Genomic DNA, 57,671 nt, shown 5'->3' with positions numbered 1-57,671 from the left:
TGCAAATGCTTCACCCAGCATCTCTCCGGTAAACTTGAATATATCTTTTGCCATTTCATCTCCAGCCATCGCTGCATCAAACACATCTTTGGAGGTGATGTCATCGGCGGGGATATTACGAAGACGTGTCTGTATGTCGGGTTTCAACTCCAGATATTCACGGGCAGTACGTGCCAAACCGGTTGCCGAAGAGTATGCTTCGAGACATCCGGTTCTTCCGCAACCGCAAAGCCTGCCGTTGTGCCGACGCATGATCACGTGCCCGAGTTCACCGGCAAAACCATCATGACCATACACCAATTGCCCGTTCACTACAATACCGCTTCCCACACCTGTACCCAGCGTGATCACAATAAAATCTTTCATCCCGCGGGCAGCTCCATAAGTCATCTCACCGATAGCCGCTGCATTAGCATCGTTAGTAAGTGCTACAGGGATGCCAACCCGGTCTTCCAATAATTGAGCAAAAGGAATCACTCCTTTCCAGGGGAGATTGGGTGCAAACTCAATGCTTCCGGTAAAATAGTTACCATTGGGTGTACCTGCGCCAATACCTTTGATCTGATCCTTAGTGGTTGTCCCGGCAATAAGATCATCAATCAAATCGGAAAGCTCATCCAGATAATCTTCCACTTGGGAATGTTTCCCGGTCTTGATACTGTCGCTCTTTAAAATCTGTCCTCTTTTGTCCACGATGCCGACAACGGTATTGGTACCGCCTACATCAATACCTATCACATAGGGTTTATCCATAGATTTGTTTTATTAAAAGTTAGTCAATGATGATTATTAGAATTTTATCTGCACAAATATAGAGGTTTTTTGTTAAAATGGATCCATACTCACAGAATTATTTCATTTTTGCCATGCTTTATCCGAAAAGATATTTTATAAACCAAACAGTATCACACTTATCCCGATTACGGTTTTATCAAATTGTAAGCCGGAGAATTGAATTTCCGAACAGAACGGCTGACCGTTCTGGCATCCTCCCCACATAACTTGCTCAACAATTCCCAGAATTTCTCACCATGATTCATCTCGACAGTATGCGCCAGTTCGTGAAGCACAACGTAATCGATCAGCCTTTCAGGTAACAACATCAGATAGAGCGAGAGGTTGACATTTTTTTGGAGGGAACAACTACCCCACCGGGTTGTACTTTTATTGATCTTTACCTGACTAAACTGTAAATTGAACTCTTTTGCCCAAAAGGCAACCTTTTGTGGCAGAACACGTTTTGCCTCATGCCGTAGGACGCACCTGATCATATCCTTGATCCTATCCTGCAACTGCCTGTCCATCATATCCAAACCATCAGGAATAAAAACTATCAACTCTCCATCCCTCAATCTCATCTGAACATTTTTCATTTTATCGGTTCTCGATATTCTGGCTTGAAACGTAAAAGTATCGATAACGGATTCCTCAGTAATCAGCGGTTTTGCGTTAACCGCAACTTTAATCAGTCGTGGACGCATCTCATCCAATATCTGAGGAAGTCTCTTGAAATCAAATCCGTATGGGACAGTCAGATATATTTCACCCCCCTTTCTTCGGGCAATGAGTTTTTTTGCTCTCACATTGGGTTTAATCAGAATAGACCCTAATTCATTGTCATAATATTCGTACATTCCCTAAGTTCAACTTAGAAGTGCAACACCCGGGTGTTGTTTTTTGAAATGATTTCTTCAAAACAATCATGAAAAACACCGCGGGGGTTTGCCTAACGGCCGGGGGCGCGAAGCCCCCGAGGAGAGTCAAGCGGCAACATAAAAGAAAAAGGAGACCGAAGTCTCCCTAAAATTAACTATTATGTTGCTTATGAGAAAAAAATACAAACAGTTAACTTCAGAACAAAGGTACGCGATTTATTTAGGTATAAAAAATGGTGACAGCCAGCGAACCATCGCAGAGTCCATAGGGGTCAGTCCTTCAACGGTGTCCAGGGAACTGGGTCGTAACAAGAAGAAACATGGAGGTTACTCCTGGCGCTTGGCTCACGAGATGGCACAAGAGAGAAAGGAGCGTTTGCCCGGGAACAGGGACACCCCGGAGTGGATTAAACAGAAGGTGTTCCGGCTTGTCCGTGATGAATGGTCTCCCAAGCAGATCAGCGGATATTTGGAGAAATACAAGCAAATCCGGGTTTCCCACGAGACCATTTACAAGTGGATCCGGGAGGACAAAATAGCCGGGGGTGACCTTTACACGCATTGCCGCCACAAGCTCAAGCACCGCAAGAGGCCGGTGGGGTCAGTCAAGGGCATCCCCAACCGGAGAAGCATCCGGGAAAGGCCCGTGGAGGCCGACGGGAGCCGGTTCGGTGACTTTGAAATGGACACGATAATAGGAGCCAATCAATCGGAGGTGATCTTGACGGTAACGGAAAGGAAAACGAACCTTGTAATGACCAGGGGACTGCCCCGGGGCAAGGACTCCAAGGAGGTGGCAAAAGTGCTTGCTAACATGCTGCTACCCTACAAGGATATAATAAAGACCATCACCACGGATAACGGCACGGAGTTCGCCGCCCATGAAATGATAACTAAAAGACTGGGAGTCCCCGTATATTTTACAGACCCCTATTCATCGTGGCAAAAAGGAGCGATTGAAAATGCTAATAAACTCATCCGGCAATACATCCCCAAGGGGGCATCATTCAAGGACTATCCCCCGGGGAGATTAAAGCAAATACAGCATAAATTGAACAATCGACCAAGAGAAAAATTAAGCTTCAGCACACCAAAAGTTGAGTTTTACAAACAATTAATGTAAATTGCACTTGCTGCTTGACTCTGCTTTCGGCAAAGATATGGCTTATTATTGGTTTTTCTCCCGGCTTTCACTATATTTGCAGCTTCAAATTTAAATTTATCAGGAAAAACCTGGTATTAACGACAATCTTCAAGAATTATCAACTATTTACTAACTATAAGACAAATACACTGAACCCATGAATGAAATTAAATTTTACAACGGGGAGAATATTCCGTTGGAGTTACACAAGGTACGTATAGTACAAAAATTACATTTAGTACCTATTGAGAGAAGATTAGAAGCGTTACAGGAAGGTGGATTCAATACTTTTAGGCTCAATACCAAAGATGTATTCCTCGACATGCTCACCGACAGCGGCACCAATGCAATGAGTGACAACCAGTTGGCCGCCATGATGCAGGCCGATGACGCCTATGCCGGGTCACAGAGTTTCTTCCGGCTGCAGAAAGCGGTGGAAGATGTTCTTGGCAAGAAATATTATCTCCCGGTACATCAGGGTCGTGCCGCGGAAAATATCCTGTCGAACGCCTATGTACGGAAAGGCAATCTGGTACCGATGAACTACCACTTTACCACCGCCATGGCACACATCACCCAATACGGAGGCAAGATCGCGGAATTGTTGTATGACGAAGCCTATGTGATTAATTCCTCACACCCTTTCAAGGGAAATATGAATATTGAAAAACTGGAAGAGGTTATTAAGGTGCATGGAGCCAAGAATATCCCGTTTATCCGTATGGAAGCCTCTACCAACCTTATCGGTGGACAGCCCTTCTCGGTACAGAATCTAAGAGATGTACGTGCTATTGCCGACAAATATAATATCCGGATTGTACTCGATGCGAGCCTTTTGGGTGAGAATGCCTATTTAGTGATTCAACGGGAAGAGGAGTTCAAAGATAGCACAATGGGTGAAGTGATGAAGATCATGACCGGGCTGGCAGATATTGTCTATTTTTCAGCGCGGAAACTTAGCTCTTCCCGCGGAGGTGGTATCTGCACCGACAATGCCGACATTTACAAAGAACTGGAAGCACTGGTACCTCTGTTCGAAGGATTTCTGACCTATGGAGGTATCTCTGTTCGTGAAATTGAAGCAATGGCAGTAGGTCTATATGAAACACTCGACGAAACGATGATCAGTCAAAGTCCCGACTTTATTGCTTACCTGGTGAATGCACTCGATGCACACGGTGTGCCGGTGGTAAAGCCTGCCGGCGTGTTGGGTGTCCACGTAGATGCGATGCAGGTATGTGAGCATATCCCGCAAAAAGAATATCCTGCAGGTGCATTGGCCGCAGCGCTGTTCCTTATTTCGGGGATCCGTGGAATGGAAAGAGGTTCCATCTCCAACCAACGCGATGAATATGGCAATGAAACCTATGCTGATATGGAACTGGTGCGTCTGGCAGTTCCCCGCCGGGTATTCACCTTATCACAGATCAAATATGTAGAGGACCGGATGACCTGGTTGTACGAAAACCGGGCGTTGATCGGCGGCCTCCGCTTTGTATACGAACCGCCGGTGCTCCGCTTCTTTATGGGAGGACTGGAACCGGTAAGCGATTGGCCACAAAAACTGATCGCCAAGTTCAAGGAGGACTTTGGGGAGAGTCTATAGGAAACCGAGTAAAAAGGCCGTTTTTTTAACGGCTTTTTTTATTAACGGTCATTTATCATAATTTAATCGGTATATCCCTTCTTATTCCAACCAATTGTTGTATTTTTAAAAATTATTCGCTAATAAAATAAGATTGAAAATGAAACGAAACACCCTTTTTCTTGCCTGGATACTATTAATATTTGGCACAATATCGATTCAGGCTCAGCAGATCATCGCCCACCGTGGTTTTTGGAAGACCGACGGTTCGGCACAGAACTCCATCGCAGCCCTGATGAAAGCCGATTCCGTTCGTGTATATGGTTCGGAAGTGGATATATGGCTTTCTTCAGACGGCATTCCGGTAGTGAATCATGATGCCGATGTCACGCTCGACGGGGAGAAACTGATAGTCCAGGATACGCCGGCATCCATCCTTAGAAAGGTGAAACTGGCTAATGGGGAACCGTTGCCGACGATGGAAGAATATCTGGATGCTTTTTCCCAATGTAAGCATACAAAACTGATTATTGAGTTTAAGACACATAGGGCGAAAGAAAGAGAAGACGAATTGGCGGAGAAGGTGATCGATATGGTACATAAACGCGGACTGCAGGATAGAGTGGAATATATTTCTTTCGGAATTAATTTTGTACAACAGGTCAGGAAACTCGATCCGAATGCTCCGGTCTATTATCTCAATGGCGACCTGTCGCCCGGTGTGCTCGCCACGATGGGTTTGAGCGGATTCGATTATCATTTCAACGTGCTCTATCAGAAACCTGAATGGGTGAAGGAAGCACATGCATTGGGACAAAAAGTAAATGTATGGACGGTAAATAAACCGGAAGATATCCAAAAGACCATCGACCTGAAAGTGGATTATATTACTACCGATGAACCCTTGCTGGTAAAAGAAATACTACAGGCACAATGATTCTGAAACGAACTCTAAAAGAGTAAGAAAGTGGCGGGCATATATATCCACATTCCTTTTTGTAAGATCCGGTGTACTTATTGTGATTTTTATACCGGCACCAACGAAACGCAGATGGATGCTTTCGTCGATGCACTCTGTGTCGAAGCCAGGATAAGGAAGGATGAGATCTCCGAACCGGTGAAGACCATCTATTTTGGCGGTGGAACCCCTTCACGACTCCGACAGGAACATTTTGAAAGGATCTTCGACGTACTGCTGCACCATTATTCCATTGTCCCGGAGGTGGAGATCACTGTGGAAGCAAATCCCGATGACCTTTCGGAGGCATATGTGGAAATGCTCTCCCGGCTACCTCTCAACCGCCTCAGTATGGGAATTCAGAGTTTCAACGACGGGGAATTGAAATTCCTGAGCAGACGACACTCTGCACAACAGGCCATCGACGCGGTAAGGAGGTGCCAGCAACATGGTTTCGGGAATATCAGTATCGACCTGATGTACGGGTTACCGCAACAAACAGAGGAGATCTGGCGGCATAACCTGACACAAGCCATTGCCCTCGATGTTCCTCATATATCCTCTTATCATCTTATTTATGAAGAAAAAACAAAAATGTACCGGCTGTTACAGGCCGGCAGGATAAAACCGGCAGAAGAAGAGCTCAGTACTGCTATGTTCGCCATGTTGATCGATCGGCTCACCTCACATGGATATATCCACTATGAAATTTCGGCATTTGGGAAAGAAGGTCACTTTTCACGACACAACAGTTCTTACTGGAAGAATGAGAAATATCTTGGTTTAGGGCCGGCGGCCCACTCGTTTGATGGAGACAACCGCACCTTGAATGTCCCGTCGCTTATGCGGTATATTAAAGGTGTGGAATCGGGCGTATTGGACCGGGAAACAGAACATCTGAGTCTCAGCGAAAAATATAACGAGGCTATACTTACCGGTCTTCGCACTATGTGGGGACTCGATCTTACCGAACTTACAGCCTGCTTTGGCAACGAATTTCACCATTATTGCATGGAGAATGCAAGAAAATACCTCGACAGGAACCTGCTCAGGATCAAAGACGGCAGAATGAAGTTGACCCGCGAGGGTATCTTTATCTCCGATGGCATCATGAGCGACCTGATGTGGGTCGGTTAAATGCTCACTCTACTTCCAATTGATTCTGGAAATCATAGAAAGTTTTCCTCATCAGATCAGCCAACGACAGCTGATAATTGATATACGCCCTCAGGTGAGAGGTATAAGCGTTATTCAGGCGATTCCTCTCCAATGCCAAACTCTGGCTATCAATATCCCCATCTGAAAACCGCTGGCGTGTTATCTCAAAGCTTTTTTCGGCAACCAACACATTTTTCTCCAACACTTGCAATCTTTTTAAGTTGCTGTTGATGCTGGCTATCAGATTTTTCACTTCGGTTTCTATTTCTCTTTCAACCTCCTCTTTCCGATAGTTATACTGTTTCAGTCTCGATTCGGAAGCTCTTACCAGAGCCCGATTTTCACCCCAATCGAGGATTGGTATGGTAATGGTCAATCCCACACCATAACTGGAATTTCTATCTACCAGGTTTCTGTAAGAGTTTCTAATGGATGAAAAAAGGCCAATATCGGTCTGTTGATCTATACCGGCCCTTTCAAAATAGGCATCGATACTACCCCTGATCATTCCGTTTGATTTCTGTTGCTTTATATTCAACTTCTGCAGTTCTATCTGTATCTCCTGCTCCCTGACCTCCAACCTGTTTTTGAGCGCCATCTCAATAGCTTTCTCCGGATCGACCACTATGATCTGATAGTCCAACTCGTTGTTCAATGTCACGCTATCATCCAAATCCAACCCTAACAATTCTTTGAAGGAGTTTTTGGCAGAGACTTCATTTAAAACTGCAATATCATGATTGTTTTGTGCTTCAGCCAGATCGACCTCCATCTGTAAAGCATCTACTTCACGTATCAATCCGGCTGCATATTTGTTCTGTGATATTTCATGTGCATCCATCTGCCGTTCCAGGTCGAGATGTGCGATCTCTGTACTCCTTTGAAGCGACAATAAATTATAATAGGCGCTACTCACCTGATATACAAGATTCAATTCTTCCCTTTTGTACTGTTTGCTGGAGCGTTCATAATCCAATTCCGCCCTTTTGAGTGTCGACCGGATATTATTGTATGCATAAAAGGAGTGGAGCGGTTGACTAAATCCGATACGGGAACGCAGGCGGGAAGAACGGAAATTGCTATTTAAATTTTCTCCGCTCGATAACATATTCTGGATAAATATATTACCATCTGTGGGTAAAGGTTGATTGATGGTCAATACAGTAGAATAACCCAGCTCTTTCATAGGATAATAAAAAGTAATACCCGTAGTATCTTTCCAGCTTTCAATGGTTTCGGTATATTGTGGAGCTCCAATAGTCATGTCGATATGCGTCTTCAGCCGGCTGGTGGCAGACTTCAGATTATATTCGGCAATTTTAAGGTCTTCGCCTAATTTCAACATACTGTAACTTTTACTTTTAGCGATCTCAATACTTTCTTCCAGAGTAAGGGCATGCACCGACTGGCTATACAGCAACGGGGAAGAGGCAAATAAACAAATACAGAGTAAAAATAATTTTTGCATATACTTAAACTAAAAACTAAAAGTGAATATCAGAACCAAGATCCAAGCCTTCCTCAATCTTCCTCCAATCTCATTCAATCTCATTCAATCTCATTCAATCTCATCCAATCTTCCATCAATCTTATTCAATCTCATTCAATCTTCCATCAATCTTATTCAATCTCATTCAATCTTCCATCCAATGTCCCGATTTCCCGGGATTGGCACATTACAAAGTTTTCCTTTGATGATTCGGTTTATCGGAATGGATCATCCCATCTTTCAGATAGATATTCCGATGGGCATAATCAGCAATTTCCTGTTCGTGTGTAATTAAGATAATGGTATTACCTTCTTTATGCAACTCTTCGAACAGCCGCATGATCTCTACCCCTGTTTTAGAATCAAGCGCCCCGGTAGGTTCATCCGCCAACAATATTCCGGGATTGGTTACCAAAGCCCTGGCAATGGCCACTCTCTGTCGCTGTCCGCCACTCAATTCCGATGGCTTATGATGCAACCGGTCGGACAACCCGACTCTCTCCAAGGCTTTCAAAGCCTTTTCCCGGCGCTCATTACTTGCTATTCCGGCATAAACCAACGGAAGTTCAACATTCTGGACAGCATTTAATCGTGGCAGCAGGTTGAAATTCTGAAAAATAAAACCGATCTCCCTGTTCCTCGTAAGTGAGAGGGCATCATCATCCAAAGTGCTTACATCTATATTATTCAGATAGTAGTGGCCGCTCGATGCGGTATCCAAACATCCCAGGATATTCATTAATGTTGATTTACCTGAACCCGAAGGCCCCATAATGGCTACATATTCATTTTTCTCGATATGGAGATTTATACCGTGTATAACAGGAATTTCACTCTCCCCAAGAGAATAACTCTTCTTCAGTTCTTTGATTTCTATCAGCATAGCGTGCTTGTTTTATTCGTAACGGATGGAATCTACCGGTTTTAAATTGGCAGCATTCTTTGCCGGCAGATATCCAAAACTAACCCCTACAATTACCGAAAAAGAGAATGCGATAAAAACAGAATAGGGTTTGATAAAGGTGGTTATGTCGGTAAACAAGGTAACCACCAACGAAAGCATTATCCCGATCAGCACTCCTATCAGTCCTCCGGTAATGCTGATTGCCACTGATTCAGTAACGAACTGACTCATTATATCAATCTTACGTGCCCCCACCGATCGCCGGATCCCTATCTCGCGGGTACGCTCCATAACGGTGGCCAACATAATATTCATAATCCCTATACCTCCTACCAACAGCGATATGGCTGCGATTGCACCCAAAAGGATGTTATAGATCTGTCGTTCTTTTTCTTCCTGTTTAAGAAGTTCGTAAGGGATCACAATACTGTAATCATCATTATTAAAGTGATGTCTTTTTAATATCTCGTCGATAATTCTGGACGATTCAACCAGTCTGTCCGAATTGTTGATCTGCACTGTAATCTGCTGAATTTCACTTGAAAGTATATTATCTCTTGTAAAGCGATTCAGAAACAAAGATAGCGGGACATACACATCCGTATTCAAATCCCTGGCCGCCAACTCACCCACCGTTTCGGTGAAAAGACTTTTCGACGCCAGCACACCGATCACTTCCAACCACTGGTCGTCGATTTTCACCAACTTGCCGATAGGATCATCGCCTTTAAAGAAAGTAGCGGCTATACCCGCCCCCAATACACAAACTTTCAATCGCTCATTATAGTGTTTCTCATTGATAAAGTAACCTTGTTGTACTTTATAGTTCATCAAACTAAGAAAATCGGGAGTAATTCCTATGACTGTTGACTTCACCGACTTGTCGTCGAATCTCACATCAGTGTTCTTTTCAGCCTGCGATGCAACCCTCTCTACTCCCGGCACAATCTCCCGGATGACATTTGCATCCTGTATGGAAAGCCCTTGGGAGAATTTAGCCCGTACCTCTTCCAACTCTTCATCAGAAAGTGTTTTCTCCCTGATAATGATATTATTTACTCCCAGATCCTGATATTTCGCGATGGCTTCACGTTTTGCCCCCTCCCCAATCGATAACATGGTGATTACCGAAGCCACGCCAAATATGATCCCTAACATGGTCAGAAATGAACGAAATTTATGGTCGACCAATCCCTGAAGCGCTAAGCGAATATTTTCACCGTATTGCATACACTGTTTTTATATGAATTCACAACTTACCGTCATCCCAGGCTTTAACCTTTCATCCGGCTTTAATATCCTGACCTCCACATCAAAGACCCGTTGCCGGGATTTGGGGTCTTTTAAGCGGCATAACTTCCCGATATAAGCCACTTCTCCCTCGAACACTACCTTGGGCAATGCATCTAAACGAACTGCCACTTTTTGGTTAACACCTATCTTTAGAAAATCGGTTTCATTCACCTGGGTATTCACCTTCATAAACTCCAATTCCGGAACGTTGGCCAAATTGTTTCCGGCATATATATTATCTCCTATTTTGTATAAGCTCCTGGTAGTGCCCTGTCTGTTAAATTCAATCTGAAACACCCCCGACACAGGTGTCCTTAAGGTAAGTGCCGGCAGAAGGTTTTTCGCATTTTCTATCTCCTTTCTAATCTGCTCTACCCTGATTTCCTGGATCTTCAAATCATTCGCATTGATCACCTTATTCAGTTCATAGATCCGCTTCTCTTTCTCAAGATTGATCTTCGCCTGCTCAAATTCCAGCTCCTTTATGCGCCGCAACCGCTCCGACTCAAAACGGGAAGCCTCCAATTCGATCTTCTTTAAATCGAATGAAGCCATTTCATTTCTAATCCTGGATTCACTCTCCTGTTCCCTGTTTTCCTGCTCCACATACAATTTCTCCAGCACAGCCAGTTGTGTTTCCAGATTACTTTCCTGGTCCAAAATAAACTTATTGATATCTGCCGGATCCAATTGCGCAATTGAATCTCCCTTTTTGACTATTTCCCCATGATTCAACAAACCAATGACCTTCATTTGATACCAATGCCGGCCGTACCTCGGTATGACAAATGAGATAGAGTTAATAGCGGCAAGTTCACCCGTCTCTATAATGGTACTTCCATCCGATGCCTTTCGTTCTGGACCCGCCCCGATACTCCTTTTACAGAAGGCAGAAACAAGCAGCAGGAAAAACACCACTGAAAGACTATATATAATGCTTTTTTTCATACAATCATTTTTTATTAATTGACAATTGACAGTTGACAATTGTCAATGAAATCAGAGTAAGAACTTTTTAAATGAAAAATGAATAATTAAAAGTGAAAAGTCATATCATTTCCAACTATCCATTATCAATTATCCATTATCAATTATCAATTATCAATTATCAATTGTCAATTATCAACTATCCCGCCTCACTTCTTTCCGGTTTCTTCTCGTCGGTTTCCACTGCAAAAGGATCTACAAGAGCAATTTCATCTCCCTCTTTCAGTCCACTGACAACTACCACATAGTCGGTATTACTCTGCCCCGTTTCAATCTCTATTTTATCATAACCGGGTCCACTCTTTTTATAGACAAATGTCTTATCTCCTTCCGCTCTCACGGCATCCAAAGGAATATAAAGCACATCCTCTATCTTGTCTATAATTATACGGCAACTCACGGTAAGACCGGGGAGAAGGTTCTTATCCGACTCGTTCAACATTATTTCGACAGGAAATACTTTTATCTTCGATGATCCGTCCTTATTCACTGCCAGGTTGGCAATAGAACTGACTGTGCCGGTAAAGGTCTGATCGGAAAATGCATCCGGTTTTATTTCGACCCTCAGGTCTTTATTTATTTTCGCGACGTCCACTTCGTTGATCTTTACTGTTGCCTTTAACTTAGACAGGTCGGGTAACTGGATAAGGGGAAATCCGGACCAGCATTGATCTCCAATCTGAAACTTATTGTTGCTACTCCAATTTCTTGATATGATGGCTATTCCGGAAGAAGGTGTTACCACGGAGAGTTTTTTTAGTGTTTCATGCGCTTCATCGAGCCGGGATTGGAACTGCATGATAGAAAGATTTTTCTGTTTTACTTCCTCATTTTGTATTTTTACCCGGTTATCTATTTGCTCTCTGGCCCGCTCCAAAGCAATGTCGGCTTTATCAAGATTCAGTTGTATCTCTTTCTTTCTGATCTCCGATTCGTATTCTGACGATTCAAACCGTATTTTAGATATCTCATGGGAAATTCGCGCCACTTCATATCCGGCCCTCAACTCTTCCAGATCGGATTTCTGCTGGGCGATCATTTTTTCGAACTCAGCCTTGGCTATTTCCAAGCTTGACTCCGCTTCCACAATACCTTTGAGTACTTCCGACGGATCAAAAACGATTATCGTATCCCCGGCTTTCACCTCCTGCCCATCTTTTACCAATTCGGTAATCTTCAGATTCCCGTATCTCCATGAAATCATCGGAGCCACTATATTAATAGATTGTACGGCTTCGATCTCCCCCTCTTCGTACAAGTCAAGGAAAAAGGTTCCTTTCGCCACTTTCCCGACAGCTATTTGCTTCGTCTCTTTTTGACCACATCCAATAAAAAAAATCAGGCAAAAAAGAAAAAAAGGATGTGTTTTAAACTTATACCTCATACTGGTTTTATATTGTAAAGTAATGTAATTTACGATCTATCGAATTGAATCCGGCAACAGTCTCCGTCCTCTTATATATGAAGCCGGCGGTTTTATCAGCGAAATAACATCTCCCTGTTTCAAACCATTTGTGACAACCGACTCCTTCATTGACGACGCGCCGGTCATAACCTGACGCATTTCATATTTTTTATTGTTCCTGACATAGACTACTTTCATCGAATCAACGTCATAAATTGCCACCTGCGGAACCACAATAGTATCGTTGATATAGGTTGTAATTATCCGGCTGTTTGCCGTAAATCCGGGTTCGGGGAGTTGCCACACACTATCTATAGAAGCCTCCACCTCAAAGAACTTCACTTTCGAGTCTCTTTTATAGGGTTGTCCAACAGGCAATTTTTTAATTATCCGGCCATACCCGCTATTTCCGGGCATAGCATCAAAAGTGTAGGTTACAGAATCGTTTTCACTGATATGCCTAAAGTCTGTTTCATTTACAGCCATTTTCACTTTCATTTCCGATATTTCCGGGATAATTACCAATGGCATATTATTCCAAACATTGTCTCCCACTTTCAGTTTACCACCTGTCATCCGGGAATCTGCGACAATGGCCAATCCCTTTTTAGGAGCCTTGATGGTCAACTCCTCAAGAATTTTCTCTGCTGATTGTAACCGGGTAGTCAACTGCTGGATATTTATCTCTAACTTTCTTACTTCTGATTGATTAATGATATCAAGTGATTTGAGTTTTTGCTCGAATTTTACCTTTTCGATATAAGCCATTTCAAGTTCTAACTCTTTGATTCTTCTTTGGGTGGGTGTAGCGAACATAAATTGCAGAGAGTCCAAATCTGCTATTTCAGTATCTACCTCATTATTCCTGACCTGTGCTTCCAACAGGGCATACTGCATTTTCAAATCGGCATTGACTTTGTTCAATTCAGCTATCGCATTTTCCAAAGAAATTTTCAGATTGTCATAGTTATTCTGTTGATTATTATCCTCAATGATACATACCACGTCACCTTCATCCACATAGGTCCCGTTTTCTATCAAAAAAGTGACTATTCCATCCACATTTCTGGGGCATACCAGGTTAATGAAGCGGATAGGTTCTACAATCCCTTCGATTAAAATGGAATTCTCAAAATCAATATTGGAAACAGTATAAGTGGATATGTTCTCTTTATTTTTCAGATTACATGAAGAGATACAAAACAATAAAGTTAAAATAATGATTATCTTAGCTTTTTTCAGAATAATATGGTCAAATCGAAAGTAATGCAATAGTGTGTTTCTTGGGCATTACCTATTTTTCATAGAATGTCATAGGTCATTCATTTAAAATAAGTGGCACTTCTTTATGAATACTAAACCGTCCGTTTATGTTTCAGATTGGATGAAAACATAGACGGACGGCACAAATATCATAGAAAAAGATGATAAATCAAAATATGGTAACTGAAAAGATGTTAACTCAACCCCTCTACCTCTCCATTGACAATATCAATCCGTTTGGCTTGCGGGTCGGCGGGTAATCCGGGCATACGCATCATTTCTCCTGCAATGGCGACAATAAACTCTGAGCCACGGTTAATCACCAGATCATTAATCTTGAACCGAAAGTCTTTTGCGACACCATACCATTTGGGGTCGGCTGAAAAGGAGTACTGTGTCTTGGCAATGCAGACCGGCATCTTTTCGAGAGGGGTGCCTTCAATAAGTTTCAACTTCTTCAATGCTTTCTCTCCCATTACCACATCACGTGCCCCATAAATATGTGTAGCTATTTTGGCCAGTTTGGTCTCTACATCATCCTCATCGTCATAAGTAAATTTCAACTCTCCCGAAGGTCTGCTCCCAATGGCATCTACCACCGCCTCAGCCAGTTCCACTGCACCTGCACCTCCATTGGTAAAAGCCTCATTAACTGCAAACGACACTCCCCGTTCATGACAAAAAGTCCGTACCATATCGATCTCCTCAGCGGTATCGAAAGCGTATTTATTGAATGCCACCACCACCGACTGGCCAAAACCGGCCAGGTTATCAAGATGTTTTCCCAGATTTTCCAATCCCTTTTTCAACCCTTCCAAGTCAGGCTCTTTGATCATCTTCTCCGGTGTACCTCCATGCATCTTCAATCCTTGTGCCGTAGCGACAACAACCGTCAGTTTTGGACGTAACCCGCTCTTCCGGCACTTGATATTAAAAAACTTTTCTGCTCCCAGGTCAGCTCCGAAGCCGGCCTCCGTAACCACGTAATCACCGTATGTCATTGCCATCCTGGTAGCCAACACCGAGTTACATCCATGCGCAATATTGGCAAACGGCCCACCATGCAAAAAGGCCGCCGTATTTTCTGTAGTCTGCACCAGATTAGGGTGGATGGCATCTTTCATCAGTACGGTGATGGCACCTGCCACTCCCAGATCTTTCACAGTGAATGGTTCTCCATTAATCCTGTATCCCAACAAGATGTTCTCTATCCTCCTGCGAAGATCATCTTCATTTTCTGCCAGACAGAGGATCGCCATCAACTCCGAAGCGGCAGTGATATCGAAGCCTCCTTCCTGCGGTATACCGTTACCCGGCCCCAGGCCGGTGACAATATACCGCAGACTGCGGTCATTCACATCCAGCACCCGTTTCCAAAGAACATCCTTAATCTCTTCACCGGTACCCCGTACGCGGAAGATATAGTTGTCAAGCAAGGCCGAGATAGTGTTATGTGCCGTGGTCACAGCATGGAAATCACCTGTAAAATGGAGATTGATATTCTCCATCGGAAGCACCTGTGCGTACCCGCCACCGGCAGCACCTCCCTTCATTCCAAAGACCGGTCCAAGTGAAGGTTCACGTAGAGCGACAATCGCTTTTTTCCCGATCTTGTTCAGTCCAAGCGCCAACCCTATGGAAACCGTTGTTTTACCAATACCCGCTTTGGTAGCAGTAATAGCTGTCACTAAAATTAAGTTACTACGGTCTATTTTTTCCTGATCGATGAGGTGAAGAGGTATCTTAGCCATGTGTCTTCCAAAGCTAATCACTTCATCCCGGTCGATTCCGATACTTTCCGCCACATCTTTGATTTTTTTCAGAGGTGTTTCCCTTGCTATTTGAATGTCTGATTTCATATAAAACTGATTTGTTAATTTACTGATTTAACGATTTGTTGATTTTCATCGTTAAATCACCATATCATCTCACCATCCTATCATTTAAGTTTTTCTTCCAGCATAATCAAGTGATCACGCAATTGCGCAGCCTCCAGAAATTCCAGTTTCTTTGCCGCTGCCATCATCGCTTTACGGGTTTGTTCTATTTTTTTCTTCAGGTCGTCGGTCGAAGCATACTCAGCTATCGGTTCCGCCGCCAAAGCATAATAATCCGGTTCTATATATGCTTTTGCTTCTGCCGTTATTTTATATTCTCTGGTCAATACCGATGAGCGTGCCTTCTTTATCTGCTGCGGTGTGATGCCATGCTCTTCGTTATATTTTATCTGCTTTTCACGCCTGCGGTTGGTCTCGTCGATAGTCATCCGCATACTATCAGTCATTTTATCGGCATAAAAAATCACCTTTCCGTTCACGTTACGTGCCGCACGACCGGCTGTCTGGGTAAGGGATCGATGGGAGCGGAGAAATCCTTCCTTGTCGGCATCGAGCACCGCCACAAGCGATACCTCGGGTAAATCCAACCCTTCGCGCAACAGATTCACACCGATCAACACGTCGAACAACCCGCTACGCAATTCATCCATGATCTTCACCCTCTCCAATGTCTCTACATCGGAGTGGATATAATTACACCGTACACCATTCTTTGTCAGGTAATCGGTCAGTTCTTCGGCCATCCGTTTGGTGAGGGTAGTCACCAATACCCGCTCATCGACCTCCACGCGCTGCCGGATCTCTTCCATCAGGTCGTCGATCTGGTTCAGGCTGGGACGTACGTCGATAGGCGGATCGAGCAACCCTGTAGGACGAATCAACTGGTCGACCACAATCCCTTCCGATTTTTCCAGTTCATAATCAGCAGGGGTGGCGCTCACAAAAATGATTTCAGGGGTAATCGCTTCAAACTCTTCGAACTTCAGCGGACGGTTATCGATCGCTGCCGGAAGCCGGAAACCAAATTCTACAAGATTGATCTTGCGGGAGTGGTCGCCCCCATACATAGCACGGATCTGCGGGATGGTGACATGGCTTTCGTCAATGACGGTGAGATAGTCTTCGGGAAAGAAGTCGAGGAGACAGAAAGGACGTGTACCGGCGGCACGGCCGTCGAAATAGCGGGAATAGTTCTCTATCCCGGAACAATAACCTATCTCCTTGATCATCTCCAGGTCATAAGTCACCCTTTCGTAAAGCCGCTTGGCCTCATACGGTTTTCCGATAGACTGAAAGAACTCCACCTGTTTTCCCAGATCGATCTGTATTTCATCTATCGCCCTGTTAATGCGTTCCTGCGTGGTAACAAAAAGGTTGGCTGGAAATATCCGGTAAGAATCCAACCGTTCAATGGTGATCCCGCTGAGTGGATCTACCGATTCAATACTCTCTATCTCATCCCCCCAAAAGATAACGCGGATGATATAATCGTGGTATGCCAGGAAAACATCTACCGTATCGCCTTTCACCCGGAAGTTCCCCCGGTTGAAGTCGGCCGTTTCGTTACGTGAATAAAGACTGTTTACCAGCAGGCGCAATAATTGGTCGCGCTCCATCCCCTGCCCCTCACGGATATCGATAGTCGTCTTGTTAAAATCTTCGGGATTACCGATACCATACAGACAGGAAACTGAAGAAACCACTATCACATCGTTTCTTCCCGAAAGCAGTGAGGAGGTGGCTGCGAGCCGTAGTTTTTCAATTTCATCGTTGATGGAAAGATCCTTTTCTATATAGGTATCGGTCGTCGGAAGATAAGCTTCCGGCTGATAATAATCGTAGTAGGAGACAAAATATTCCACCGCATTATTCGGGAAGAAACTCTTGAACTCGCTATAAAGTTGTGCTGCCAGTGTTTTATTGTGACTCAGCACTAAGGTGGGTTTATTTATCTGTGCAATCACATTGGCCACCGTAAAAGTCTTACCCGATCCGGTAACCCCCAACAGGGTCTGATAAGGGACTTTCTGCCGGAGTCCCTCTACCAATGCCGCGATTGCTTCCGGTTGATCTCCGGTAGGTTGATATGCTGATGTAAGTTGAAAATCCATAGGTATTCTTTAACAAACAGGATTGAATTTAGTTTTCAGGATTGCTGTCTTGTACAACGCCTGTAACCATTACCACTAAGGTGCTTCGGGATAGGGCTTTGTTTCAAATATGCTGACAATCTGAAAGAGTGTATCCAATTCAATATGGGCAATATAGCCGTATACATCTTCAGTAGCTCCGCCTTTCTGATAAGATTTCCGAAGTGGGACATTGACTTTGTAATGGTTGCTACTTGTCACTTCATACTGTACTGATTCGATATCCGGCGTAAATTTCAGTGTGGCACCTTCAGTCTGTGCACCCGTTACAAGCAACTCACCGGTAATTCTTTCACGGGTAGCGGCACCCGAATTAAAGAAACGATACACAGTAGGTGCCAGATAACGAATCATACCGTTGTGATCCAAGGCAGAAAGGGCTGTAAAAAAGCCGTCTATCGTAACACGTATACTATCTAATGCAGTTATATCGGCCGATTGTGCCCGGGAAAGCAAATCATAGCGCTTTTTTGCTTCAGCAATATAATCGCCTTTAATACCGCCGTTCTCAGCCAACATGATATAATCAGAGTATGACTCTGGCGTGTTCATTTGCAAAGTACCTATCCATATAAGTGAATCGAGTCTTGTCCTTACTAACGGGGTGTAAGGACTATCGGTATGCCTGTCTAAGAAATCACGCAACTCGGTGACGTTGTCAGTTTCTTTCATCCTTTCCCATGTGGCGGCTTCTTCCGATTTCAGCCTGTGCAGGCCGGCCTGTGCTTCGTCAAAGTGCGCACCCCGCGGATGGGCTTCCATATAAGCCAGATATCCCTCTACTGAATTAGTCTTTACTGCAGCATCCCATCCGCTGCGATCCAGGTTACTTTTGCGGATAGTCTCATTATAAACAAAAAAAACGCCAGTTAATAAGGTAATCACTAATAAAAACAGTAATGGAACCCCTATTCCTTTTTTCTTCTTCATTACCGTTTTTTCCGATTTCAAATCCGGTTCCAGACCTGATTCCGGTTCCACGTCAGGCTCTTTATCGACATGAGTCATTTCTGATTTCACGTGATTGCCCGTCTCCTTCTTATCCTCTACGTGTTCTTGCACACGTAAATCCTCAGCAACAGAAGCGCTTCCTATTTCAATTTCTTTCGGAATATCTACTTCATACTCAGTATGGATCTTCCTTGTACAATCATCACAAAAAAGGGCTTCTTCCGTTTTGGTTTTTCCACAAAGGGGACAGGATTGAGACATAGTTTTTTCTAAATTCTTATTGAACCTTTACTTACTTAAGTTTCGCATGTAAATTCATAATGTATGCAACTAAAACGGAGACCTTTAAATATTTTGTGGGGACCCATAGCGCGAGATGTACGAAACTTGAATTACTTATCTACAAATTTACAAGATTTTATTTTGATACAGCCATAATTCATATAGTAATTGGCTATTATACTTTTTATTTTTCCACCTTCATATGAGATTATTTTGGCGAGAAGAGACAAATATTGTAAATTTGAGTACGGATTTCCAATATGGAAGTGGATTGTAAATCGGCTAATCAACAAATCAGTAAATCATAAAATGAGTTATATAAAAAAACGAATCCAATCTTTTGCATACGCCTTCAGGGGTCTGTATTTTTTATTCAAAGAGGCACCTAATGCGCTGATACATTTGATAGCGGCAATTATTGCGATTTCATCAGGATTCATATACAAGATATCTTACAACGAATGGCTTGCCATTATCATTGTTATCGGCGCTGTGTTTTCCATGGAAGCCATAAATACGGCCCTGGAAAGATTATCTGATTATACTTGTAACAAAGAGATTCATCCCGCTATCAAAAAAGTGAAAGACCTTTCAGCCGCAGCAGTTTTGATCGTCGCTGTGGCTGCATTGGCAGTTGGGATTACCATCTTTCTACCCAAAATTTTTTGATATTGTATGGCTGAATCTTCCGTTTTTCCTGTAGGTTTTTCCACTGATACTATCCGTGTTCAACTCCTGAAAGTTGACAGGGAGAGGAAATTGCTGATATGCATGACCATGGAGAATCCGGGCACGGCACTGATTGCCAGATATGGGATTTCACCGGAGAACCGCGTTTTTGACAGTTCAGTAGAAAGATTTCAGGAGGGAGCCAACCTGAACCTGATAGATTCTGTTATTGACGGCAATGGTTTTCTTATCCCTAACTATATCATCCTAGAACCTGATTATCTGATTGATGCTTCCGCAATCGCGGAATGTTTTCAGGATTATTCAATCTCCCCGCTCCACTATTTCCGCAACAAATTTGAGGAAAAAGAAAATCGTTCCTATCTGCTACTGGGAAATTTAGCAAACTTCTTCCTCGATGAACTGGTGTTTGCAGAAAATCCTGAGAAAGTTTCCTTCAGGGATGTATTCCTTCGGTCGTTTAAACAATCGCCTTTCGAATACGCCAGTTGTGAAGATATCCGCAGCGAGAGCGATTTCCGGGTATTCATGGAAAAAGCAAGAAGTCAGTTTGAAAATATTAAACGGGTAATTCGTAAGGATTTTCCGGAAAGAGCTATCGATCTGCACCACTGTACGCTGGAGCCTTCGTTTTTTTGCGAACGGTTCGGGTTCCAGGGACGACTCGACCTGTTACAACCCCACTCCGACGAAACAGATGCCCGGATCGTGGAATTGAAATCAGGCAGAATACCATTCCCTTATTCAGATAACGGCAAGATCTCGCTCAATCATGAAGTACAGACTGCCGTGTACCGTCTGATGATAGAGACCGTTTTCGGGAAAAAGGCACAGGGAGTAGATGCCTCTATTCTCTATTCGGCTGGAAGCCGACCCGGAGAAAATCTCCGCACTGCTGCGGTTGACGGGGAGTTGGAGAAATCAATCCTGAATATCCGTAACCTGATCGTAGCCAACGAACAGATTCTGATCCGGGGAGAAAACAAAGATGCAGAGGCGTTGTTCGGATCATTGTTCAACCTCATTCAAACAGAACAAAGATTACCTGCCTTCTTCATCGAAAAAATAGAACGGATACGTTTTCTACTGTTGAGTTGCAGCGATCTGGAACGACTCTTTTTCTATCGATATATCCGGTTTATCTCAAGGGAATTGTATCATCAAAAAATCGGCGATATAGCCTATGAAACGCCGACAGGCACGGCATCACTATGGAACAGCGCTTTCAGCGAACGTGCCGAAGCGTTAGACGTACTTTTCGATCTTTCTATCCTGGAAATCGATGATTCGGGAAACGATATGACAATCCTATTCGCCCGTAACCAGGCAGGAAACGATATTGTCAATTTCAGGGAAGGTGAGATATGTATTGTCTATCCCAGGCAAAATGACAATGACACGGTACTGAATCGGCAGATATTGAAAGGCGCCATCGCAAGGATTACCGCATCGACAGTGGAAGTACGCTTTCGTTATAAACAGAAAAACCGCCGTTTTTTTAAAGAGAACCGGCTCTGGGCTATAGAACATGACTCGCTGGACTCCAGTTATAACAGTATGTACAAATGCCTCTTCGCTTTTTTGAATGCTCCTCCGAAAAAGAAAAAGATACTGATGGGACTGATACCCCCGGAAACAAGCGATCAAAATAAAACTTACCGGGATGAAACTCATCCGATAGAGACTTCACCAGAGGCAGGCTATCCTGAAAATATCATCCGGAGAGCGATGGACACCCAGGACTACTTCCTGATTATAGGCCCTCCCGGCACAGGGAAGACATCCATCTTTGCCCGACGCCTCATTGAAGAATATCACGCACAACCGGAAAAGAATATCATGGTACTCGCCTACACAAACCGTGCAGTAGACGAGTTATGTGAAGCCGTCAACGCCGCTTTCGGATGTAAAAAGGGAGAGTGTGACGCCTATATACGCGTGGGTACGGAGCTCTCCTGTGCCGAACCCTATCGTCATCGGTTGCTGCAAAGGATCTCGGAGAAAGCCAAAGACAGGGAGTCGCTACGGCATGAGATAGAAAGGAGCCGTATATACATATCTACCCTTGCCTCCATCAACGGGCGAATGGAGCTTTTCAATCTCAAACATTTTCATGTAGCTATCATCGATGAAGCATCCCAGATACTGGAACCACAGATTATCGGCCTCCTACCCCGTTTCGACCGGTTTATCATGATCGGTGATCACAATCAACTATCGACCATCGTGTTGCAGGACAGCCAATTTTCAGGCATCAATGAGCCGGCATTGCGTGAGGCTGGATTTATTGATTGCCGTGATTCTCTATTTGAGCGGCTGTTACGCCGCTGTAAAGCAAAAGGATGGCATCACGCCTATGCGCAACTCACCCATCAGGGGCGGATGCACAACGACATTGCCGCTTTTCCCGCAACCAGCTTTTATTCCGATAAACTATTTCCCGCACTCGACTGGCAATCGGAAGATTGGACACTGCACAGCCCGTCGGATAATATTTTTGACTGTTGGATAGCCACCAAACGCACCGCCTTTTTTTCGACGGAAAAAATCTATGGATCCCCTATTTCTGACAAAATCAATGAGGCTGAAGCAGATCTGATCATCACTCTTCTGGCATCTATCCGTAATGTGTATGAAGCAAACGGTAAGATTTTCGATACGGGATCGATCGGCATTATCGCCCCCTACCGGAACCAGATCGCCCTGATCAAATATAAACTGTCGTTAACAGACATTCCGCACCGGGAAAAAATCATGATCGATACTGTGGAGCGATATCAAGGGAGCCAGCGTGACGTGATATTGATTTCGTTCTGTGCAAATAAACCCTATCAGATGAATTTTCTTTGCAATCTGAACCATGATAGAACGGTGGATAGAAAACTCAATGTGGCCATTACCCGTGCGCGCCGGCAGCTTTTTCTTGTCGGTAATGCCACCATCTTACATGAATCGCCGATCTATGCAGATCTACTCGACTTTTACAGGCAAAAAGAGATCTACTCGATCATCAGTGACAACACGAAACCAATAATGGTGTAAGCCAAAATAATCTTTCAAAGGATGAAGGAAAAGATTTAATTTTTTCATACAACTTTTTTTGTTGTCACATTTTTTTATACCTTTGCAGTCCCATTGTCTTATGGTGTAATGGTAGCACAACAGATTCTGGTCCTGTTTGTCCAGGTTCGAGTCCTGGTAAGACAACAACGAAAACCCGCTTAATGGCGGGTTTTATTATTTCGTCTTCCCCATAAGCACAGGAGAAGACGAAACCAATTGAATATAAAGAGGCAGATAATTACCTATGAAAGAGCTTTCTCGTAATTCTTCTCAACTGCTGCCCAATCGAGCACCGACCAGAAAGCATCGAGATAATCGGCACGTTTGTTCTGATACTTCAGGTAGTAAGCATGTTCCCATACATCCACTCCCAAAATCGGACAGCCTTGGTTAGCAGGATTGACATCCATCAAGGGGTTATCCTGATTTGGAGTAGCAACAACGGACAATGATCCGTCTGCTTTTACCACCAGCCATGCCCAGCCTGATCCAAACTGCCCCAGGCCGGCTTGCTTGATCTGCGCTTTCAGTTCGTCGAGGCTGCCAAAGGTCTTATTGATTTCGTCTGCCAATTTCCCGGAGGGTGCAGTTTTTGGCGATCCGGATAAAATCTTCCAGAACAGGGAGTGGTTGTAATGCCCGCCACCATTGTTTCTCACAGCAGGCGCATATTTACTTATCTCTTTCAGGATTTCTTCCAAACCCTTAGACTCTGCTTCGGTACCGGCAATGGCCTTATTCAGATTGTCAACATAAGCCTGGTGATGACGTTGATGGTGGATAGTCATCGTCTCAGTGTCAAAATGAGGCTCTAACGCATCATAAGCGTAAGGCAATTCAGGTAATGTGTAGCTCATAATTTTACTTTTTAAATGTTTACTATTTATATGACTCTGTAAATGCATATACCAATCAACAATAAATCAATCATATTGTTGTTTTATTTCATTGATTTAACAAACCGGGACCAATTAGCATAAAATTACTCCTTCAACAAGTTAAAATATAATAATCACTTTATTTTTATTCAAAAGAAAATATCTTTGTATCGATAATATATTAACTGGAGGAGACCAATATGGACAGGCGCAAATTTATAAAGGCCGGAATAGTAGCGGGTACACTGATAGGGACAAATATCCGCAATGCCAGTTATGCACTTCCTTTTAACGTAAAGGATGAAACCGACACGAAGGATGATGCATACCTGGACAGTAAAGTGATACTGGGAGCTACCGGGCTTACGGTACCTCTTATGGCCATGGGATCCGGCACTTCCGGTTGGAATAATGCATCCAACCAGACCCGCTTGGGTATGGAGCAATTTGTCAGATTGGCAAAGAATGCATATGACAGGGGGATGAAATTCTTCGAGATGGCCGAATCATACGGATCCCATCCTTTTTTCGGAGAAGCAATGAAAGGTCTGCCAAGGGAAGAGCTGACACTTCTTACCAAAATAGCCAAAACTGACGGAGTTTCTGCCGCTGAGACACGAAACAAGATTGACTCTTATCGCAGGGAACTCGGTACAGATTATATTGATATTATCCTGTTACACTGTATGACTTCGGGCGGATGGGCCAACAGCCGTCAGGGAGTAATGGAAGGATTGTCCCGGGCTAAGGAAGATGGCATTGTAAAAGCTGTCGGTATCTCCGCCCACAATCTCGAAGCACTTCAGGAAGCTGTTGAATCACCCTGGGTAGATGTAATACTTGCCCGTATCAATCCTTTCCAATCGCATATGGATGGAACCCCAGACACAATCCGGGACTTATTGGGGGAAGCACGTCGAAAAGGGAAAGGTGTGATCGGCATGAAAATATTCGGTGAGGGCAAGCATGTCAAGGAGGAAGAGCGTGAACAATCGCTACGGTATGCCCTGACAGAATCCAATATACACTGCATGACGCTCGGATTTCAAAGTATCGGGCAGATGAACGATGCTATTGCTCGAGTTGTACGCATTCGGAAAGAGATTGCCTGACCTACTCTTATCGCAGTCGTTTCCTGTCAAATAAAGGCATTCTTTTATAAATGATTTCAAACCTTTTTCACCTATCTTTGATAATTGGAGGTAAACTGTAAGACAGAGACAAACCCTTCAATTACATTAGACTTTTCAATTTTTATTTATACAAAAGTTCAGACAATGCCTGTCCATCAAGGATTTATCCGGTAAGAACAAGACTACATGACCCGTATAGTTACACTTCTGCTTATTACATTTTGCGTTGCTGTTTCCTCAACGCTTTATGGGCTAACAACTGACAGTATATATCAAAATGAATCACTTACGCTTGAACCGGTAGAAGTAATTGCCTATTTCAACCAGCAACCTATTTTAGGATTAACTGCTTCGGCACAATCTGTTTCTTCAAACCTTATAGAAACACAACAGGCCACGACACTTTTACCGGCGTTGAATATGGTAGCCGGTGTTCGTATGGAAGAGCGTTCGCCGGGAAGTTACCGGTTGGCAATACGTGGTAGTCTGATCCGGTCTCCATTTGGTATTCGCAATGTCAAAATATATGTAGATGAATTTCCTTTGACCGATGCAGGAGGTAATACCTACCTAAATTTGATAGATCCTGCTTCCATATCTACAATACACGTGCTAAAAGGACCTGACGGCTCGCTTTACGGGGCCAATTCAGGAGGTGTGATCCGCATTCAACCTAAAGGATTTGGCACGCCCCGGAACCAAGGGTTTCTTTTGTTAAGCGGGGGCTCTTTCGGATTGTTCCAGGAGCAATTTTCCATACAACGAAAAGTAAATGATAGTTATGCTTTTTCAATAGACCAATCATTTACCCGTTCGGATGGCTACCGGGAAAATACAGCATTAAACAAAAAGACCTTTCAAACGTCCCATAAATGGCAATATTCTGAGAACAACGAACTAAGATTTATCGCCCTATATACTGATTTAGGTTATCTCACTCCGGGCGGGCTTACAGAAGACCAAATGCATGAAAATCCAAGGATGGCACGCCCTTCCAGTGGGTCAACACCCTCTGCTGTAGAACAGGAATCAGGTATATACAACAGGACATTTTTTGGAGGTATTGCCCACAACGCACGAATCAGCGGGAGGTTATCCCATACCATTAGTGTTTTCGGTTCACACACCGATTTTGAAAATCCGTTTATTACCAATTATGAATTCCGGAAAGAGAAAAATCTGGGTATCCGCACTTACTTTTCCTATAGAAATGTGGATCAAGAACAGTTTCAATGGCAGATGCAATTTGGTTTCGAGGGACAAAAAGGGTGGAACAGAATTGATAATTATGACAATGAAAAGGGTACAGCCACTGCCCCACAAGCAAAGGATAACCTGGATAATACCCAGGGCAGTTTCTTTTATCGGGCAATGGCTTATCTATATAACCGTTGGACCATCGAAGCCTCATTAGGCATCAACCGGGTTGAAATCAACTATACCCAACGCTATCCCGAAGTTCCAGATCCTGATGGCAGTGCCGGTTTCGGGAATATATGGATGCCGAGAATTGCCACCTCTTATATACTAAGAGAAGGCTTAGCCGTCCGCGGTTCCATATCAAAAGGATATTCACCGCCTACCATTGCCGAAGTACGTTCTTCTGATAATATCATCAATACCGATCTGACAGCGGAAACAGGAATAAACTACGAATTGGGAATACGTTGGGAAACCGCAGGAAGGAGATTTATCGCAGATGTAAGTCTCTACAATTACAATATGGATAATGGAATTGTACGACATCTCCGTGATAATGGTGCCGAATTTTACCTGAATGCCGGAGAAATAAAACAAAAAGGGATTGAAGCCTCGATTTGGGCCTACCTGTTACCCATGCAAACCGGCAGGTTTATACAAACCCTGAGCCTCCAATCCGCCGTATCATATAACCATTACCGATTTGGAAACTATCAGGTGAACGACAACGATTTTTCCCGGAACAAGGTAACTGCCGTACCCGATTGGGTATGGACGAATTCACTGTTTATTACTTTTCCCAAACAGTTCAGATTGAATGTTTCCCATAATTTCACTTCGGCTATGCCGCTAGATGATGCAAATAGTTTCTTTTCGGACAAATTCCATCTGGTTCAACTGAAAGGGAGCTGGAACCGGAAAATGAATCAATCACTACAAATAGAATTTTTTGCGGGGATAGATAATTTGCTGAATGAGAAATATAGCTTAGGCAACGACATCAATGCTTTTGGTAATCGCTTTTTCAACCCTGCACCCACAAGAAATTATTATGGAGGAACTAAGCTCTCATTTTAGCATATCAGAACGGATAACCGATAGCGAAATGGAAAGCCAAATCGCGGCGGAGGTTCGGTTTGAAGATCGTCCACCGGGTACCTGCCGGAAGTCCGGGATTGTGCGCTTTCATCCCTCCGTCAACCCTGAGCAACAAGAAGTCGAGATCTAAACGCAAACCAAGTCCATATGCCACGGCCAGTTCCTTGTAAAAACTGTTCCATGCGAACATACCACCCGGCTGCTCCACATAATCCCGGATAGTCCATATATTTCCGGCATCTACAAAGGTTGCCAGTTCAAACCGTCCGGTAAGCTTACGGCGGAACTCCACACTGAGGTCGAGTTTCATATCTCCTATCTTACGTCCAAAATCGGATCCTGCTGAGTCCCTACTATAGGTACCTGGACCCAAAGCACGTGTGCTCCACCCTCTTACGCTGTTAGCCCCTCCTCCGAAATAACGTTTTTCGAAAGGTAATACGTTGGAATTTCCGTAAGGATACGCCAGTCCTACTGCAAGATGTGCGGCAATAGTATTTTTGTCGTCAAAAGCATGCGATGCGGAGATATCAAAATCCCCTTTCACATACTCCGAATAAGGTTGTTTAAAGAATGTCTCGAAGCCTTTGTCATTCACTTCACCTCCCCCCAGACCGGTAACGATACGGGGCAACCATCCGGCCAGTTCAATCCCTGATCGAACTCGAATAGGAACAGCAGGCATACTGCGTCTCCCAAGACGATTATAGTTGGTATAGGTGATATTGTATGTAGTGCGTACAATCAACAGGTCATCGTAACTATAGCGCAAGATTGGGTTGGCATCCTCATCCATATAAAGCTCTTCGAATCGTTTGGATTTCCAGGGCATCCTTACATAGGTTACCCCTATCGGTTCAAGCATATGTTGTAATTGCCATTCCATAGAAGCCCACTGAAAGCGGGTGGATAGGTTAAAGAACTGACGCAGGTATTCAGGCCGTTTCTGGAAGTTGATACCTGCCGAAAATTCCGTTGATGCCGAGGGTTGGTCTCTGAGTCGCTTCATCAGCCACGGAAGCATCAACTGGGGGATGGAAAGGAATGCCTCAGCCCCATATTCATAGAAACTGTTGTCGAGGAGATTGAGGCTGTCTGAAGGTGTGATAAATTCGTAAGCAGCATTTAATTGCACCCGGAATGTTTCTCCCCCTTTCAGGAAGTTGCGGTGCTCATAGGCCACATTGCCAGCAACCCCAAGGTCGCCCGCCGAATTGGTACCATCCACCCCGAAGCGCATGTAGTGGAGATTTCCCGGATAAAGGGTGATTCTCGAATCGATATATGCCGAATCGTTCCGCACCTCAGGCGTTAAGTTGATAGACGTCTGGTTCACCGGCCCCATCCCGTTCAATGACGCATAGGTTCGCTCAACCATCCTGTCGGCATAGAGTCGTCCGGGACGTAAAAAGGTATTATAATAGACTGCCCGTGGACGCAGAAAACGATCTTTTTCCGAGATAACTTGTATCCCTCTATAATTTACCGTATCCAGCTCCAAAGAAGAACGACGAACCGAATCCTGCAAGAGAACCGGATCTACCCCGTTGATCACGGTCACATTCCCCATATAGTACTGCTGGTGGTAAGTCGAATCGGAAGGATTGTTGAGGGCAAGCGTCACATCCACCTGATTTGTTCCTACGGTAGTATCTGCAATAAAATAGAAGTTATCTTTCAAAAAATTGTAATATCCTCTGTTCCTCAGTATGGTAGTCATTCTTTCCCGCCCCTCTTCCAATACGGATAGGTCAAAAAGATCTCCCTCTTTCATCAGTTCGAGCTGTCTGGTCCGGTTCAGGATATTATAAATAGTAGTATCAACCGAATGGATCGTGTCGGTAAAAGTGCGGATGCGATGAGGTTCATTGCCGGTCACATTATAAGTGACATTGGCTTTCTTGTCTTTCTTTACCACATTGGTATCGACTTCAGCATTCAGGTATCCCTTATTTTTAAGGTGCAACCGGATTTGTTCAGCCGAAATAACAGCCAACTGCTCATTATAGAGTACGGGCGGTTCGCCGTATTTGAGGAATTGCCTGTTCATCCACGTGGAGGTGTCATTGGGGGTATTATACATATGCAGCTTCACCCTTCCCAACAAGATCATCGACGAGTTAGGCTTCTGCCGCAGGTAAGGCTCCAGGGCAGACGACCCAATACCTCTCACGTCTGACTTTATATCAGTCTTGTTGAGAAGATAACTCCCATCAGGCACCTTTTTGGCCACATTACAAGAAGCCAATATAAATATCCACAATATAAGAACTTTATATTTTTTCATACATCATCTTCCCACATTAGTCACATTGGCACATTAGTCCTCCTCTTCTTTTTTCGGTCTGACAAACCTTAAGTCAAACAAATCCTTGAACTCTTTGGCCTCCCTGGTAACCATAATCCCTACCCCTTGCGTGGTGAGTGAGCGACGGTAAAAACGTTGATTAGCCCTATTAAAAGCACGCAACATAAGCCAGGTGTTGATATCATACTCTAATTCAAACTCTCCCAGAAATTGCTGTTGGCCCCCCACCAGCATACTATTATCTCCATAGCTCAGGTTGGTGTTTATACGCAGCCGGTTGTCCATCAAACGGGTGGAGACATCCACCCCCATCCTTACGTTTTCGAGGCTGCCGTCGACCGACTCCAGGTTGGTACTGACCGACCAGTTATCCCTCAGTGCTCTGGCAAAGAGAGCATCCAATCCTCTGGAGAGCGCATTAGCCGCGACATTTGTCACTGTCGAAGAACCGAAATTCATATCCGGAGACCCCTCCGCCGGCATAAAACCGCCGGTGGTTACCAGATATACCACCTGAAGTATCTTCGCCTCCTCATTCGGCATAAAGCTTTTTACCCGCTGTTGCACATCATTGGAGTTTTCCGGCAATTCAACATCAAATTGCAGGTCCATCCCTTGCAGATTACCTCTGATCTGTAGTAGTGCATTCACCGGTACCCGCGTATTGGCCAGTTCAGATTTAAAAGTGCTGCTGAGTGCTGCCAGATCCGCCCTTACAGACCTGTAAGCAGTTACATTGAACTGCGTATTCATTGGATTACCTTCCATAGAGAGCCTGCTTCCTTCGCGAATATTGAACTCTATTGTACGAAGATTCTGTAGGTTGTAATGAAACTTTCCACTATTGAGGACATAATCTCCGTAAAGTAATACCGGCGGGGTAGACCTTGAGTTGAAGTTGATATTCAACTCGCCTTCTCCACTCACCTCAAGCGCATTACCGGTAGTAGGGTCGAGAACCACACCTGCTTCGAGCAACGGGGTCAGGTTCACGGTAACTGCCATGACAATGGGAATGCCCTGGGAAACGTTAGTACTGAGTTGTCCTCCCGATTCTTCATTCTTACGCAAAAATGCCAGTGAATCGGGTTCCCTGGATTTGCTGCTGACATAGACTATACCGCTGTATTCCGTTGCTGTCGCTGTTTGTGGAAGTACTATGGTAACATCCGACTTGCTTGAACTGGTCAAATTCCCATTGCCAAAAATTCCGGAAGGAGATCCCGTCACTTTCAGTTCTCCCGACAGTTTCAGATTGCCATAGGCCATCAGGTCGGTCCGGTTCGCATTGTTCAGCAGCATGAAATCGTTGAGACGGATGCCGGCATTGTACACCATCCGCCCGAAATTGGTATGTGACAGGCTTACGTTCAAAGTGGCTGTATGATTATTTTGGTCACGGATCACCAGATCTTTCAATCCCACATTATCCCTGCTAATCTCTATTGTATCGGATACATAATAGGTTACATTGGTAAATGCCACCTTCATCACACCGTCATCAATTCCGAGCCATCCTTCCGTTATTGGTTCAGAAAGTGTGCCGGTTACGTGTATATTAGAATTTAAACGTCCGTTCAATTCACTAAAAATACCGGTGGTAAGCGGCTGGATTGCCATCAGTTTAAAATCAGCAATCGAGAGGTTTATATCCATTGGAAAGGGACTATTATCCCCGGTGGGAATATATCCTTTCACATCGAGGCTGCGTTCTCCCCCATCCTCCAGCCAGGCATTCAAATTGAGTCCGGAAAGGAGGTTATCCCAATCCGCATCAATCCGGAATGTACCGATAGTATCACCATGCACGGTAATATTCTCTATCCGGAGTTCTTCGGAACGAATCATCGGATTATCCAATGCCTGACGCACATAGATATCTCCATTGATAGAGCCCGAAAAATTGGTCACATTAAAGGCATTAAGAATATTCGCAAGATCCGTATTATTAAAATAGATACGGATGTTATCCGCTTCACTTTTGGATGCCACCCCATCTATTCCTAGCAGGAGCATGTTATCTTCACGGATGCCAAAATTGGAGATTACGATACGATCTTTACTGTAAGCGATGGCAGCATCGTTGAAGTCGATCTGTTTGTTATTGAAACTGATCCTGGCCGGAGGAATGCGGATGTTTGCCGCCAACCGGTCGTCAATATCACGCCGGAATCCCATTGTGATCATCAGTTCCCCGTTGGAGTTGGTATTGTTTTGCTTCATATCGAACGACAGGCGGTTATTCACCGAATCCGACGCCACGTCACTATCCAGTTTTACATTAATATATCCGTTATTCTGCACCAGATAGCTGTTCACATCCAGTTTCAGGTCGGATGTATGGTTACGCAACCCCATCTTCGTCTCCCTGATGTCATTGTTCCCTACCATTATCCGGGGAAGGTGTGCGTCGATGCGCAGTGATTCGTCTGCCGTCATGTCCACACGGCCGGAAATGGTCGCCGGTTCAACATTATAAAACGGAAGTGAAAGCGCATAGGAGATATCTTCCGTATTTTGAAGTTGGATATTGAACTGAAAATTATTCTTGCCGGTTTGCACTTGTTCCTGCTCCTCCTTCTCAACGATTACGGAAGGAAGATGAGGATGGATTGCCCGCATCAACTCTTCACCTATAGTAGAGAAATAGTAATCACCCGTGATATTACCTTCAAAAAAGGATGACATGAATTCGATCTTCTTTCCCTCTCCCTCATCGGGCAATGCCTGGAGATAGATAGCACCCGGATTATAAAAGAAATTACTGTCGGCCAATGAAATGTTATCGATCACAACCATCCCCGTGAGATCATCCAACGAACGCCCCGATAAATTTCCATCAATATTCACCCTCAGGTAAGGATCTTTCCAACTTTCAATTGCCACGAAAGGTGTTAACTCGAGACGTTCCACATCTCCTTTTACGTCAAATTTCATTATCTCTCCGAATGTGATGTCACCGGAAAGGTCAAACTTATTTCTTTCGGTATCGGAACGGATATCAGCAACAATATTATTCCCGCTATACACCCCATTGAAAAAGATATTACTGTAATGGTACTCTTTGAAGGATGTCGATTCAATCCGTCCATCGGCTGCCACGCTAATCGTTGAATCTTGAATGATTGATAATTTGATATTTGTATTTATGGTAGTATTACCTATCCCCACATCCCCGCCTATGATATTAGCCACTTGTATATTATTGGCTGTAACAGGCCCTTTAAAAACAAGGCTTTTAAATTGATTCCCGATACGACCGGTACCATTGAGTGACACACTCCCCTGGCCGGTAATTACCTCTCCTTCGTAAAGGAATTGTCTTAGACGGCCGCTGGCTATCATACGCAGATTGAGGTCTCCCATTGCAACCAGTTGATCGGGAGAAGCATAGTCCGGCACACCAATGCGGATAAACGATTGCAGATCTTCCTGAGAGAGGGTCATATCCCGGAGATTAACACGCAATTCCCCGTCATTGATATTACTGTAATCCGAGATCGATGCCGATACATTAATCTCAGTATCGGGGCCATACTGGAAAACCAAACTGTTCAGTTCAGCTTGAGGTAACATACCCTCTGCGTTAACTTCAAATGAGATAGGCTTATCAAGATGAGCAAAACGGGGAACAAAAATATTTATATCACGCGGGTCTATCAGATTACTTTCGGCAACGAGGGAAAACGCTTTGGATTCGAGATCATAGGCCGCATCTTTAACCTGAATACGCGATCCGTTCAAACCCACAGTGAGTCCTTCACTACTAAGTAATGTACCCTCACCTTTCATTCTCGCTCTCAAATTATTAAGCGTAAATCCGGCATTCCTTTCCAGAAAATTGAGAAGGCTCACCTCTGCCTTCATATTTTCCAGACTCAAAAAATCCGCTTTTCCCTTAAAATTAAAATCAACCAGATCTATATGGCTTACATTAAAGGTTCCCGGAGTCTCCGGAATGGAGTGAATATCATAACGGATATTTCCATTTTTCAATATCACTTCATCAGCAGTAATACGCCATTCCTTTTTTTCTTTCTCCACCTTTATTGTATCCTCTTTGGCAAAGGCATCGATAATAAATTGGAAATTGAAAGGATCATCCGGCGAAGCACGGTGTATATTGGCTTTGAAATTCTCAATACCCGCTTTATGTACTGTAACCTTGTTTCTCAAAAGATCCAGGGCATGTATGCGAACTGCTATTTTACCTACATGAAGCAAAGTGTCCTGCTGCAAATCCTCCACATAAATTCCATCGAGTTCTACGGTATTAAAAAGACGGATACGGATACCCTCCAAGTCGACTTTCGTTCCAATGATTGGCCTGAATTTTTCCAAAGCCATGTTAGCCACACCCTTTTGTACTGCCGGCACAGAGAAGGTAATGACAAGTATTACATTCAACAAAATAATACTAACAATGATAATGGCAAATATGCGGACAATTTTAGCGACCAACTCAATCGAAATATTATAAATGAGAGACTTTGATTATTTAATAATACAATTATACAAAAAAAAGAAAGCAAAAGTTCGTCCCCGGTAAAGTTTTTAACCAAAAATAGGCTTTTTGAATAATAAAGAACTATCGCCATAACTTAGAAACCGATAGTCATTTTCCAGTGCATAGTTATATATCTTACGCCAATCATCACCGGCAAATGCTGAAATAAGTAGTAGCAATGTGCTTTGAGGCTGATGAAAATTCGTAATGATAGCATCGGGAAAATGAAACTCATAACCGGGGGCGATCATCAGTTGTGTGGAAGAAATAAGTTGCTGTAGCCCGGTCTCTTCCAGATAGTTTAAGATATTGAGAAGTGCCTGTTCCGGAGAGATTTCCACAGTGTCGTCATAGGGTTCCCATTGCTTTACACCCAGTTCTTCGGGAGATATATCGGGATTGGTACTGAGTTTTCTTCCAATATAATAAAGGCTCTCCACGGTACGCATTGAAGTGGTTCCCACCACTACAATTTTCCCGGAGTTGTGAGTCAGCAATTTCTCAATAGTCTCTTTGGGTACCGAAATGAATTCGGTATGCATCTCATGGCCGGCTATAATTTCACTTTTCACAGGTTTGAAAGTCCCGGCCCCAACATGGAGGGTTACTTCTGCCGTCAGTATCCCCTTGTTCCTAAGCTCTTCCATCACCGCTTCCGTGAAGTGTAATCCCGCTGTAGGAGCCGCTACAGAACCTTCAGAACGGGAATAGACAGTCTGGTAAGTCTCATCGTCTATCGCTTCCGAGGGACGATTCAGATAAGGAGGAATGGGCAGTTTACCGGCAATTTCCAATAGTTCAGAGAAGGTAAATCCCTCATTATCCCAGCAAAACCGGACCACCGTATCACTTCCCGCGATATCTGCCTTTTCAGCTTTCAAGTTCACGATACCATCATGAGTGGATATCTGCATCTGTAACGTCCCTTCTTTCCAGCGTTTGGCATTCCCGATCATACAATACCAGGAACAATGGCGACGTTGCTGAAAATTCACCACATAATCGGCAGGATAATGGGGAGAGAGACAAAAGACCTCAACCTGTGCCCCGGTCTCCTTAAGAAACAGCAACCGGGCATGAATCACCCTGGTATTATTGAACAGGAGGAGACTACCTTCCGGGAGTAAATCAGGAAGCTCGCCGAACCGGTGGGTATCGATTCCAACACCGTCGTATAACAACAGTTTGGATGCATCTCTTCGTTCAAGAGGATATTTCGCGATTTTATCGTCAGGTAGATGATAATTATATCGGGATATCTGTAGTTGCTGAATCTTTTCCTTTTGCATACGATTTTTTTAATCTTAGAAACTGTTCAAATTTTACCGAAATATTTTTTATAATTGTACTGTTTATTTTTCTTTGCTACTATTTTGGTCTCTTTTGCGCATCTTTTTCACTTTTTCCTTTTGATTTAGCCCGCTAAATCTGCAAGAAAAAAATAAAAAATCTATTTCAAAATAGATTCAAAATAGTATAGCAATAAAATTTAAACAGTTTCTTACATTTTTTACTAACACAAAAATGATTTTTCGTAATAATTAATGGTTTTATTCCACAAAATTAGTCAACTTTGCAACACGTAACAAGAATAAAAGAATCAAACAGGCGCATCCATCGTAAACTCGCCTTGACAAACGAAACACGCTGACACTTTATAATGAATAAATTAACAATAGGAGACACGGTCCGTTTCCTCAATACAATAGGTGGAGGGATCGTAAAAGGATTCCGGAATAAACAGGTGGTAATCGTTGAAGATGAACATGGTTTCGACGTGCCGGTATTGATTTCAGAATGTGTTGTGGTACAACCGGCAGGTAATGAAAAACTGACGCAATTGCCCCAATCCGCTCCACGATTCAACCCACCAGTAGAAGAGAAGAAAGAGGAAGAACCAGCCGAAGAAACTCCGGAAGGTGAAAAGATTACAGCCTGCCTGGCATGGCTTCCCATGGACATAAAGAACCTGTCGTCCACAACCTACGAATGTTATTTCGTGAACGACAGTAATTACTATCTCTTTTTTAATTATATGAGCCGTGAAGAAGATTCTTTAAGGATCCGTTATAGCGGGCTTATTGAACCCAACACCAAAATATTTTTGGAAGAACTCGAAAAAGGCGATCTTAATGAAATAGAGAGGATAACCATACAATTCATCGCATTCAAACGGAACAAACCATTTAATGAAAAACCTCCCTGCTCTGTAGAACTGCGTATAGATACGGTAAAGTTCTACAAGCTGCACAGTTTTCACGAAAACGACTACTTCGAAGATGATGCTCTTACCTGTTTTGTCATCCGAAACGATATCCCCGAAGATAAACTCCGCATTTCAGCAGGAGATCTGGAGCAGGCAATGAAAGAAAAAAAGAGAGAGGATGACCGGCCACAGAGAGCACGTATCGAGAAGATAAAAAAAGAGGCAGCAACCATGGTCGATCTTCACATTAACGAGTTGCTCGACACCACTGCGGGAATGAATAATGCAGAAATACTGGAATATCAATTGGGTAAATTCAATGAGGTGATGAATGAGCATATTCATCGGAAAAACCATAAAATAGTATTTATCCACGGTAAAGGAGATGGCGTATTAAGAAATGCCATTATCAAAGAGTTGAAAAAGAATTATCCAAAATGTTTTCACCAGGACGCCTCTTTTCGCGAATACGGCTACGGAGCGACAATGGTGACTATTAAATAAGAAAATAAATATTATCGTATGAAAAAGATGATCCTGCTCCTTAGCGTAGCCCTTTTATTCAATGGCTGCGACGTGATGAATAAAATCGGAGGAGCCTACCAACTTTCACAGAGCGAATATCGCTATCATTCATTAGACAACATCCAACTGGCGGGAATAAATTTAGGAAACGCTTCTGCCATCTCAGTGTCGAAACTAGCTTCTATAGCCACTGCACTGGCCGGGGGATCCTCCTTACAAAACATACCATTCAGCATGACTCTCAATATGGATGTAACCAACCCCAATAAAAGTGCCGCTTTCCTTGATGCATTAGATTATGCCATCCAAATCAATGAAATGGAATTTGTAGAGGGAAAAATGGATATCCCTATCCGGATTGAGCCGGGAGAAACCAAAGTGATTCCTATCCCCATCAGTCTGGATCTGAAGAATGTAATAAATCGTTATTCCCAACAACGGGTCGCCAATGAGATGAGTGCTTTCCTGGGAATCACTCCCAACGAGACCTCCGTCACTGTAAAGTTGTGGCCTAAATTAACAGTAGGGAATACAGTCCTTAAATCACCCGCAGCAATTCCCGTAGTATTTAATTTCGGGGGGAAAAATTAACGAATTAAGCAAATAATAAGGGTTAAACCGGTCCGGGGCGGGAAATTATTTTCCCGCCTCTTTATTTGCCACCTTTTCGAATAATATCCGTGCGCGGCAAGCAGTTCCTTTTTCTTTTGTTTCAATTTGAAAAAGGTAATCTTCGGGGGCAATCATTTGCCGGTAAACTTCCCCCGAATCACCATATGTAATCTCTTTCAGGAAGTTGATCTCAAATCGACAAATATAATGTTGCCTGTAAAAATCGAGAGAAAAACAATCAGATACCCATTGTACATAATTCAAACTGTTCACATGGCCATTCACATCAATTTCACTATATTTTACGGTAAAACTGTTAGCACCAGCCCCTTCCACATTGGCAATCCTACCCGGCTCTTCCACCGGAACGGTTTCATCTACTACAAACTGCTGCATAGAAGGGATAGTATCTAACTGGACACTACGTCGTGTACGCATGTCGATGACTGCCCATGATGATTTGGCATGGCCGATTACTGTTCCGGCACCATCCCTCATCCGAAAATTACGAGTCGTGAATGCAGTCCCTACATGTTCTATCCATGTCTCAATAGAAAGAGAATCTTGTTCGGTGGGGAAACGGTCCATGTCGATCACTAAACGCGATAACACCCAAGTGTAATGTTCCGTCTGTAACTCCAGCAGGCCGAAACCATTTTCATCAGCATTCCTTCCGGCTGTCATCAATACCATATTGGTAAGCGACCTCAACGAGACCCTACGTCTGAAATCGATATCCTGCGCCTCAATATTATAGCTGTACTTTTTCTTTGCACTCATTATGCTCTTTTTTAACTATTTCATTTTTAAAATCCCAAAGGTACAAAAATATCCAAAAACGGCCTTTTATCTCCTATTGATCTCTCAATACAACCTATTACCCACTATTATCCGGCAGCGGTTCATGACGACTTTTTTTCCAAATGGAATTAATCATTACCTTTGTAAAGACTTTACAAAAACAGCTAATTTCACATTTGTCCATGCAATCGATAAAAGAACTTTTCCGCATCGGGAACGGGCCGTCAAGTAGCCATACGATGGGGCCAAAAAAAGCAGCAGCCATGTTTGCCGAAGACCATCCCGAAACAAAGAGATTTGTTGTTACGCTTTACGGAAGCCTGGCCGCTACGGGCAAAGGGCATTTAACCGATGAAGCAATTTTAAGCGTACTGGAACCGGTTGCTCCCACCACCATCGAATGGCTGCCGAAAACATTCCTCCCTTTTCATCCCAATGCCTTGAAACTGGGTGCTTATGGCAGCGATGGTAAAGAAATAGCTTCTCAGACCGTATACAGTGTGGGCGGTGGAAAGATTTCCGATGGTACAAAGACTATCGGCATAACAGGAAATGAAGGGAAAGATATCTATCCGATGACCACTATGACAGAGGTGATGGAGTGGTGTGAAAAAACCGGCAAAAGCTATTGGGAATATGTGGGAGAACATGAAGGTAAAGAGATATGGGATTACCTGTCGGATGTGTGGGATGTGATGAAAGCTGCTGTGGAAAGGGGACTCGATAATGAAGGGATACTTCCCGGGCCATTGGGCCTGCAACGCAAGGCGGCAAGTTATTTCATCAAAGCCAAGGGATACAAGGCGTCATTGCAATCACGGGGTCGGGTATTTGCATTTGCCCTGGCGGTATCGGAAGAGAATGCATCGGGCGGAGAGATTGTCACGGCACCTACATGTGGCTCCTGCGGTGTGGTACCGGCAGTGCTTTATCATTTGGAAGAGAGCCGCAGTTTCAGCAAGAACAGAATGCTCCGTGCACTGGCTACAGCGGGACTGGTCGGCAATATCGTAAAGGAAAATGCCTCTATTTCCGGTGCCGAGGTAGGATGTCAGGGAGAGATAGGCGTTGCCTGTGCAATGGCAGCCGCAGCAGCCAGCCAACTCTTCGGAGGAAGTCCCGCCCAGATAGAATATGCAGCAGAAATGGGCCTGGAACACCACCTGGGAATGACCTGCGACCCGGTATGCGGATTGGTACAAATCCCCTGCATTGAACGTAACGCCTATGCCGCAGCAAGAGCACTGGATGCCAATCTCTATTCGTCATTCACCGACGGGATACACCGCGTTTCATTCGACCGTGTAGTAAATGTGATGAAAGAGACAGGGCACGACCTGCCTTCACTCTATAAGGAGACCGGTGAAGGCGGATTGGCAAAAGGACATATATTTTAATGAAGAGTGAAGATCTTTTTTGCCCCGGATATACTTTTTTATCAATTTTACCGTTATAACAGCGGTATTACGTAATCAACCTATTAAACAATGATTGACTATATCAAAGGAGAGGTAGCAGAACTTACACCGACTAATGTAACATTGGAATGCGGAGGTATCGGCTACCAATTAAATATCTCATTAAATACCTACGGTGCAATCAGCCAGGAATCCGGGGTAAAACTCTATGTATATGAGTCCATCCGTGAGGATGCCCATGTGTTGTTCGGATTTAGGGATAAACATGAACGGGAACTGTTCCTTCACCTTATCTCGGTATCGGGTGTAGGCCCCAGCACAGCAAGAATAATCCTTTCCTCCCTCAACTCAAGGGAACTGGAAAATGTGATCGCTACGGAAAATGCTGCCGTACTCCAATCCGTGAAAGGGATCGGCGCAAAGACTGCACAAAGGATTATTGTCGATCTGAAAGACAAGATCAAAATGACGGATGAGAGCGGTACCATCCGGTTACCCACAAAAAATGATCTTTCCGAAACAGGCCATGCTGCTGTGTCCGCCTTGGTTATGCTTGGATTTGTACAGACCGCCTCACAAAAAGTGGTATCAAGGATTTTGAAAGAATCGCCTACATTACCGGTAGAAAGCGTAATCAAAGAGGCGTTGAAAAGATTATAAAATTGCAATCATACAGAGGTTTTTAAGGAGATCATAACAGGCTGATTACGTAATACGGATTTAATTAAGATGAATCCTGTTAAGCTGTTATTTCTCTGAGAAAAATTGGTCACATATCCTTCTACTTCCATACGGCAATCTCCCGCTTTTTTCTAAGAAAGCCACGTGAGATCCGCGTGCTTATTATCTTGTGCGCATATTACGTCATCTCCCCTGCTCCCATATCTTCCCAGCTCCTCCAGTCCCCGCCGACGGTACGGACGGAAGTACGATACGATCATCATACCAACCTTTATATCATTGAACGGATGATTGGTGACATGGTGATAGATACACCCATTGTCATGACTCCCAAAGAGTATATGGAATACCATCTGAAACAGATGCAGCACCGTCATTTCAGGGAACGTAATACGTCCACCAATAGCAACCCACCACCAGTCCGTCTTACTCCACTTTCACGTCAGCAAGCCAGAAATAACCAGGGAGCCACTATTTTCGGCCCCGGAGGTGTACGCATTACTACACAGGGCTCTATGGAAATTTCGGCCGGATTGAAAAGGGATGTGACCAATAATCCCACTCTCCCGCAGCGAGCACGCATACGTAACCGGTTCGATTTCGACCAGCAAATCCAGCTCAATATGAACGCGCAGGTAGGCGATAAAATCAATTTCAATATCAACTACGACAGCGACGCTACTTTCGATATGGATGCCCGGCAGATAAAACTGGCCTACCGGGGAGATGAAGATGAAATTATCCGCAATATTGAGGCAGGAAATGTAAGCATGACCACCAGCAATTCACTTATCAACGGGGGGACGGCACTCTTTGGCATAAAATCGGACCTGCAATTCGGCAAACTACATATCAATACCCTTTTTTCCCAACAACAGTCGGAAACGCAGACAGTCAACAGCCGGGGAGGAGTACAGACCACTCCGTTCGAGTTTAATGCCGACCAATATGACGAGAACCGTCACTTCTTCCTGGGATATTATTTCCGTGAGTCATACAACCATGCGTTGAGTAAACTGCCTTATATCCAGTCACCGGTATCCATCACCCGAATGGAGGTATGGGTTACCAATAAACAGGGGAATTACGACCAGGTAAGAAACTTAGTAGCATTTGCCGACCTGGGGGAATACAATACCATCCATAATCCTTTCTGGACACAACAGGGAAGTGAAGAGTATCCTAATAACAGGGCTAACTCAATGTACGAACAACTTGTTACTGCTTATGCCGGCGCAAGAGATATCACAGCTACCGACAATACTTTACCCGGCAATATAGTTCGTGGTGTTGATTACGAAAAACTTGAAAATGCACGTCTTCTCAGTCCATCGGAATATACCTTCCAACCACAAATAGGATATGTCTCGCTTCAGATGCCATTACAAGCGGACGAAGTACTGGCAGTGGCCTTTGAATATACCCGAAACGGCCAGGTGTATCAGGTGGGAGAGTTTTCTGATGATGTGGAGGGAGGTGCACTCTTTGTGAAACTGCTGAAACCGGTCTCTCTCTCTCCACGAGCCTACACCTGGGACCTGATGATGAAAAATATATATTCCGTAGGTTATAGTGCCTACGATCTGCAGAAAGAGCATTTCAAACTGCAGATTACCTACCAGAGTGATACCACCGGCGTTTATCTGAATTATCTCCCCAACAGCGGTATCGAAGAGAGACTGTTGTTGCGGGTGATGAACCTCGACAGGCTCAATTCACGGAATGACCCCTACCCCGATGGGATATTCGATTTTCTGGACGGTTATACCATTGACAGTAAGAACGGACGTATTATCTTTCCGGTTGTGGAACCATTCGGGTCCCATCTTCGGGAGAAGATCGGCGATGATGCTTTAGCAGAACGGTTTATCTATCAAGAGCTATATGACTCTACCCTTACCGCCGCCCGGCAGGTGCCGGAAAAAAATAAGTTCCGTATGAATGGTGAGTACAGAGGTTCATCAGGAGCAGAGATCAACCTCAACGCAATGAACGTACCGCGGGGATCAGTACGGGTGACTGCCGGAGGTATTACCCTGACCGAAGGGGCAGATTACACCGTAGATTATCTCTCCGGTGTAGTACGTATCATCAACCGGTCGATCATCGATGCCGGCACCCCCGTGAGCGTTACACTCGAAAACCGCATGATATCACAAATGCAACGCAAAACATTAATGGGGGTAAACCTATCATACAATTTCACTAAAAACTTTTCTGTGGGTGCCACGCTGATGCACTACTACGAGAAACCACTCATCATGAAAACCGTTTTCGGCGATGAGTCGGCAAAAAACACCTTATGGGGACTCAATTTGGATTATAAGAAAGAGTCCATTGCCCTGACCAATCTTCTCAATATGCTACCGTTTGTAGAAGCAACCGCCCCCTCCCAACTCTCGGCAAGAGTGGAATTTGCCCATCTCATCGCAGGGCATTACAAAAACAAGTACACAGGTGGTTATTCTTATCTTGACGATTTCGAGTCCTCCGCTTCGGGAATCGACCTTCGCAACCCTTACGGCTGGTCGCTTGCCGCCACACCCTATAACAACACCTCTACCGGATTATTCCCCGAAGCAGCCCTTTCCAACAATATTGAGCAGGGTAAAAACCGGGCACAACTGGCATGGTTCTATATCGACGGGATGTTCACCTACAGGAACTCGGGGCTTACTCCTACCCATATAAAAAACGACACAGAACAACTCTCCGATCACCGTGTAAGGGAGATCTATGAACGGGAAATCTTCCCCGGCAGGGACGCTTACTTCGGACAACCCGCAACCATCCCTGTGCTCAACCTCTCCTACTATCCCAACGAACGGGGTCCTTATAATCTCGACGCCAACGTGGACAGCGAGGGCAGGTTACTCAATCCCCGTGATCGCTGGGGCGGCATCACCCGACGGATGGATGTCCGCGATTTTGAAGCAGCCAACATAGAATACATAGAGTTCTGGCTGATGGATCCTTTCGTAAATGACACTTTGGGCACTTCACAAGGGGGTGACCTTTATTTCAATCTGGGGGAGATATCGGAAGATGTACTGAAAGACGGGAAAAAGTTCTTCGAGAATGGTCTGCCTGTCGATGGCGACACTACAGCCATAGGCTATTCGGTATGGGGAAAGTACCCCAAGCGCCAATCCACCGTCTATGCTTTCGACAATTCCCGTGGCGACGAATCCCGCCGGTTACAGGATGTGGGTCTTAATGGGTTGAGCAGCGAAGAAGAGAAAACATATCCCGCTTACAGGGATTATCTGGAAACATTACGTACCCGCCTGTCGAGTGAAACCCTTTCTCAGATGCAGGAAGATCCACATTCCCCGTTCAATGACCCGGCAGGCGACAGTTTCCGCCATTATCGGGGAGCAGAGCAGGACAGGCAACAACTGAGCATCCTTGAACGATATAAATACTTCAACGGTACAGAAGGGAATTCACTTTCACCCGAAGATGGTAATCCCTACTCCACCGCTTCACGGGCTACTCCTGACATAGAAGACATTGACAACGACAACACCCTCAATGAGAACGAGTCGTATTACCAGTATAAAATCTCCCTTCGCCCCGACATGATGGAGGCAGGTGCCAATTTCATCGTGGATAAACGGGAAACGAGCGTGCGATTACGCAACGGAAAGGAGGGTAAAGTCACCTGGTATCAATTCAAGATTCCCATACAGGAATACCAGATAAAGACAGGCAATATAGAGGGGTTCAATAATATCCGTTTCATGAGGATATTCCTCACCGGTTTTGAAGAACCCCAATTCCTCCGGTTTGCCACACTGGAACTGAAACGGAGCGAATGGAGGAACTACAGGAATGACCTCTCCTCCGGGGGAACAGTCTCCGGATCAGGAAACCTCGGCATCTCTACGGTCAATATCGAAGAGAACGGCCGCCGCACTCCGGTCAACTATGTCCTTCCGCCGGGCGTTACCCGTATTCTGGATCCGGGGCAACCCCAATTGCGACAGGAAAATGAACAGTCGCTCTCTCTTAAAATAACCAATCTCGATCCGGACGACAGCCGGGCAGTATATAAGGGGAGTATGTATGACCTGCGTCGGTACAAGAGGCTGCAGATGTTTGTACATGCGGAACGGCTGGCGGAAGATCCCGGCACCCTGCAGGATGGGGACCTCTCAATCTTCCTGCGGCTGGGTTCGGATTACCGGAATAATTATTACGAATACGAGATCCCATTACGACTTACCCCCGAGGGGCAATACAGTACCAATAACCTGCCGGATCAGGAGAAAGTATGGCCGGTAGAGAATATGTTCGACTTTCCACTCGCACTGTTCACCGACTTGAAATTGGCACGCAATGCTGAAAAGGAAAACGATGAAGGAATATCCTTTTTTGTCCCTTACACGCAACCTGATCCCGGGAAGCAAGGGAACAGGATTACCATTGCCGGCAATCCATCACTGGCTGAAGTGAAAGTGCTGATGATCGGTATCAGGAACAACGCAGACAACCAACGGTCGGCAGAAATATGGGTCAACGAATTACGTCTGGGCGAATTTGATGAGAAGGGAGGCTGGGCTGCACAGGGCAATGTGCAATTGGCACTGTCCGACATAGGAACAGTCAGCTTTTCCGGCCGGAAAGAGACTGCCGGGTTCGGTGCACTCAACCAAAGCCTGCTGGAACGGCGTGATGATGATTATACTTCGGTACAACTGGCATTGAATTTAGATATGGGGCGCTTCCTGCCCAAACAGATCAAACTATCGGCTCCACTCTACTTCTCCTACTCTAACCAGCTCACCGCTCCTCTTTACGACCCGTTCAACCAGGATATCCTGCTCTCAGAATCCCTCCAACACTCCGGGACACAGTTTCTTCGTGACTCGATACGACGGATCGCCACCACCGGCATCAAAGATATAAACCTCAGTCTCAGCAACGTGAAGATGGATATCAAGAGTAAGCAGCCGATGCCTTATGATCCGGCCAATTTCAGTTTCACCTATGCCCGCAACCAAAACCTACGTCGCAGTCCTGATACCGAATATGCTACCCTGAAAGATTTCAGGATACAGGCCAATTACGATTACACTCCACAAATAAAAACCTGGGAACCGTTTAAAAACAGTAATGCCAATTCCGGTTGGACAAAACCGCTCCGGGCAATAAACCTCAACTTCCTGCCCAACAACATCCGATTGGGCTCCAATCTTGTACGACATTACGAAGAGGTACAGCTACGAGACCTGAACAGCTCCGCTGAAGGGACTACCCAAACAGAACAGAAGTATTTGTCATTCAGCCGCAATTTCTTCTGGGACCGGAATATTTCCATTACATGGGATTTGACACGTAACTTGAGAACCTCTTTCCGCTCAGGAACCATCGCCGAGATCGAAGAACCCTACTTACAGGTAAACAAGGAGCTTAACAGAAGTGATTACACAATATGGAAAGACTCGGTGATGCAGAGCATTCTCGAACTGGGTAAACCGTTAAACTATACACAGACAGCCGATGTGACCTATACCCTTCCGTTCGCCCACATCCCATTGTTGGATTGGGTCAATTCCAGTGCGGCATACCACTCCCGATACCGCTGGGAGCGCGGTGCCATGATAGCGGATGAAAAGATTGGGAATTTTCTGCAAAACGACCTTTCATTCACACTTAACAGCCGTTTCAATATGGCATTGCTATATAATAAAATCCCCTTTTTACGGGAGATAAATAACCATTTTGCCGGTGAACGGCAGAAATACCGGTCCGACAACCCATCGAATAGACAGGACAATGCCGGACAGGATATTGCCCGATATACTGCACATACATTGATGATGTTCCGAAGCATCAGCATTAACTGGGGATACAAAACACGCAGCGACATCCCCGGTTTTGAAGAAATGATAGGAGATTTCTTCGGACAGCATCAAACATCCGGCGGCCTGTTACCCGGTTGGGGGTTCGCCTTTGGGTTTGAGGGAGGCGAGCGTTTTATCGGGAAATTAAAAAATAGTGGTCTTCTTGTATTGAATGAAAACAATATCACCCCGGCTATCTATAACGAAACCAGAAACCTGCGGTTTGACGCCTCCCTGGAGCCGTTACCGGGATTGAGGATAGATCTGAATACATTGTATGAAAAGAATCACCGGACAGAGATCCAGTACATGTTCGACGACATGCCCAAAAAGAGAGGTGGCAGTTTCGCCATGACTATACAGACTCTCTCTTCGGCATTCGAAAACTCCAAAGCAAACAACAATTACCGTTCACGGGCATTCGAGAAGTTTCTCGAGAACCGGCAGATTATCTCAGAACGTACAAGGCAACAATACGTCGGCACAAACTATCCCGCCGGAGGATTTCTTGCGGGGAGCGGTTTTGAGGATAAACCTTTCGACAGCAATATAGGTGATGTGAGACTCAATTCTGCCGACGTGCTTATCCCTGCTTTCCTGGCCGCCTATACAGGCAAAGATCCCGCATCAATAAGACTTACCCCTTTCCCGGATATCTCTGCGCTACTACCCAACTGGCTTGTCTCCTATAACCTAATGAGGATGTTCCCCCAACTGGGAGAACATATGCAGTCTCTCACCCTCACACATCAGTACCTCTCCCAGTATAGAATAGGATCATTCGAATCTTTTATGAACTGGGTGCCTCTCCCTAATGAGGGTAATCTGGGATATATACGCGATGCGGTTTCAGGCTCTCCCGTTCCATCTACTCCATTTAACATAACTTCAGCCAGCATTCAAGAGAGTTTCAATCCGCTGATAGAAGCACGAGGAGTGTGGGACAATAATGTGAGCCTCCATTTCAGAATCAATATGGGCAGGACACTTAACCTCAACATTGCTTCCTACCAGATTGTAGAAACAAATGACCGGGATTTTGTAACCAGTCTGGGGTACCGTATCCAGCACTTCAATCGTATCATCGGTTTCGGATCCAACTCCATCCAAAGGGAACGCCGCCGGAACTCTCCCAACAGACTGGCCGGCAAATCCCAGGCAGAACATAACACTACATTCACTAACGACCTGAATATACGGCTTGATATCTCACGGAAGACCACCCATGCACTGGTCAGGAGGATTGAAGAAGAATTTACACAGGCTACAAGCGGCATAAGAACCACTACTATCAGTTTTTCAGCCGACTATGCACTAAGCAGATTGATTACCATGCGTGCATTCTTCGACAAGATGATACACCGGCCGCTTGTTTCGTCAGGTTCTTACCCATCTTCAACCACCAGTGCCGGAATAAGCCTGCGGTTTAATATGAACCAAAATTGATGGGAGATTGATGGGAGATGGAGAGAAGGAATCTTGAATTTTGAATCTTGAACCTGCTAAACAAATGCTAAAAAGAAAACTTGACCGGCGACATTCTATTAATTTATGTTGTAAAAAGGGGTTCCTTACGTTTTTTTTTAATTTTAAGGACAAGTGTTAAACAAAAAAGAGGTTTATTTGTTAAATTAAAAATGAAGGGAGACGATCTTTGAAATAAGATTATCACTAAAACGGAGGTAAGTAAAAGAAGTGTATGAAAAAATCGACTATCTGGTTGCTTGCTATTGTGATGTTCACGGCGTTTTTGGTATTGCTGTTCCTGCAAGTAAGATATATGAAAACCAGTCTGGATATCCGTACCCAGCAGTTCGACGAGCAGGTCAACAGAAGCCTGTATAGCGTGATGAAAGAGCTCGAAAAGGATCAGACACTGAGATATCTGGAGGAGGACATGATCGCATCGGAAAACAGGTATTCACAATACAACCGGCCGCAAATTTCACAAAGCATCACAAGTGAAAGTAGTAGTACAACAATTATGCACCCCGACGGAAGTGAAACAAGAATCGAACTGAGCAGGACGCAACAGTCACTACAGCCCCAACAGCAACGGGAGAGTGTGTTTTTATCGCCCAACAGGGGTTCCAGCACCATCTCCAGGACCCAGTACGACATGCAGCAATCGCTTCATAAACGCTACGCGTACGAAAAAGCGCTGATGGATGAAGTTATTCTGGAGATAATGAGTCGTGCAAGCGACGAACCGATTGAAAAAAGGGTAGATTTCCACAACGTTGAAAAGTACATCCGGTCTCAGTTGGCATACAACGGGTTGAATGTTCCGTTCAGTTTTCAGATTGTAGATTTCAACAATAAAGTGGTCTATTCCTCATCTGGGTTTTCCACCAAGCAAAAAAACGCTATCTACACACAGATTCTGTTTCCGAAAGATCCACCGGCAAAATTAAACAGGCTCAGGGTCTATTTTCCGACGAGAAGTAATTATGTGTATGGTGAACTTTCTTTCTTTATCCCGTCGCTTATATTTACGATTATCCTGCTGATAACGTTTATATTCACGGTGGTATCACTCTTCAGGCAAAAGCGTTTGTCTGAAATGAAGAACGATTTTATTAATAATATGACGCATGAGCTGAAAACGCCCGTCTCGACCATCTCATTGGCATCCCAGATGCTGAAAGATGAATCAATACTGAAATCACCCGAAGTGTTCAAACATGTCACCGGTGTAATTCACGATGAGACCAAAAGATTGAGTTTTCAGGTAGAAAAAGTGTTACAGATGTCGCTTTTCGACAAACAGAAAGCCACACTGAAAATGAAAGAGATCGATGCAAACGATCTGGTAGTGAGTGTGGCCAATACGCATGTGTTGAAGGTTGAGAAACTGGATGGAACCCTCGACATTGATCTTCAGGCGGAAGAATCTACCATTAAAGTAGATGAGATGCATTTCACCAATGTGATTTTCAATATTCTTGACAATGCACTCAAATACAGAAAGAAAGATGTACCACCGGAATTAATGATCCGGACCAGGAACGAGGGGAACAAGATCATTATCAGTATTGAGGATAATGGGATCGGAATGAAGAAAGAGGATGCGAAGAAAGTATTTGACCGATTTTACCGTGTGCCTACCGGCAATCGTCACGATGTGAAAGGATTTGGCTTGGGACTGGCATACGTAAAAAAAATCGTGACTGACATGAATGGCACTATCCGTGCCGATAGTGAATTAGGAAAAGGAACAAAATTTATAATAAGTTTACCCGTAATAACACAAAAATGATATGGAAGAGAAGTTAAAAATTTTTTTATGCGAAGATGATGAGAATCTTGGTATGTTGCTCAGAGAATACCTCCAGGCAAAAGGGTTTGACACCGATCTGTTTCCCGACGGGGAAGCTGGTTTCAAAGGATTTGTGAAGACAAAATATGATCTTTGCATTGTGGATGTGATGATGCCCAAAAAAGACGGAATTACGCTTGTAAAAGAAATAAGGACCATCAATACGGAAATCCCGGTAATCTTTCTGACTGCAAAGAACATGAAGGAAGATGTGTTGGAAGGTTTCAAGGCCGGCGCTGACGATTACATCACCAAACCGTTTAGTATGGAAGAGTTGGTACTTCGTATCGAAGCTATCATCCGTCGTGTGAAAGGCAAGAAAAGCAAAGAACAACAGGTTTACAACTTTGGTACAATGTCTTTCGACACTCAGAAGCAAATTCTCACTATTGGTGACACCCAGACAAAACTGACCACCAAAGAGTCTGAATTGCTTTCGCTCCTCTGTGCACACGCCAATGATATTCTTGAAAGAAACCATGCCCTGAAACAGATATGGGAAGAGGATACCTATTTCAATGCACGCAGCATGGATGTGTATATCACCAAATTGCGTAAATTGCTGAAACCTGAGCCCAATATTGAAATTATCAATATTCATGGAAAGGGTTACAAGTTGATTGTTCCTACCGATGAAAATGAAAACGTAGAACAATAGTAACTAATTTTTTTGATCAGAAAAGAGCCGTTCCCTCCGGAGCGGCTCTTTTTATCCATAAAATTTCACGTTACAAATTCGTAACATTAAATTTATTGAGTACTTTTGCAGAACGTACGAAAGGAAATAAAAAAGAAGTCGTATGAAGAATAACAGACGAGAAATGGTAAAGTCTCTCAAACTGATCGCTAAAGATCGTGAGAGAACAAATATACTTCGTGAGTGGGAACAAAAATCCATTGCCTATCTGGTACAGAAAGTCCCTTCATGGATCTCATCCGACGGGCTTACCGCTATCGGATTTTTTGGGAACATAATGGTTGCCTCCAGTTTTGTGATGGGAGCTTTTATAAACCGTTATTTGCTGTTAGTTTCCCTTCTCGGTTTCGTAATCAACTGGATAGGAGACTCACTTGACGGTCGCTTAGCCTATTATCGCAATAAACCCCGCAAGTGGTATGGCTTCTCTCTTGACGTAACTGTAGACTGGATCGGCACCTTCATTATCGGGCTTGGTTATACCATCTATGCTCCGGGATTGTGGAAATATGTAGGTTTCTTGTTCGTCGTTCTCTATGGATGGGAGATGATTACCGCCCAGTTGCGTTATAAGATCGGAGGCCAATATTCCATTGACTCAGGTATCTTTGGCCCTACAGAAGTACGGTTATTATTAGGAACCATTATCACCGTGGAGGTATTTGTCCCGGGCTCCATTCAATATCTCGCCTCGATCGCTTGCCTTGTGCTTTTGATATCCAACTTAATAGAAGCATCCAAGCTCCTCAAACTGGCCGACGAACGCGACAAAACCGATCGGCAAATGAAAGAGGAGGAATATAAAAAGAAACGGACTGAAAATGCTTAAGTGCCAACCTGTAACTTGCACCCTATAAGGAGGGAGACATATGCTAAAAATCCTTACCTTTGTGTCTAAATTCATATAAAAATGACGCATTCAATGACGGGATACGGTAAAGCCGTGGCAGAACTCCCGAATAAAAAAATAACAGTTGAGATAAAATCATTAAACAGTAAGCAATTTGATTTGTTTACACGCCTTCCCTCAACTTATCGCGAAAAAGAAATTGCTTTACGAAATTCATTAGCCCGCTGCCTGGTACGAGGTAAAGTGGATCTCTCCATGAATGTGGAGGTGATTGCCAAAGATGTGACATCGAAGATCGATCACAACGTGTTAAGCCAATATCACCGGGAGATCAGTGGATTGTCTTCCGAATTGAATATTCCCCAACCCCAGGAATGGTTCTCTGTTCTGTTACGTCTTCCGGATGTGATGAAGCAGGAACAGGAAGAGTTAAGTGATGAGGAATGGAATCTCATTGAACAGGCTGTCAATAGTGCAGTAGACGATACCATCGCTTTCCGGAGACAAGAAGGGGAGATGCTGGCACAGGTATTGACAACGAAGATCAACAATATCCGTTCCCTATTGGAAGCTGTGGAGCCTTTTGAAGAAGAAAGGATTGAAAAGGTCAAATGCCGTATCCGTGAAGGATTGAACAGCCTGGAAGGAATCGACTACGATAAAAACCGGTTCGAGCAGGAGATGATCTACTATATTGAGAAACTGGATGTGAATGAAGAAAAAAGCCGACTGGCACATCATCTCGATTATTTCCTCACCACCCTGCAAGAAAAAGAGCCACAGGGAAAAAAACTCGGATTCATCGCGCAGGAGATTGGCCGTGAGATCAATACCCTCGGGTCAAAATCCAACCAATCGGGTATGCAACGGATCGTGGTGCAGATGAAAGATGAACTGGAACAGATGAAAGAGCAAATTTTAAATGTTCTATAACTACCGGTATGGCTCTGAATGCCAATAGCCCAAAAGTGATTTACAATGGCCAAACTGATTATTTTCTCAGCTCCTTCGGGTGCCGGAAAATCAACACTAATAAGATTCTTACTGGAGCAGGGATTAAACATCCGGTTTTCAATCTCGGCAACCAGCCGCGAGCCACGTGGGGAAGAGAAGGATGGTGTTGAATATTATTTCCTTACACCGGAAGAATTCCGCAGACGCATTGCCAACAATGAATTCCTGGAATACGAAGAGGTGTATAAAGATAAATTCTACGGCACGTTAAAAAGTGAAGTAGATCGTATTCTTTCCGAAGGGACAAATGTTGTTTTTGATGTGGATTGTGTTGGTGGATTAAACATTAAAAGGATATACGGCGACCGTGCCCTAAGTATTTTTGTAATGCCACCGTCGGTTGAAACATTACGAGAGCGCCTTGAAAAACGGGGAACCGATGCTCCTGCAGTGATCGAACACCGTCTTGCCAAAGCAGAATATGAGATGAGCTTTGCCCCACAATTCGATGTAATCGTTCATAACGAAGACTACGACCAGGCGAAAGAGGAAGTGTTGAGATTGGTTACTGATTTTATTGATAATGGATAATGGATAATGGACAATGGACAATTCAAAAATGTGGCAGTTTGTTGCTAATTGAAAATTAAATATTTACAGATTAACATAATAATTAATTAACATTCAACTAATTATAAAATCGCAATCAATAATTGTCAACTGTCAATTATCAATTAAAAAAAGTGCTATGATTAATAAACTACTTCTTCTTAGTGGCCTCCTTTTCCTGACACTGACCCTCTTCGGCCAGACTATACATAAAGAAACACGCCTCTATGCCGAGAAGGCAGGTGAAGAACTGAAGATGGATATTTATAAAATTGAATCTGAGTCGCAGCAACCACAGCCATGCCTTCTTTTTGTTTTTGGTGGTGGTTTCAAAGCCGGTACACGGGATGCGGAACTCTATCACCCCTACTTCAACTATTTCGCCAAAAAGGGATTCACCGTCGTTTCGATCGACTACCGCTTAGGGATGAAAAACCAGAAAGCACCTGGCGTATTCAACAATAAACCTATCCGGAATGCTATCGCAATCGCGGTAGAAGACCTCTATTCAGCCACTAATTATTTGCTGGAGAATGCCGAAGCACTATCTATCGACCCGTCACTCATCATCATTAGCGGATCGAGTGCAGGAGCTATTACCGTATTGCAGGCAGATTACGAAAACAGGGATAACCGTCCCTCGGCAGATGTGCTGCCGGACGATTTCAATTACGCAGGTGTAATCTCATTCGCCGGTGCTATTTTTAGTACCGAAGGCACGCCCTCATACACACAACCTCCCGCTCCTACCCTCTTCTTCCACGGCAGTGCGGATAATCTCGTACCATATGACAAGACCCGTTTTTTCAAAATGGGTATGTTCGGTTCGAAACCATTGGCAAAAAAATTCAGGAGTGAACGATATCCCTATATGTTTTACAGTATGGAAGATATAGGACATGAAGTTTCGGAATATCCCATACAGGAATTCCTTCCGGAGATCGAACAATTCATTAACGATTGGGTATTCAATGGTAAACAGTGGATGATTGATATCAATCTCAAAGATATGCTTCGGAAATCAGATACTTCTACTACTCCGGGGAACTATTATAATTAACAATTACAAATTACAAATTACAAATTACAAATTACAAATTACAAATTACAAATTACAAATTACAAATTACAAATTACAAATTACAAATTACAAATTACAAATTACAAATTACAAATTACAAATTACAAATTAATTATCAATAAAACTATACATCTAAGCATTTAGGCATCTAAGCACCTAAGCACCTATCCACTTCAATCAAAATCCTTCTTCACCACATATTTAGAAAACGATTAGAACTGCATGCGCAAATACATTGAGAAATATCTGCTTCCCATCGCAATGATTTTGGGGATTGCATTTCACAGGCAATTATCGGTACTTTCTCCCACTATCCCTTATCTCCTGACAATGATGCTCTTTATCACTTACTGCCGGGTGAGAATGAGCGATATCAGGCTCACCAAATTCCACTACATTCTTCTGACCATCCAATATGTGGGGAGTGCGCTTATCTATCTCGCGTTTCGTCCGTTTAACGAGACCCTCGCGCAGGCAGCCATGATTTGTATGCTGACAGCCACAGCAACCTCAGCACCGGTTGTGACCGGAATGTTGGGGGGCAGTATTGCGGTGACAGCCGCATATGCCATTATTAGCAATCTATCGGTAGCCCTTATAGCTCCACTATTTCTCTCTCTTGTAGGAGAAAGTAATGATACTATCTCATTGGCAGCCTCCTTCTGGCATATCTTCCGTAGTGTTATCCCTATCCTGGTATTGCCCTTCCTACTGGCAATATTCCTAAAAAAAACGGCACCCCGGATACACAAGAAAGTACAATCGGCACAGATAGTCTCTTTCTACCTCTGGGCAGCGGCACTTACCATTGTGATCGGCAACATCACCTATTACGTACGCATGCAAGGTAATGACCATTACCTTATTGAGATTATTATCGGCACCGTTTCACTGGTGATCTGCCTTCTACAGTTTTATTTTGGAAGAAAAATCGGCCGTCGTTTCGGACAAACCGTAGCCGGAGGCCAAAGTCTGGGACAGAAAAACACTGTACTTGCCATCTGGCTCACCCAGACTTACCTGAACCCGCTCGCCACACTCGGCCCGGGAATGTATGTAATATGGCAAAACCTGGTTAATTCCTGGCAGATATGGAGGGAGAAACGGAAAAATTAATGTAATGCACTTGCCAATTCGATGATGTGATGATTGATAATGTGGAAAGGTGCCTGGGTGGTTAAGTGCCTACGTAAGAAAATGAGATTAAAATTGGTAATTGGTAATTGATAATTAGTAATTTTAATTTACTATCTTTATCGCCATAATAAATGAGTATCTAACAAACTCTAAACTTAATTTATCATGCAAAAATTCATTGCTATCGCACTTCTGGCAATATTTGTTTTTCCTCTTCAAATGAACGCACAAGAGGAAGAGAAAGGAGGTGAATTCTCTATCGACATCAATCTCCGACCCAGATTCGAATACCGTAACGGATATTCCTATCCCCGTCTGGAAACCGATAAACCATCGGCATTTATCTCCAATCGTGCACGTATAGGAGCCAACTTCGACAATGGATTTCTCTCCGCCCGGATAGCTGCCCAAGATATCTCCGTCTGGGGACAGAAGCGTCAAAACGATAATGACGGTGCACGTACCACCATGCATGAAGCATGGGCACAAATGCGACACGACGGGTTCTTTGCCAAAATAGGACGCCAGTCGCTCAGTTATGATGATGGACGTATCCTGTCGGAATCCAGCTGGACACCTACCGGCATCTGGCATGATGCAGTAAAATTGGGTTATGAGAATCCGATGAATACAATACATCTGGCATTAGCTTATAATCAGTCACGTGAAAAAACCAACGAGGGCACTTTCTATGAACCCGTAGGACAACCCTATCAGAATATGCAAATGGCCTGGTACCAATACCGGAACCCAACCGGATTTACCGCATCGGCACTCTTTGTCAATCTCGGTTTTGAAACAGGTGATCCTGCTACCGGAAACGAACCGGCAAACAGCAAGAAAGTGTACATGCAGACTATGGGTACCAATATCGGTTACAAAAACAATATCTGGAATGTCATGGGAACATTCTATTACCAGACAGGGACTAACAGTAATGACGAAAAGGTGAATGCTTATATGCTGGCCCTGAGAGGGCGCTACGCGTTCAAACCCCAGCTTTTCCTCTACGGTGGAACAGAATTTCACCCGGGACAGGATCCGGATTCTGAAAAAGTGACCAGGATGGATCTGTTATATCGCTCCAACCACTCGTTTATGGGATCCATGGACTATTTCAGGGGGTACGATTATTATGGCGTATGGGATAAATACATCGGCCTGAACTGGAATCCATGGAAGAAACTGGGCCTGGACCTGAGGTATCATCACTTCTCTTCCCAACAACCGATTGATGTGGATGGAACAAATAAGAAAGTGTTAGGCTCAGAAATAGATTTCACTTTCACCTATCCCATCCGCAAGCATATCATGCTCGAAGGAGGTTATTCCTTTATGCTCGCCACCGACGCCATGCCTATCGCAAAAGACCGCCCCGGCAATCCCGATTCGTGGCAGGATTGGGCCTATGTGAGCCTCACCATCAATCCCACTATTTTTAAAAGCCGGTTTTAAGAAATAAATTTAAAGATCCATTATTACCCGAAATAGAATTTCTCTCGGACGAATAGCTATTTGGGTGGAATTGCCAACTTATTTGAGACAATAAGTTAAGCAACATTTTTAATTAATTGTTTTTTAATATTGTACTGTTTCCAAAATTCATCAATAGTCAAATTACCCAATGCTGAGAATCTTCTTTTATGATTATACCAGGATTCAATATATTCAAATACATCCAAGCACATCTGCTCTTTTGTTTTAAGCTTGGTACCATAAATCAACTCGGTTTTGAAAGATTTAAAGAAACTTTCAGCCACCGCATTATCCCAACAGTTGCCTTTCCCGCTCATGCTTTGCTCTACCCTATGGTACTGCAACAAATTAACGGTCTGTTTGCAGGCATATTGAATGCCCCTGTCAGAGTGAAAGATCATCCCTTCTTTAAACGGTCTGTTTCGGTTGGCCATCCTGATAGCCGGTATGACAGTGCCGGAAGCAGTCAAATTATCGCTGATAGACCACCCAATGAGTTTTCGATCAAAAAGATCAATCACGCACGTAAGGTAAAGGAATCCATCCTTACAGCAGATGTAAGTAATGTCGGACACACAAGCCCTCATTGGTTCTTTTTGATTGAACTCACGGTTAAGCAAATTAGGCGCTACATTGTAATTGTGGGATGCATCAGTGGTTACCCTAAACTTCTTAGAAAGCTTGCTGCGCAATCCCATATTTCTCATATGACGGGCAACAGTTGTTCTGGAAACATTGACTCCGGATGCTTGCAAATCTTTAGCCAACCTGGGACTGCCGTTGCGCCCCTTGGCATCGAAGTATGCATCTTTAATCTCTCGGCTAAGTTCCATATGCTTTTGTTCTCGTTTATTTATAGGGTTCTTAATCCAACGGTAATAACTGCTGCGAGATACACTCAATACTCTGCACATCATCCCAATCGTCCACTCCCTCGAGTTGTAATCCTTTATAAATTGATAAATCAACGATCGCTCGTGGAGATGATGCCTAAGGCTTTTTTTAATATGTCACGCTCTGTTTCAGCCTCTTTAAGGCGTTTTTCCAGTTCTGCAACCCTTCCGGCTTCTCTTTCACGAGAACGGACTCCGTTGCCCGGGAAACTGCTTTCCCCACGTTCCCGGTACTCTTTGCACCAGCGATACAATAGTGCAGGTGATATGCCCAATTCGTGTGCGAGTTCGGAAACATTCTTCCGCTCGAAACTTAATTTGACGGCATTATCTTTAAATGCCTTGTCATAATGTGTTCTTTGTTTTCTCATACTTTGACAAATGTAAGTTTTTTATGCTTAACTTTTTGTCCCAGCAAAGTTAGTAACTCCAGGGATGAATAGAGGGACAACGGATGATACACGGTATAACTGTAATCACCGTGATTCAATAAATTATTCAATTGGAGCTGCAACGTCATGCGAGGAAATTTATAGGAGGCTGCAACATCCATAAAAAGAAGATTCACCGAATGATCGGGAGTTATTTCATTACGGAAATACTCTGCCGAAGCAGACAGGTCTA

The 57,671-nt window shown here is 44.0% G+C and carries 40 protein-coding genes and 1 tRNA gene (2 of these 41 only partly in view); 22 read left to right on the top strand and 19 right to left on the bottom strand.

The features are described from left to right. Both PSM36_RS06370 and PSM36_RS06365 read right to left on the bottom strand, forming a co-directional pair. Positions 1–753, bottom strand: partial view of an ROK family protein gene (locus PSM36_RS06370; protein ID WP_076929897.1) — the 5' portion only. It extends 213 nt beyond the left edge of the window; only the first 753 of its 966 coding nucleotides appear in the window; its start codon is at positions 751–753; its stop codon lies off the left edge, out of view. 167 nt (positions 754–920) lie between these two features. After that, a complete protein-coding gene (locus tag PSM36_RS06365) occupies positions 921–1,634 on the bottom strand; it encodes a M48 family metallopeptidase (RefSeq protein WP_076929892.1) in 714 nt (237 codons plus the stop codon). Between the two features lie 190 nt (positions 1,635–1,824). Here PSM36_RS06365 and PSM36_RS06360 point away from each other — a divergent pair, with 190 nt between their 5' ends. The 4 genes from PSM36_RS06360 (at position 1,825) to hemW (ending at position 6,479) form a co-directional block, all read left to right on the top strand. Beyond that, positions 1,825–2,778 carry an IS30 family transposase gene (locus PSM36_RS06360; protein WP_076931996.1) on the top strand — a complete coding sequence of 318 codons (954 nt, stop codon included), beginning with the start codon at positions 1,825–1,827 and terminating at the stop codon, positions 2,776–2,778. A 178-nt stretch (positions 2,779–2,956) separates the two neighbouring features. Continuing rightward, the gene (locus PSM36_RS06355) at positions 2,957–4,405 is read left to right on the top strand and encodes a tryptophanase (protein ID WP_076929887.1); all 1,449 of its coding nucleotides are present in this window, start codon (positions 2,957–2,959) and stop codon (positions 4,403–4,405) included. Between the two features lie 139 nt (positions 4,406–4,544). Continuing rightward, entirely contained in the window at positions 4,545–5,321 is a 777-nt protein-coding gene (locus tag PSM36_RS06350) for a glycerophosphodiester phosphodiesterase (protein WP_076929886.1), read from the top strand. 30 nt (positions 5,322–5,351) lie between these two features. Next, entirely contained in the window at positions 5,352–6,479 is a 1,128-nt protein-coding gene (gene hemW / locus PSM36_RS06345; protein ID WP_076929885.1) for a radical SAM family heme chaperone HemW, read from the top strand. Positions 6,480–6,483: 4 nt separating this feature from the next. On the opposite strand, the gene PSM36_RS06340 is transcribed toward hemW, so the two are convergent. From PSM36_RS06340 to PSM36_RS06300, 9 genes are all read right to left on the bottom strand, one after another. Continuing rightward, a complete protein-coding gene (locus PSM36_RS06340) occupies positions 6,484–7,968 on the bottom strand; it encodes a TolC family protein (RefSeq protein WP_076929884.1) in 1,485 nt (494 codons plus the stop codon). 208 nt (positions 7,969–8,176) lie between these two features. Beyond that, complete coding sequence (locus PSM36_RS06335; RefSeq protein ID WP_076929882.1) at positions 8,177–8,872, bottom strand: ABC transporter ATP-binding protein; 696 nt, start codon at positions 8,870–8,872, stop codon at positions 8,177–8,179. 12 nt (positions 8,873–8,884) lie between these two features. Next, a complete protein-coding gene (locus PSM36_RS06330) occupies positions 8,885–10,123 on the bottom strand; it encodes an ABC transporter permease (protein WP_076929879.1) in 1,239 nt (412 codons plus the stop codon). Between the two features lie 9 nt (positions 10,124–10,132). After that, on the bottom strand, positions 10,133–11,134 hold the full coding sequence (locus PSM36_RS06325) for an HlyD family secretion protein (protein ID WP_076929874.1): 1,002 nt from the start codon (positions 11,132–11,134) through the stop codon (positions 10,133–10,135). A 178-nt stretch (positions 11,135–11,312) separates the two neighbouring features. Next, positions 11,313–12,557, bottom strand: a complete 1,245-nt coding sequence (locus PSM36_RS06320; RefSeq protein ID WP_076929869.1) for an efflux RND transporter periplasmic adaptor subunit — start codon at positions 12,555–12,557, stop codon at positions 11,313–11,315. A gap of 36 nt (positions 12,558–12,593) precedes the next feature. Next, positions 12,594–13,850 (bottom strand): efflux RND transporter periplasmic adaptor subunit, encoded by a 1,257-nt coding sequence (locus PSM36_RS06315; protein ID WP_154670972.1) that lies wholly within the window; start codon positions 13,848–13,850, stop codon positions 12,594–12,596. A gap of 185 nt (positions 13,851–14,035) precedes the next feature. Next, the gene (locus PSM36_RS06310; RefSeq protein ID WP_076929864.1) at positions 14,036–15,700 is read right to left on the bottom strand and encodes a formate--tetrahydrofolate ligase; all 1,665 of its coding nucleotides are present in this window, start codon (positions 15,698–15,700) and stop codon (positions 14,036–14,038) included. Positions 15,701–15,780: 80 nt separating this feature from the next. Further along, positions 15,781–17,790, bottom strand: a complete 2,010-nt coding sequence (gene uvrB, locus PSM36_RS06305; RefSeq protein ID WP_076929860.1) for an excinuclease ABC subunit UvrB — start codon at positions 17,788–17,790, stop codon at positions 15,781–15,783. Between the two features lie 75 nt (positions 17,791–17,865). Continuing rightward, positions 17,866–19,041, bottom strand: coding sequence for a PHD finger domain-containing protein (locus tag PSM36_RS06300; protein WP_076929858.1), 1,176 nt, complete (start codon positions 19,039–19,041; stop codon positions 17,866–17,868). A 330-nt stretch (positions 19,042–19,371) separates the two neighbouring features. Here PSM36_RS06300 and PSM36_RS06295 point away from each other — a divergent pair, with 330 nt between their 5' ends. From PSM36_RS06295 to PSM36_RS06285, 3 genes are all read left to right on the top strand, one after another. Beyond that, positions 19,372–19,731 (top strand): diacylglycerol kinase family protein, encoded by a 360-nt coding sequence (locus tag PSM36_RS06295; protein ID WP_076929853.1) that lies wholly within the window; start codon positions 19,372–19,374, stop codon positions 19,729–19,731. A 6-nt stretch (positions 19,732–19,737) separates the two neighbouring features. Then, positions 19,738–22,794, top strand: coding sequence for an ATP-dependent helicase (locus tag PSM36_RS06290; RefSeq protein WP_076929851.1), 3,057 nt, complete (start codon positions 19,738–19,740; stop codon positions 22,792–22,794). A gap of 94 nt (positions 22,795–22,888) precedes the next feature. Next, positions 22,889–22,959 (top strand) — tRNA-Gln (locus PSM36_RS06285). 98 nt (positions 22,960–23,057) lie between these two features. Here the strand turns inward: PSM36_RS06285 and PSM36_RS06280 are convergent. Next, positions 23,058–23,672, bottom strand: coding sequence for a superoxide dismutase (locus PSM36_RS06280; RefSeq protein ID WP_076929839.1), 615 nt, complete (start codon positions 23,670–23,672; stop codon positions 23,058–23,060). A 221-nt stretch (positions 23,673–23,893) separates the two neighbouring features. Here PSM36_RS06280 and PSM36_RS06275 point away from each other — a divergent pair, with 221 nt between their 5' ends. Both PSM36_RS06275 and PSM36_RS06270 read left to right on the top strand, forming a co-directional pair. Beyond that, on the top strand, positions 23,894–24,805 hold the full coding sequence (locus PSM36_RS06275) for an aldo/keto reductase (protein ID WP_076929836.1): 912 nt from the start codon (positions 23,894–23,896) through the stop codon (positions 24,803–24,805). Between the two features lie 207 nt (positions 24,806–25,012). After that, on the top strand, positions 25,013–27,103 hold the full coding sequence (locus PSM36_RS06270; protein WP_083710960.1) for a TonB-dependent receptor: 2,091 nt from the start codon (positions 25,013–25,015) through the stop codon (positions 27,101–27,103). Positions 27,104–27,107: 4 nt separating this feature from the next. Here the strand turns inward: PSM36_RS06270 and tamL are convergent, their stop codons facing one another. From tamL to PSM36_RS06255, 3 genes are all read right to left on the bottom strand, one after another. Further along, positions 27,108–29,411, bottom strand: a complete 2,304-nt coding sequence (gene tamL / locus PSM36_RS06265; RefSeq protein ID WP_076929833.1) for a translocation and assembly module lipoprotein TamL — start codon at positions 29,409–29,411, stop codon at positions 27,108–27,110. Between the two features lie 33 nt (positions 29,412–29,444). Further along, on the bottom strand, positions 29,445–33,842 hold the full coding sequence (locus PSM36_RS06260) for a translocation/assembly module TamB domain-containing protein (protein WP_154670971.1): 4,398 nt from the start codon (positions 33,840–33,842) through the stop codon (positions 29,445–29,447). 144 nt (positions 33,843–33,986) lie between these two features. Beyond that, a complete protein-coding gene (locus tag PSM36_RS06255; RefSeq protein WP_076929829.1) occupies positions 33,987–35,228 on the bottom strand; it encodes an S-adenosylmethionine:tRNA ribosyltransferase-isomerase in 1,242 nt (413 codons plus the stop codon). A 371-nt stretch (positions 35,229–35,599) separates the two neighbouring features. Here PSM36_RS06255 and PSM36_RS06250 point away from each other — a divergent pair, with 371 nt between their 5' ends. Both PSM36_RS06250 and PSM36_RS06245 read left to right on the top strand, forming a co-directional pair. Further along, complete coding sequence (locus tag PSM36_RS06250; RefSeq protein WP_076929826.1) at positions 35,600–36,649, top strand: DUF2027 domain-containing protein; 1,050 nt, start codon at positions 35,600–35,602, stop codon at positions 36,647–36,649. An 18-nt stretch (positions 36,650–36,667) separates the two neighbouring features. Beyond that, on the top strand, positions 36,668–37,261 hold the full coding sequence (locus tag PSM36_RS06245; protein WP_083710959.1) for an NDR1/HIN1-like protein: 594 nt from the start codon (positions 36,668–36,670) through the stop codon (positions 37,259–37,261). Between the two features lie 45 nt (positions 37,262–37,306). On the opposite strand, the gene PSM36_RS06240 is transcribed toward PSM36_RS06245, so the two are convergent. Then, positions 37,307–38,062 (bottom strand): acyl-[acyl-carrier-protein] thioesterase, encoded by a 756-nt coding sequence (locus tag PSM36_RS06240; protein ID WP_076929822.1) that lies wholly within the window; start codon positions 38,060–38,062, stop codon positions 37,307–37,309. A gap of 203 nt (positions 38,063–38,265) precedes the next feature. Here PSM36_RS06240 and PSM36_RS06235 point away from each other — a divergent pair, with 203 nt between their 5' ends. From PSM36_RS06235 to PSM36_RS06185, 11 genes are all read left to right on the top strand, one after another. Continuing rightward, positions 38,266–39,480, top strand: a complete 1,215-nt coding sequence (locus PSM36_RS06235) for an L-serine ammonia-lyase (RefSeq protein ID WP_076929821.1) — start codon at positions 38,266–38,268, stop codon at positions 39,478–39,480. A 90-nt stretch (positions 39,481–39,570) separates the two neighbouring features. Then, complete coding sequence (gene ruvA / locus PSM36_RS06230) at positions 39,571–40,161, top strand: Holliday junction branch migration protein RuvA (protein WP_076929819.1); 591 nt, start codon at positions 39,571–39,573, stop codon at positions 40,159–40,161. A 188-nt stretch (positions 40,162–40,349) separates the two neighbouring features. Continuing rightward, positions 40,350–47,477: a T9SS outer membrane translocon Sov/SprA gene (sov, locus tag PSM36_RS06225; RefSeq protein ID WP_232001531.1), complete on the top strand. Its 7,128-nt coding sequence runs from the start codon at positions 40,350–40,352 to the stop codon at positions 47,475–47,477. Positions 47,478–47,730: 253 nt separating this feature from the next. After that, positions 47,731–49,290: a sensor histidine kinase gene (locus tag PSM36_RS06220; RefSeq protein ID WP_076929814.1), complete on the top strand. Its 1,560-nt coding sequence runs from the start codon at positions 47,731–47,733 to the stop codon at positions 49,288–49,290. Position 49,291: 1 nt separating this feature from the next. Continuing rightward, on the top strand, positions 49,292–50,008 hold the full coding sequence (gene rprY / locus PSM36_RS06215; protein ID WP_076929812.1) for a response regulator transcription factor RprY: 717 nt from the start codon (positions 49,292–49,294) through the stop codon (positions 50,006–50,008). Between the two features lie 142 nt (positions 50,009–50,150). Beyond that, positions 50,151–50,876 carry a CDP-alcohol phosphatidyltransferase family protein gene (locus tag PSM36_RS06210; protein ID WP_232001530.1) on the top strand — a complete coding sequence of 242 codons (726 nt, stop codon included), beginning with the start codon at positions 50,151–50,153 and terminating at the stop codon, positions 50,874–50,876. A gap of 81 nt (positions 50,877–50,957) precedes the next feature. Beyond that, positions 50,958–51,830 carry a YicC/YloC family endoribonuclease gene (locus tag PSM36_RS06205; RefSeq protein ID WP_173823124.1) on the top strand — a complete coding sequence of 291 codons (873 nt, stop codon included), beginning with the start codon at positions 50,958–50,960 and terminating at the stop codon, positions 51,828–51,830. 45 nt (positions 51,831–51,875) lie between these two features. Continuing rightward, entirely contained in the window at positions 51,876–52,442 is a 567-nt protein-coding gene (gene gmk / locus PSM36_RS06200; RefSeq protein WP_076929805.1) for a guanylate kinase, read from the top strand. A 157-nt stretch (positions 52,443–52,599) separates the two neighbouring features. After that, positions 52,600–53,520 carry an alpha/beta hydrolase gene (locus PSM36_RS06195; protein ID WP_083710957.1) on the top strand — a complete coding sequence of 307 codons (921 nt, stop codon included), beginning with the start codon at positions 52,600–52,602 and terminating at the stop codon, positions 53,518–53,520. 243 nt (positions 53,521–53,763) lie between these two features. Continuing rightward, positions 53,764–54,657 carry a bile acid:sodium symporter family protein gene (locus PSM36_RS06190; RefSeq protein WP_076929799.1) on the top strand — a complete coding sequence of 298 codons (894 nt, stop codon included), beginning with the start codon at positions 53,764–53,766 and terminating at the stop codon, positions 54,655–54,657. A 186-nt stretch (positions 54,658–54,843) separates the two neighbouring features. Continuing rightward, a complete protein-coding gene (locus tag PSM36_RS06185) occupies positions 54,844–56,133 on the top strand; it encodes an alginate export family protein (protein WP_076929798.1) in 1,290 nt (429 codons plus the stop codon). A 95-nt stretch (positions 56,134–56,228) separates the two neighbouring features. Here PSM36_RS06185 and PSM36_RS06180 read toward each other — a convergent pair whose 3' ends face one another. The 3 genes in view from PSM36_RS06180 to PSM36_RS06170 are tightly spaced (each overlapping or abutting the next) and all read right to left on the bottom strand, a layout consistent with a single transcriptional unit that may run on beyond the window. Next, a complete protein-coding gene (locus PSM36_RS06180; RefSeq protein WP_076929797.1) occupies positions 56,229–57,122 on the bottom strand; it encodes an IS3 family transposase in 894 nt (297 codons plus the stop codon). Continuing rightward, complete coding sequence (locus PSM36_RS06175) at positions 57,119–57,418, bottom strand: transposase (protein WP_019537946.1); 300 nt, start codon at positions 57,416–57,418, stop codon at positions 57,119–57,121. Before PSM36_RS06175 ends, PSM36_RS06180 begins: the two co-directional genes overlap by 4 nt. Then, positions 57,415–57,671, bottom strand: the end of a protein-coding gene (locus tag PSM36_RS06170) for a carboxypeptidase-like regulatory domain-containing protein (protein ID WP_076929795.1). The gene runs 2,296 nt beyond the window's last position; only the last 257 of its 2,553 coding nucleotides appear in the window; its start codon lies off the right edge, out of view; its stop codon occupies positions 57,415–57,417. The genes PSM36_RS06175 and PSM36_RS06170 overlap by 4 nt, the downstream gene beginning before the upstream one ends.

Source organism: Proteiniphilum saccharofermentans (assembly GCF_900095135.1).
GTDB classification, from domain to species: Bacteria; Bacteroidota; Bacteroidia; order Bacteroidales; family Dysgonomonadaceae; genus Proteiniphilum; species Proteiniphilum saccharofermentans.
Note: the sequence above shows the minus strand (reverse complement) of the source record. Positions and strands in the feature narration are given on the sequence as shown.

What these genes read in the sequence shown, in the direction of transcription:
- PSM36_RS06300 (WP_076929858.1), bottom strand. Translation starts at nt 19,041, where the DNA reads ATGTCTCAATCCTGTCCCCTTTGTGGAAAAACCAAAACGGAAGAAGCC.
- PSM36_RS06325 (WP_076929874.1), bottom strand. Translation starts at nt 11,134, where the DNA reads ATGAAAAAAAGCATTATATATAGTCTTTCAGTGGTGTTTTTCCTGCTG.
- PSM36_RS06295 (WP_076929853.1), top strand. Translation starts at nt 19,372, where the DNA reads ATGAGTTATATAAAAAAACGAATCCAATCTTTTGCATACGCCTTCAGG.
- PSM36_RS06340 (WP_076929884.1), bottom strand. Translation starts at nt 7,968, where the DNA reads ATGCAAAAATTATTTTTACTCTGTATTTGTTTATTTGCCTCTTCCCCG.
- gmk (WP_076929805.1), top strand. Translation starts at nt 51,876, where the DNA reads ATGGCCAAACTGATTATTTTCTCAGCTCCTTCGGGTGCCGGAAAATCA.
- PSM36_RS06280 (WP_076929839.1), bottom strand. Translation starts at nt 23,672, where the DNA reads ATGAGCTACACATTACCTGAATTGCCTTACGCTTATGATGCGTTAGAG.
- PSM36_RS06360 (WP_076931996.1), top strand. Translation starts at nt 1,825, where the DNA reads ATGAGAAAAAAATACAAACAGTTAACTTCAGAACAAAGGTACGCGATT.
- PSM36_RS06290 (WP_076929851.1), top strand. Translation starts at nt 19,738, where the DNA reads ATGGCTGAATCTTCCGTTTTTCCTGTAGGTTTTTCCACTGATACTATC.
- PSM36_RS06320 (WP_076929869.1), bottom strand. Translation starts at nt 12,557, where the DNA reads ATGAGGTATAAGTTTAAAACACATCCTTTTTTTCTTTTTTGCCTGATT.
- uvrB (WP_076929860.1), bottom strand. Translation starts at nt 17,790, where the DNA reads ATGGATTTTCAACTTACATCAGCATATCAACCTACCGGAGATCAACCG.
- ruvA (WP_076929819.1), top strand. Translation starts at nt 39,571, where the DNA reads ATGATTGACTATATCAAAGGAGAGGTAGCAGAACTTACACCGACTAAT.
- tamL (WP_076929833.1), bottom strand. Translation starts at nt 29,411, where the DNA reads ATGAAAAAATATAAAGTTCTTATATTGTGGATATTTATATTGGCTTCT.
- PSM36_RS06220 (WP_076929814.1), top strand. Translation starts at nt 47,731, where the DNA reads ATGAAAAAATCGACTATCTGGTTGCTTGCTATTGTGATGTTCACGGCG.
- PSM36_RS06270 (WP_083710960.1), top strand. Translation starts at nt 25,013, where the DNA reads ATGACCCGTATAGTTACACTTCTGCTTATTACATTTTGCGTTGCTGTT.
- PSM36_RS06235 (WP_076929821.1), top strand. Translation starts at nt 38,266, where the DNA reads ATGCAATCGATAAAAGAACTTTTCCGCATCGGGAACGGGCCGTCAAGT.
- PSM36_RS06210 (WP_232001530.1), top strand. Translation starts at nt 50,151, where the DNA reads ATGAAGAATAACAGACGAGAAATGGTAAAGTCTCTCAAACTGATCGCT.
- PSM36_RS06195 (WP_083710957.1), top strand. Translation starts at nt 52,600, where the DNA reads ATGATTAATAAACTACTTCTTCTTAGTGGCCTCCTTTTCCTGACACTG.
- PSM36_RS06245 (WP_083710959.1), top strand. Translation starts at nt 36,668, where the DNA reads ATGAAAAAGATGATCCTGCTCCTTAGCGTAGCCCTTTTATTCAATGGC.
- PSM36_RS06350 (WP_076929886.1), top strand. Translation starts at nt 4,545, where the DNA reads ATGAAACGAAACACCCTTTTTCTTGCCTGGATACTATTAATATTTGGC.
- PSM36_RS06190 (WP_076929799.1), top strand. Translation starts at nt 53,764, where the DNA reads ATGCGCAAATACATTGAGAAATATCTGCTTCCCATCGCAATGATTTTG.
- PSM36_RS06255 (WP_076929829.1), bottom strand. Translation starts at nt 35,228, where the DNA reads ATGCAAAAGGAAAAGATTCAGCAACTACAGATATCCCGATATAATTAT.
- PSM36_RS06250 (WP_076929826.1), top strand. Translation starts at nt 35,600, where the DNA reads ATGAATAAATTAACAATAGGAGACACGGTCCGTTTCCTCAATACAATA.
- PSM36_RS06205 (WP_173823124.1), top strand. Translation starts at nt 50,958, where the DNA reads ATGACGCATTCAATGACGGGATACGGTAAAGCCGTGGCAGAACTCCCG.
- PSM36_RS06365 (WP_076929892.1), bottom strand. Translation starts at nt 1,634, where the DNA reads ATGTACGAATATTATGACAATGAATTAGGGTCTATTCTGATTAAACCC.
- PSM36_RS06355 (WP_076929887.1), top strand. Translation starts at nt 2,957, where the DNA reads ATGAATGAAATTAAATTTTACAACGGGGAGAATATTCCGTTGGAGTTA.
- PSM36_RS06310 (WP_076929864.1), bottom strand. Translation starts at nt 15,700, where the DNA reads ATGAAATCAGACATTCAAATAGCAAGGGAAACACCTCTGAAAAAAATC.
- PSM36_RS06275 (WP_076929836.1), top strand. Translation starts at nt 23,894, where the DNA reads ATGGACAGGCGCAAATTTATAAAGGCCGGAATAGTAGCGGGTACACTG.
- PSM36_RS06335 (WP_076929882.1), bottom strand. Translation starts at nt 8,872, where the DNA reads ATGCTGATAGAAATCAAAGAACTGAAGAAGAGTTATTCTCTTGGGGAG.
- PSM36_RS06240 (WP_076929822.1), bottom strand. Translation starts at nt 38,062, where the DNA reads ATGAGTGCAAAGAAAAAGTACAGCTATAATATTGAGGCGCAGGATATC.
- PSM36_RS06330 (WP_076929879.1), bottom strand. Translation starts at nt 10,123, where the DNA reads ATGCAATACGGTGAAAATATTCGCTTAGCGCTTCAGGGATTGGTCGAC.
- rprY (WP_076929812.1), top strand. Translation starts at nt 49,292, where the DNA reads ATGGAAGAGAAGTTAAAAATTTTTTTATGCGAAGATGATGAGAATCTT.
- PSM36_RS06175 (WP_019537946.1), bottom strand. Translation starts at nt 57,418, where the DNA reads ATGAGAAAACAAAGAACACATTATGACAAGGCATTTAAAGATAATGCC.
- PSM36_RS06185 (WP_076929798.1), top strand. Translation starts at nt 54,844, where the DNA reads ATGCAAAAATTCATTGCTATCGCACTTCTGGCAATATTTGTTTTTCCT.